Raw genomic sequence first — 57,671 nt, forward strand, 5'->3', positions numbered from 1 at the left:
CGTTACGCACCCGTGCGCCGGTCTCAAGGCCCGAAAGCCTCTACCCCTCGACTTGCATGTGTTAAGCCTGCCGCTAGCGTTCATCCTGAGCCAGGATCAAACTCTTCATCGTATATTTTAATATTATATAACCGATGCTCTTCCTATCGGTTCTTTTCGAATCTTCCGACTCTACTGCTCTTATTCTTTTTGTTTTAAGATCTCTCTTAAAACGGCTGTCAATTCAATATGTCTACGAACGTGTCTTCTTTTGTTTTCGCCTGTATCTCAAAGCGGGTGCAAAACTAAAACTTCTTTTTGTTTCCTGCAAGAAAAATTTAAAGTTTTTTTTGAGATTTCTTCAATCCCGTTTTCTTTAATTTCTCTTCCAATCTCTCAATGAACTTTCCGTGTTTTGCGGGGTGCAAATGTAGAAAGCATTTTCAAATCTCGCAAGCTTTTTCGAATCTTTTTTTTTGAAAATTTCTTTCCGTCTGATTCTCTTTTCCTGCCAGTATTTCGATGAACGCCTTCGCTGTTGCGGGTGCAAAAGTAGAACCTTTTTCCGCTTCTGCAAGCTTTTTCAAAGAGTTTTTTTGATCTTTTTTTATCCTTTTTCTTAACGATCTCATAACGGGTAGTTTACATTTTAACTTTTTTTCATTCTCTGTGAGTTTTTTCTTCATTTTGCTTCTCTTCGGACCATTTTGCCGCAAAGGCGCTAGGGCGCAAAGCTGGATTTTATTTAATCTCGCAAAGGCACAGAGGCGCAAAGTTTCTTTTTTGTCGCTCGATTTTCTTCTGGGACCGTCCATTCTTCCCTTTTTTTTCTTTTGAAAACTGATCTCCTAGCCCCGATAGTAGTGGAAATCCTTTTTATATATTGTATAAAAGGCTTCGACTTCGCTCAGCCAGATAATCTAAGTTTTCTACTTATATATGTACAAAAACAAACCCGACAGATTTTAAAAAACTGTCGGGTTTATATACCTTATATATATGTATACTTATTTCTTATTTAGATCTTTTGCTTTTTGTTGCCATTTTTCCGCTAGATCTTCATAATTGAGAGGATTGGCTGGTTTTTGGTTTGCCAATCGGCCAGATTCAAATGCTCTTACCAAAATGGTTTCTATCAAATAGTCTTCATTTACCTCGTAGGGTTTGTATTCTTCTTTTAAACTAATATCAAACAAATTGGCGGTGGTATTCGAAACGAAGGCTTTGAATCCGCTTTTTAGTGTTTTTATGAGTTCGTATGTTGTAATTCCTGTTTGGCGGTGAACTAACTTTACTAAAATCTGTCCTTGTTTTCTAGAAAGCTTTTTAAGTCTTTGTTCGAATTCGTTATTTAGATAATCTTCTACAATTTTGAAATACTTCTTTTTTTCACGGTTGGTTTTCAAACGCGCCATTCCGTTATTCAATGCCGTTAATCGTTCTGCGGCCAATTTTGCATACGGATAAACTTTATAAACTCTATTTTGAAGAATTTGAAATTGTTTCATTTCTTCTGGACTCATCTTCTGTCCTTTTGAAATAATTATTTCTGGCAGTTGAATCGTGTCGCCTAAAATAGAATCTTTCTCTGTTAATATATATCCCATTTGTTCGTTCTCTTTGGGAGTAACTTGGGCTTTAGAAGAAAAACAAACTAAGAGTATAAATAAAAAGGTGGTTAATCTCATTGAATCATAATTTAAGTGTAAAATTATATATTTATACACAACTCTAATACCAAATTTATATTTTAGCAGAAAAATATTTTTATGAGCACAAATTCTATCTTAAATGATACTTCTATAGCATTCTTAGAAAGCTACCTAAATAACGCTTCTCCTACTGGTTACGAAAGTGAAGGCCAAAAACTTTGGATGGAGTATTTGAAACCCTATGTTGATACTTTTATAACGGATACTTATGGAACCGCTGTTGGAGTAATCAATCCTGACGCCCCGTACAAAGTTGTTATTGAAGGGCATGCTGATGAAATTTCGTGGTATGTGAATTATATTACGGAAGACGGTTTAATATATGTTATTAGAAATGGTGGTTCTGATCATCAGATTGCTCCTTCTAAAAGAGTCAATATTCATACTAAAAAGGGAATTGTTAAAGGCGTTTTTGGATGGCCTGCAATTCATACACGTTTGCGCGACAAGGAAGAGATTCCTAAACTAAGTAATATTTTTATTGATTTAGGTTGCGAAAATAAAGAGCAAGTTGAAGCTTTGGGCGTTCATGTTGGATGTGTTATTACTTATCCGGATGAATTTATGATTTTGAACGAAAACAAATTTGTCTGCCGTGCGATCGACAATAGAATGGGCGGTTTTATGATTGCTGAAGTGGCTCGTTTATTAAAAGAAAACAATAAAACCCTTCCTTTTGGTTTATATATTGTAAATTCTGTTCAAGAGGAAATTGGTCTTCGCGGTGCCGAAATGATCGCGCATAGAATAAAACCAAATGTTGCGATTGTTACCGATGTTTGCCATGACACCACTACTCCAATGATTGATAAAAAAGTGGAAGGCGACCTTAAAATGGGGAAAGGTCCTGTTATTGGGTACTCTCCTGCTATTCAGAATAAACTTCGCGATTTGATTGTAGATACTGCCGAAGAAAACAAAATTCCTTTTCAGAGACATGCTACTTCTCGTGCAACAGGAACAGATACTGATGCTTTTGCTTACAGTAATGGAGGTGTTCCTTCTGCATTGATTTCGCTTCCATTGCGATACATGCATACAACTGTAGAAATGGTTCATAGAGAGGATGTTGAAAATGTTATTCAATTGATTTATGAGTCATTACAGAAGATTGAGAACAATGAGACGTTCTCTTATTTCAATTAAAACATTACCTTATATTAAATTCGGCTGTTTCTCAAAAATGGCCGAATTTATAAATTTCTTTCAAGAATGAAAATACTACTACTCGAAGACGATTTTACTTTGTCTAAAGAAATCTCAGCATTCTTTACCTCTAAGAAGTTCGAGTGTGTTCCTTATTATGATGGTTCGTTATTGCTGAAGAAATATTTTCCGTACGAATATGATTTGATTATTCTTGACATCAATGTCCCTGGATTAAACGGAATAGAAGTTTGCAAAGGCATTCGCAAAATCGATAATAAAACGCCAATAATCATGCTGACTGCTTTTAGTGAAATCGAAGATAAACTATCTTCTTTTGATAGTGGCGCAGATGATTATTTGGTTAAACCATTTCATTTTGAAGAATTATACGCTAGAGTACAATCTCTTTTAAGGCGAAAAGAAGTTCCGCAGCAGATAGAAAGTAAAATTGCAATCAAAGATTTAGAAATTTTTGAAGAAGATATGAAGGTCTTTAGATCTAATGAAGAAATTAAACTTACTCCGAAAGAATTTAAGTTGATTTTAATTTTGGCTCATGCCAAAGGAAAAGTGCTTTCTAAACAATTTATTGCTGAAAAGCTTTGGGACTACCATATTGAAACCAATCAAAATACGATCGAAGTTTATATTAACTTTTTGAGAAAGAAAATAGACAAGGATCACGAAATAAAACTTATCCGTACCAAAGTTGGCTACGGCTATTATCTAAGCGATCAAGAATGACATTAAAAAATAGAATATCACTTTTAGTAAGTTTACTGTTTACCATCCTTTTCGGGCTGGCATCTACAGTGATATTCATTTTGTATTCTAATTATAGAAAAGAAGAGTTCCGCGATCGATTAGAAATTAAAGCTTTATCGAACATCAAATTATTGGTGAATGTCAAACAGATCGATAATCAGCTTTTAAAAATAATAGATCAAAATTCTATCAATAAACTATATGACGAGAAAACATTAGTTTTCGATTCTAATTATAAGCTAATCTATAGCAGTATTGACGATGCCAAAATTAATTGGTCTGTTGAAGACTTGAAATATTTAAAAAAGAATAAAACTTTTTTTAAGCAACAAGGAGATTATGAAGTCTATGGCGTTTTTTATGATACAAACGACAAGGATTTTTATGCTTTAATATCAGCAACTGATGATTATGGCCAAAAGAAATTACTTTTTTTAAGGTATACATTAGTTGTTTCGTATATTTTCTTTACTACGATCTGCTGGCTACTAACCTCTTTTATGGTTAGAAAAGCGATGAATCCGCTTCTTGCTTTCCATCAAAAAATAAAAAACATAAACGAAAATAATCTCGATACCAGAATTGCATCTAACAGCACCAGAAATGAAGTCGATCTGCTTGCTGATGAGTTTAATTTTATGATGGATCGAATTGAAGTTTCGTATCAAAAACAGAAGGAATTTACTGCTCATGCCTCACATGAATTAAGAACACCGCTTTCTAGAATGACTTCTCAGATTGAAAACGCTATTGCCGATCCAGATATAAAACCAAAAAACAACGCTTTCCTTAACAATATACTGGCTGATGTCAATCATTTGGGCGAACTAATTAATTCGTTGCTTATTCTTTCAAAAATTGACAATAGAAATACAGAAAATATCGAAATTCAGCGTCTAGATGAAATTTTATTTTCTTCAATAGAAAAAATCAACAAAACATTTCCCGATTTTGCTATTCTTTTTGAAATGGAAGAAAGTGATGATCTGGATACTGCTTTGGAAATAAAAGGAAATAAAAATCTGTTAGAAATTGCTTTAACTAATATCTTAAAAAATGCCTACATCTATTCGGACAATAAACAGGCAAAAGTAAAAATAAGCACAGACCATTATCATCTTATCATTTCTGTTTCGAATACTGGAGACACTTTAAACGTAGAAGAACAAAAAAATCTTTTTGAGCCTTTTATGCGTGGACAAAATTCAAAAAGAACTTCTGGCTTTGGACTTGGGTTACGAATTGTTCAGCGCATTCTTACGGTTCACAAAGCCAACATAACCTACTCAACTCCAAATATTAACACGAATTTATTTCAATTATTTTTCGAATTGTAAACTTTTTTAAGCTATTTTTAAGGTAGATTTTAAGCTCCCCTAAAGCCTGTTGATAGCATATTTGTATAACTCAAAATCAATACAATGAAAAAGTTATTCGCATTGCTGTTATTTGCAGTTTTGAATCAGACTGCAATAGCGCAAAAAACAGTCACTCTTCAGGACTGTGAAAGCCAATTTTTAAAAAAGAATTTATTCTTGCTGGCATCGCAATACAACATCGATGCATCAAAAGCTCTAACCATTCAGGCGCGCATTTGGGAAAACCCTATAATAACAGCCGAACTGAATGCGTATAACCCCGAAAGAGATAAGTTTTTTGACATAGGCAAAGAGGGGCAAAAAGTATTTGGCATTGAGCAACTTATTTATCTTGGCGGTAAAAAGCGTAATGAAATCAAACTTGCACAAACCAATGCGCAATTGGCAGAACTTTCATTCAATGATTTACTGCGCACTTTAAAACTACAGTTGCGTAAAAGCTTTTACACCGTTTATTACAACACCAAAAACCTTGAAAACACGGATAAACAATTAGCTCATATCGAAAATTTGATCAATTCTTATTCAGTTCAAGCTCAAAAAGGGAATATTCCTTTAAAGGATGTTGTTCGTTTGCAATCGTTGTATCTCAACTTTAAAAACGAACGATTGGAAGTAATTAACAACAATATAGAAGAACAAGCTAATTTGAAATTGCTGTTGAATGAAACTGAAAATGTAATTCCTTCTGTTAGCAAAGATGATTCGAATAAATATTTAAAAGTTATTGCTTTTGATCTTAAAAGCTTTGAAGAACAAGCTATTGCAAATCGACCTGATTATTTAGCAAAACAGAAAGAGATTGAAGCCAATGAATTGAATGTAAAATGGCAGAAATCACTTGCGATTCCAGATCTTACTCTAGGAGCCAATTACGATCAGCGAAGTGGAGCTTTCAACAACGAAGCCAATGTTAGCGTGGGTATTCCGTTGCCGTTATGGAATAAGAACAAAGGAAACATTAAGTATGCCCAAACTATTTTAGAACAATCTAAAGTTGAAAAACAGAATTTTGAACTGCAGCTCCAAACTGAAATTACTTCGGCTTGGACAAAATGGGATGAATCGAGACAAAACTATAGTGTGATTAAGCCAACGGTAAACTCAGACTTTGAAGCCGTTTATAATGGAATGCTAACCAATTTTCAGAAACGAAATGTAAGCCTTTTAGAATTTACCGATTTTATGGAAAGCTACAATCAGGCGATAATTCAATTAAACGAATTAAAGAAAAAAGTAGTAATAGCCGGCGAAGAATTAAATAGTACCATTAACAAAGATTTATTTTAAAACAGCAAAGAAATGAAACATACATTATTCATAGGAATCGCAATTGCAAGTCTATCCCTAACAGCCTGCAAAAAACAAGTAGAGAATCCTGAAACAAATACGTCTTTTGTTTTAAGTAATACTATGCTAAAAAGCACTACTACAGCCGAAGCTAAAACTCAGCCGTTAAAAAATGAACTTAGTTTTTACGGAAAAATCACTGCTGACAACAATAAAATGATTGATGTTTACCCGCTAGTTGGTGGAAATGTTATGAAGGTAAATGTTGAACTTGGGGATTATGTAAAAAAAGGACAAGTTCTGGCAACTATAAAAAGTACCGATGTCGCCGATTTTGAAAAACAAGCTATAGATGCTAAAAGTGATTTGCTTGTTGCTAAAAACAACTTGAAGGTTGCACAAGAATTATTTGACGGAAAATTAAATTCTGAAAGCGATGTTCTCCAAGCGAAATCTGAAGTAAATAAAGCGCAGTCGCAATTAAGCAAGATTCAAGAAACGTATAAAATTTACAATATCAAAGCGGGATCTATTTACGAAGTAACGGCACCTATAAGCGGTTTTATTATTCAAAAAAGCATTAATCAAGATATGCTTTTGCGTAACGACCGTTCTGAAAACATATTTGATATTGCAGAAATTAGTGAAGTATGGGCAATGGCCAATATTAATGAAATAGACATTAATAAAGTAAAGTTAGGAACTTCTGCTGCTGTAACTACTTTAAGCTACCCAGATAGAGTATTTCAAGGAAAAGTAGACAAAATCTACAATGTAATTGATCCAGAAACTAAAGCAATGCAGGCTAGAATCAAACTAAGCAATCCAGATTATATGCTTAAGCCAGATATGAATGCTAATATTAAATTGTCTTTCAACGAAAATCAATCTATGATAGCCGTGCCAAGTAAAGCAATTGTTTTTGATAAAAGTAAAAACTTTGTTGTGGTATTTAAAGACCGTAATAATATAGAAACAAGACAAGTAGAAGTTTACAGAGTTGTTGGTGATACTACTTACATTTCAAGCGGATTAAAGGAGAATGAAAAAGTAATCACAAACAATCAGCTATTTATTTATGGTGCTTTAAACAACTAAGAACATGAACAAATTCATAAAAAACATTATTGCTTTCTCTTTAAAGAATAAAGCATTCACCTTCTTTTGGGTAGGATTATTGGCTGTTGCTGGATTTATTTCATTCAAAAATATGCCTATCGATGCTTTCCCAGATGTTACCAATACACAGATTATCATCATCACGCAATGGAACGGAAAAAGTGCTGAAGAAGTAGAGCGTTTTGTAACCTCTCCAATTGAAATTGCGATGAACTCTGTTCAGAAAAAAACAAGTGTCCGAAGCATTACAATGTTTGGTTTATCGGTTATAAAAATTATTTTTGACGATGGCGTTGATGATACTTTTGCACGTTTTCAGGTAAACAATTTACTTAAAAATGTTTCACTTCCCGATGATGTAGAACCAGATGTTCAGCCACCTTACGGGCCAACAGGCGAGATTTTTAGGTATATTGTAAAAAGTGACAGTAGAGACAGTAGAGAATTATTGACGTATCAAAACTGGGTTATCGACAAACAATTGCGCTCGCTTCCAGGTGTTGCAGATTTAAATGTTTTTGGAGGTCAGACTAAAACGTATGAAATTGGAGTTGATCCTATAAAATTAGCCAAATACAATATTACGCCTTTGCAAGTTTACAATGCCGTAAATGCTGGAAACATAAATGTTGGTGGTGATGTTATTGAAAAAAACGGACAAGCTTTTGTGGTTCGTGGTGTTGGTTTGTTAAAATCAAAGGCAGATATTGGAAATATTATCGTAGACGATGCTGCAGGAAATCCAATTTTGGTTAAAAATCTAGCCGAAGTTTACGAAAGTTCAATGCCAAGAGTTGGTCAGACCGGTCTTGGAGATAATGACGATGCCGTTGAAGGAATTGTAGTAATGAGAAAAGGTGAAAACCCTCAAGAAACACTTGCCCTTATAAAAGCAAAAATCAAAGATCTCAATGATAATGTCTTGCCAAAAGATATTAAAATAGAAACTTTTTACGATCGTGATAATTTGATGAATTTCACGACCGAAACCGTAATGCACAATTTATTTGAAGGTATTATTCTGGTTACTGTCGTGGTATTCTTATTTATGGCAGATTGGCGAACCACTTTCACGGTATCAATTGTAATTCCGCTTTCTTTATTATTTGCTTTTTTATGTCTTAAAATGATGGGAATGAGCGCCAACTTATTAAGTTTAGGTGCTGTCGATTTCGGAATTATCATTGATGGAGCCGTTGTAATGGTCGAAGGCTTGTTTGTAGTTTTAGATCATCGAGCGCATCAATTGGGCATGGAGAAATTTAATAAAATTGCCAAAGGAAGCTTGATCAAAAGAACAGGAACTGAAATGGGTAAAGCTATTTTCTTTTCAAAGTTAATCATTATCACGGCTTTGCTGCCTATTTTCTCGTTCCAAAAAGTAGAAGGAAAAATGTTCTCTCCCCTAGCCTTTACATTAGGTTTTGCATTGTTGGGAGCGCTTATATTTACACTAACTTTAGTACCTGTTCTTTCGCATATTTTATTGAATAAAAATGTAAAAGAAAAACACAATCCGTTTGTTAATTTTTGGGATCGAATTGTTTCTAAAGGTTTTGCATGGACATTCAAACATAAAGTACAAACTCTAATTGCTTCTACGGCGCTACTGGTTGGGGTTTTCTTTTCTGCAGGTTTCTTAGGAACAGAATTTTTACCTCAATTAAATGAAGGAGCATTATGGGTTACTGCCGAATTACCAATGAGTACTTCTCTACCGGAAAGTGTTAAAACAGCGGCAATAATTAGAAAAGACTTAGAAAGTTTTCCAGAGGTAAAAAAGGTATTATCGCAAACTGGACGAAGCAATGACGGAACCGATCCAAATGGTTTTGGGTTTATCCAGCTGCAAGTAGACTTAATTCCGCAAAAAGAATGGAAACGTAAAATTTCTATGGATGAATTGATTAATGAAATGGATGAAAAACTAAAAGTTCACCAAGGGATAACCTATAATTACTCGCAACCAGTAATTGATAACGTTGCCGAATCGGTAGCGGGATTTAAAGCATCAAATGCGGTTAAGATTTATGGCGATGATTTGAATAAATTGGATCAGCTCGCAAATGAAGTTTTGGCACAGATTAAAAATATTCCAGGTATTAAAGACGCAGGTATTTTAAGAAATGTTGGTCAGCCAGAAATAAGCGTTATTCTTGATAGAGAAAAAATGGCAGCTTATGGCGTAACGTTAAGTGATGCTCAAGCCGTTTTAGAATTAGCTTTTGGAGGAAAAACAGCAACTGAAAAATACGAGGATGAGAAAAAATTTGATGTTCGTGTTCGTTTTTCAAAAGAATATAGAAAAGACGAAAAAGATTTGGAAGAAATTAAAGTTCCAACCATCAGCGGAATCAAAATTCCTTTAAAAGAAATTTGCGACATCAAAACCATTACAGGTCCTGCGTTTATTTACAGAGATAATACCAAGCGTTTTATAGGAGTTAAATTTTCTGTTCGTGATAGAGATTTAGGAAGTACCATTGCTGAAGCACAATCAAAAGTAAATAAATTGAAACTTCCTGCAGGTTACACAACAGGCTGGACAGGAGAATTTGAAAATCAAGTTCGTGCTAGTGCTCGTTTAGCACAAGTGGTACCGATAAGCTTAATTGGAATTTTTGTTCTTTTATTTATTCTATTTGGAAACTTTAAGGATTCTCTTCTTGTTCTTGCCAACGTTCCATTTGCCATTATTGGTGGAATCATTGCGCTTCATATTACAGGAATGAATTTCGGAATTTCTGCTGGAGTTGGATTTATAGCCCTTTTAGGAATTTGTATTCAAAATGGAGTTATTCTGATCTCTGAATTTCACCACAATCTCAAAGCAAAATTCTCTCTAGAAGAATCTATTTTTAGAGGGGTAAAAGCTAGAACAAGAGCTGTTGTTATGACTGCCTTAATGGCTTCTATAGGTCTTATGCCTGCTGCAATTTCTACGGGAATTGGTTCAGAATCTCAAAAACCACTTGCTATTGTCATTATCGGTGGATTAATGACAGCTACAGTCTTAACTTTATTAGTATTCCCAATTTTATTCTGGGTATTCAATAGAAAAAAAGATGTGCCAATAGAATAAGCAATCAAAATATTTAGTTTTAAATCAATTTGTTGGGATTTAAAAAAGAAGAAGCATCATTTTCATAATGATGCTTTTTTATTTTAGAGTTCATTCTAAAACAAAAAAAAGACCTTCTGCTCACAAAGGTCTTTTTTTCTACTAACTCAAAACTTTTTATACTGTTATTTCAAATCTTTCAAAATCGCAATAGATTCTGAAGCATTTGATAATTCTGCATATTTCAATGCAGTAAAACCATTTTCATTTTTTGCACTAGCTTTTGCGCCATTTGCCAATAAAACTTTAATGATTTCAAATTTGTTATAACGTGCAGCTGTCATTAATGGAGTAAGATCTTCTGAGATTAAATTTACATCTGCTCCGTACTCAATAAATTTCTTAACTGTTTCAATATCTCCTTTGCTAATAGCAACATTTAAAGGGTTTGCTGTATAACCTGTACGTTCAATTGGATTTTTAACAGTTGAAACTCCGTTTGAAGCCATTGCTACATTTCCAAATGTTACCAAGGCTAGTCCTAAATAAATAACTGATTTTTTCATAATGATTGATTGTTTATTAATTGATTATTGATGATTTTAATTTCTGATGTAAAAGTAATTCATTTTATCGTATTATGTATTACAAAGTACCATGTTTTAACCAATTCTTAACAGTTACTTAATAATACGATAATTAAAGAACCCAAACGTTACCAAATTAATGGTTTTACTATAATAGACTACATAAAAAAGAAAATGTTACAATAAATCTTATTTATTTTTAATCTTTTTTGCAACCACCCTCATTTCAAACTTTCAAATAATTTTTTAAATTTACTATAGGATTAAAAATCAAAAAGATAGCTTTTCAATCTAATGCCCTATAGTTCTTTACTTAGTCAAAAAAAATCTATCCAAAAACCACTAACCTTAAAAACAAAAAAACATGATTTTCATTAAAAGATTACTAGTCATTTTAATTTTATTTATTTCGATTGTTTTAATTGTTGCCTATTTTATGCCGAAGGAATATTCGGTTGAAAGAGAAATTACGATCAACAAACCTGCTGATAGTGTTTTTAAATATGTCAGATCCTTAAAGAACCAAAATGAGTTTAGTGTTTGGGCCAAAAGGGATCCGAAAATAACGATTAGTTACAAAGGAACAGATGGCGCCGTTGGCGCTGTATCTTCTTGGAAAAGCAATGTAAAAGAAGTTGGAGTTGGCGAACAAGAGATCACAAAAATAACCGAAAATAGACGTTTGGATTTTGCTCTTCGTTTTAAAAAAACCTATGGAAGATACTGCAATTGGCTTTATGTCTACTGAACCTGTTTCACAAAATCAGACAAAAGTAAGATGGGGAATCAGCGGTGTAATTCCTTATCCAACAAATATTATGCTTCCGATGCTAAAAATGGACCAAATGATTGGAAACGATCTGCAAAAAGGTCTAGAAAATTTAAAAGAGAAAATGGAATAACATTTTATATTTCTAAAATAAAAAAGTGCAATTCCGTTGTTGAATTGCACTTTTCTTTTTCTATTTACTATTTATTCTTACGATTCTCTTTTAGCGTCTTCAAAATAGTAATCGAATCTGCTGATTTTGCGTACTCTGCATAATGCAAAGCGGTTAAACCGTGTGAATTTTCGATTGAGGAATCTGCTCCATTGGCAAGCAATAATTTAATAATGTCACAATGGTTAAATCTTGCTGCAACCATTAATGGCGTCATATTATTCTCCATTTTATTGACATTGGTTCCATACAAAACGAACTTTTTAACGGCTTCAAAATCGCCTTTGCTAATGGCGAGATGCAACGGAGATTTTCCATAAACTGAAAATTCTACTTGATTTTTAGCTGCAATTGCCGAATTTGATGCAATAGAAACATTTCCAAAAAGGAAAAATAATCCTAAAATAACTACTGATTTTTTCATGATGATTGTTTGTTAAATGATTGATGATGATGATGATTTACTAGTTAGACGACTTAAAACTCGATAAGGTTGCATGATTACTTCAAAAAAATAAAAAAACGCAATTTAGTTTGACCTAAATTGCGTTCTTAATTCGTTGAATAATAGACTAAATCTTAAATTTCTTGCTGTAAATGTTCTTCAAATCTTTTTCAAAAAAAGTAAAAGGATCATCATAGAATTTTATAAAATCTTTTTCGCTTACTTGTCCCGGAAAAGGCGCATAATAATGCGTTGGACTTGTAACATCGTTTCTCCAAACTAAAACATAAGCCAATTGCAGATTTTCAGATTTTAAAGTCTTAATTAAAACTTCTGTCCACCACTTTTCATTAGGAATTGACTCCAGTCCAGTTTCTGTAAATGCAGCTAATTTTTTCTTTTTTATAGCCAAATCAGAAAATATTTTAAGTTTTCTTAGTCCAGCATCTAGATCGTATTTGCCATCTCTTCCAAAATCTCCATAATCATCCATGCCAAGCATATCAACAAATTCATCACCTGGATAACGCTCTAAATATTCTGCTTCAGAATTGAATTTATTATCAGGAGAAAAAGCATAAATAAAATTATGAACCCCTAAAGTATCTTTCAAATAAGAAACCGTAAACTGCCAAACCGCAATAAAATCTTGTCGAGAAGTATGCGTTCTCCCCCACCAAAACCAATCGCCATCAAATTCGTGAAAGGGCCTGAAAATCATTGGAGAAAGTGTTCCGTTTTTAGCTTTGACGGAATGGGCAAAATCGGCAATTGTTTTTAAAATTTCTTTGTATTCCTCATGATGAGAACCTCCAGGCTTTATCAAAGACAGGGAAGCAGCTGAAATTCCGTCTTTCCAATAAAATCCTCCTTCAGAAGCTGGATTATTAAAATGCCAAGAAACAGTTGTAATTCCGCCTCTTTCATACGTATCGATTACATTTTTTCGCAATAAATCTTTAGCCTTTTCAATTTGGTCTTTGGAACGACCAGAAAAATCGCTAAAATCAATACCAACAACGGCAGGATGCGAACCCGTAACCGATTTTACATCTGAACGATTAGGCTCATTACTCCATCCGTGTCCGTATTCAAGCGCGTGCTGATGGCCGAAAAGAATATGCTTTTTGGAAATGGTTTTAAGATTCTGATATAAGTTTTTAGTTTCCTTTGTCGCATTTTTATCAATCTGCGCAAAAAGAAAATGCCCTGCTGTAAAACATACAAATAGCAGGGCATTTTTTTTGGTTATAAATTTCATGGTTTAAATCGTTAGTTTAAACCCGAAATTACTATTTTGAAGAAAGGTAATCTAATACGTTTTTTTCAATACGTTGATCAATATTGTCAATATCTGCTTTTACAAATTTTTCTCCTAAAATATTCTCAAATAATTCGATGTATCTTTCAGAAACAGACTCAATATATTCGTCTGTCATATTTGGAATTTGTTGTCCTTCTTGGCCTTGAAAACCATTTTCGATCAACCAACGGCGAACAAATTCTTTAGATAATTGTTTTTGCTCCTCTCCATTAGCCTGTCTTTCAGCATATCCGTCAGCGTAGAAATAACGAGAAGAATCTGGAGTATGGATTTCGTCAATTAAAACAATAACACCCTCTTTTGTTTTTCCAAACTCATATTTGGTATCCACTAAAATCAATCCGCGTTTTGCAGCGATTTCAGTTCCTCTTTGAAATAAAGCGCGAGTATATTTTTCTAAAACCAAATAATCTTCTTCAGAAACAATTCCTTTTGCTAAAATATCTTCACGAGAAATATCTTCGTCATGAGAACCGTTATCTGCTTTTGTAGTTGGTGTAATAATTGGTTCTGGAAATTTATCGTTTTCTTTTAAGCCTTCGGCCATAGTAACACCGCAGATTTGTTTTCTACCCGCAGCATATTCACGAGCTGCATGACCAGATAAATAACCGCGAATAACCATTTCTACTTTAAAAGGCTCACATAAATGTCCAACAGCAACGTTTGGATCTGGAGTTGCAATCAGCCAGTTTGGAACGATATCTTGCGTCAATTCCATAAATTTTGTTGCAATCTGATTTAGGATTTGTCCTTTGTACGGAATTCCTTTTGGCAAAACTACATCAAAAGCCGAAAGTCTATCTGTTGCCACCATTACTAAAAGTTCATCATTAATATTATAAACTTCTCTAACTTTTCCGCGGTAAACTGATTTCTGATTCGGGAAATTAAAATCTGTAGTTGTGATTGTGTTGCTCATTTGTTGTGTTGTTTTTTATGAATGCAAATTTAAAATTATTTCAGAGAGTTACACCATGAAATTTTAAGATTCAGAAATAAAAAAATCCTTAAATAAATTATTTAAGGATTTTAGTTTGAATATGATTCTAAATTAACTTGTCGCTAATTCTTTATCTAAAATTTTAGATGCAATATATTTTGCAACTCCGTCTTCTGCATTGGTTTGAATTACTTCTAAATCTGGCAAAGCATCTTTTAAAATTGAAGGAGCGTTCCCCATAATTAATCCTCTTCCGGTAGCAGACAACATTTGCAAGTCGTTAAAACCATCGCCAAACGAAACCGCTTGTTCCATCGTAAATCCTTCTTTTTCTAGCACTTTTGCAATAGCAACCGCTTTATCTATAGATTTGTCCATAAATTCTAGACAAGTTGGCAAACTAAAAGCATGATGTAAATGCTCTGAAGAATTTGCTAAAACAGCATCTCTCACTTTTACCAACTTCTCGTGATTATCGCATGAAAAGAAGATTTTAATTGCTTTGAAATCCTCTATAGTTTTGTAATCTACTAATTCTGGACGGTATTTTAATTCGGCTTGAAAAGAGTTTAATCTTTCATTCCATTTATTGGTCTGCCAAACGTTTTCTTTGAATAATACAACTGTAACATCTGGATCGATTTCTATATTTAATGCCGCTTTAACCACATCGCTGTCCAAATTAAAAGCGAAAAGTTCTTCTTTATTTGGCGAATGAATTCTTCCTCCGTTAGAACTTACCAGATAAACCGGTACCGCAAGTGTTTCGATAATAGCCATGGCATCAAGGTGATGACGGCCTGTAGCTACAACAATCAAATAGCCTTGATTGTGAAGTTCTTGAAAAATTGATTTGGTGTAATCTGAAATTCTGTGTTGTGGGTTGAGTAAAGTTCCGTCAAGGTCACTTACTACAACTTTTATATTTTTAAGTTTTGTCATATTAATTATCAAATTCGATGATGTGCAAATTTACGGTTTTAAGCTCGGCTAGACAAAGATTACAAGCCCTGAAGGCTAAAATTGAGGTAAGTTTATTATTTATTTAACTATTCCGTTAAATATTGCTATTCAAACATTTTAAATCTTAACAATTCCTGTTTTATATAAATTTATTGCTTTTTTAATAATAGTTTCAATCTGCTCCAAAGGCAAATCTTCATTACTATCAAACATCATAATCTTCATTCTCGAACGATTTTCCTGAACCAAAAAAGGCTCATCAAAATGTTTTCCTTCTACAATTCCCATATAAGGCTTTTTGAATTTTTTATGAATCCATAAATAACAGAACATTTTTTCTTTATAACAGAAAAAGGGCATTCCGTATTTCAAAGTATTTGTAATATCTGAATCTTGTTTTAGAATGATTTCTTTTAATGCCAAAAATATTCCTTTTATGGGTTCTTCTTGGTTTAAATAGAAATCATCTAGTTGTTTCATTTTTTAATACGTTTTTTTAATTTTCGCAGTACGCGCATAAACTCTTTTTAACGTGTCATAACCTGAACAATTAGAAGAAGCTTTAAATTCATAAACTAAAGAATCATTTTTAAGATAGAATCTTTCTTTTGAAAAAATTAAAAAGTCGGCATTTTGGTTAGGATTACAATTTGGTATAGTCAACGTATCTTTTCTTCTGGTTTCACCAAATTTTATACATCTTGTATATGGAAACATTCTATAACATGTATCGCTACTTGTACTGTTTAATTCAATAGAATCCCCTACCAATTTCCATTTCCCTTTGGAAATTACTCTCCAGTCGCACCCCGCTCCTTTATAAGAAAAAGTGCTGTCTTTATTTATCTTTAACAAATGCCTGCCTGGCACAATATACTCCGTATCATACCAAACTCCAACAAATTTATTTACTGGTATTTCTATTTTTTTACATGAAAAAAAACAAATCAAAATTAAAAGACTAAAAATTCTTATCGTCATTGATTTTTTATATTAATATGCTTCAAAAAAAATATTCGTTTTGCACCTTTACTAGAAACGTACAAAACGAATATTAATAAATGCTAAAACACAATTCACGATTTACATTTAACATTTCACTACAATAATTATTAATCGTGATTTTCGATTTGTTTATAAGCGTCAATCACCTTTTTAACCAATCTGTGTCGAACGATATCTTTATCATCCAAATAAATAATTCCGATACCCTCTATGTCTTTCAGAACCAAAATAGCTTCTTTAAGACCAGAAATAGTTCTTCGTGGTAAATCGACCTGTCCTGGATCACCTGTAATCATAAATTTGGCGTTTTTTCCCATACGGGTTAAAAACATTTTCATTTGTGAATGTGTGGTGTTTTGTGCTTCGTCAAGGATTACAAAGGCATTGTCAAGCGTACGCCCACGCATAAACGCAAGTGGCGCAATCTGAATTATTCCTTTCAAAATATAATCCTCTAATTTTTCGTTCGGAAGCATGTCACGCAATGCATCATATAATGGTTGCATGTAAGGATCTAGTTTTTCTTTCATATCCCCAGGAAGAAACCCGAGATTTTCTCCCGCTTCAACCGCTGGACGCGTCAGAATGATCCTTTTTACCTCTTTATCTTTTAGCATTTTAACCGCCATAGCGACACCGGTATAAGTTTTTCCGGTTCCAGCAGGACCAATAGCAAAGACCATATCGTTTTTCTTAATCGTATCAACCAGCAATTGCTGATTTGGCGTCATTGCTTTGATAATCTTACCGCCAACACCATGAACTAAGATTTTATCATGATCATAAGCTATTTTTTCTTCCTGACCATCACTCATAATTACACGCTCAATTACATTATCGTCAATATTGTTGTAACGTGTAAAATGAAGCATTAATCTTTGAAATCTTTTTTCGAATTCGTCTAAAACTTCTTTTTCGCCAAATGCTTTTAAAGTTGTCCCTCGCGCTACGATTTTAAGCTTCGGGTAATACTTTTTAATGATTTCTAAATGGCTGTCCTGCGCGCCCCAAAATTCTTTTGGTGCAATATCTACTAGCTCGATTATTCTTTCGTTCAAATGAAGTAGTTTTAAATTAAAAATTCCTTTTAATATTTAGTGGTTGTCGGGTCTTTTTTTATCACCGTATTCAGTTGCGGTTTTCAGTTTTGTCAAAATAAACTTAAATCCGTGTTACTGAATATTGTAACTTGCAAATGCTTTAAAAATTATAAATTGTCTTTTCTTTCTTTCAATTTGTGTTTACTATTATTAGCTTTGCATTTCTCAAATTTAATGAAATTTAGATTTAAATACTATCAATAGTTATAAACAAAATTATGTCAATAATTACCCTTACTACAGACTACGGCTTGAAAGATCACTTTGTGGGGTCGCTGAAGGGTAAAATACTTTCTGAAAATCCAGAAGTTCAGATCATTGACATTTCTCATGACATTGATCCCTTTAATACTGCCGAAGCAAGTTATATTATTGGAGCCGCATATTTGAGCTTTCCAAAAGGAACGGTTCACCTTATTGGGGTTGATATTGAACGCAATAAAGAAAACCAGCACATTGCTATGCAGTGGAACGATCATTATTTTATTTGTGCCGATAACGGAATCTTAAGTATGTTGACGCAAAAAATCGTTCCGCAGAAAATTGTGGCAATTAATATCCATGATCGTTTCCCGATTGAAGCTACCGATTTGGATATTTTTATTCAAGTAGCTTCTCACCTATCTAGAGGCGGCTTATTGAATGTAATTGGAAAAGAGATTTCATCTATTAAAGAAGCTACCGAATTGCAAGCTCTTGTAGCCGACGACGGAAATTCTATAAAAGGAAACATCATTTACATCGATCATTTTGGAAACGTGGTAACGAATATTTCTAAAAAACAATTCTTAGAAATTTCACGCGGACGTCCTTATGAAATTGTGATGAGTCCAAAAAGCATCAAAACCATTCTGCCCAATTATTCGGCTATTGCAACTTCAGATAAATATCCGATTAAAACGTATGAAGGAGAAAAACTGGCTATTTTTAATGAAGCTGGTTTTCTTGAAATTGCTATTTTTAGAAGCAATCCTTCTAAAGTGGGCTCTGCAAATAGTTTACTTGGTTTAAACTATCGTGATGTGATTACGATTAAATTCTCGTAAATTAATTTTAGATTTTAGAATTCAGACTTTAGATTAATTCTCTCGCAGATTTTGCTGATTGAGCAGATTATTCATTACATCATAAACATAGCCCGTGGTTTCAACCACGGGGACGCAACGCATATCACTCAACGTTTCCCGTGGTTGAAACCACGAGCTATGTTTGAAAATACTGTCAAAATAGAATTTAAAAATCGACATTTATAATATTTCAATTTTTATTTAAAACAACAATCAAATTTGGTATTTTTGCGCACCTGTAAGACTTTAGCTTTCAAAAAAATCTAAAATCTGAATTCTAAAATCTAAAATTGAATACATGTTTGTTCGAATAGTAAAAATGAGTTTTCACGAAGAAAAAATTCCTGATTTTCTAGAGAATTTTGAATCGGTGAAAGAGAAAATACGAAATGCAGAAGGAAATCGTTTTTTAGAATTGTATCAGGACAAAAATGATAAATGCATCTTTTTTACCTACAGTTATTGGGAAACCGAAGAAGATTTAGAAAATTACAGAAACTCTGAACTGTTTAATACCGTTTGGGATTTTACAAAAAAATTATTCAATGCAAAACCAGAAGCGTGGAGCGTGGATAAATTGGTGAGCTTAAATTAGTTTCAAGTTTAAGTCTGTGCGACTTGAAGGATGAAATAAAAAATCAAATTATGAAATATTTTCTCTTATCATTTTTACTAATTACACTTAGCAGTTGTACACAAAATAAGCGTTTAGTTTTAGGGATTGAAAATGCGAATGAAGAATTAAAAATTGCTTTATCTAAAAAATCACAGCATAATGTTATCGATAATGAGAAGTTAGTTATAAAAGATAGTGTTACTGCAATTAAAATCGCAGAACCAATTTTATTTGATATCTACGGAAAAGAAAAGATAGAAAAACAAAGGCCATATGAAATTTACCTCTTAGAAAATTACTGGTTTATTTCTGGAACATTGCCTGAAAATTATGTCGGAGGGACATTTTTAATAATTATTGATGCTAGAAACTCGAAAATTATAAAAATTACACACGGAAAATAATTTATAAGTCGTTTCAAGAACATGAAACTTGAAACATGAAACAATAAAAAACAAAACAAGAATGAAATCAATCATTTTACGAGAAATAAAATCCTTTTTTGGTTCTCCTATTGGCTACTTGGTCATTGCGATTTTCTTAATCAGCAACGGACTCTTTTTATGGGTATTTGAAGGAGATTATAATATTCTAAATACAGGTTATGCCGATTTAACTCCGTTTTTCACATTGGCGCCATGGATTTTAATTTTCTTGATTCCAGCCGTAACCATGAGAAGTTTCTCTGACGAAAAAAAACAAGGAACTTTAGAATTACTTTTGACAAAACCTTTATCAATCTGGGAAATTGTAAATGGTAAATTTTTTGGTTCATTTTTGTTGATCATTTTAGCCATTATTCCAACCTTAATTTATGTAAAAGTAATTTCAGATTTAGGTTCGCCAGAAGGCAATATTGATATGGGAAGTACAATTGGTTCTTATTTCGGACTGTTATTTCTAATTGCTTCTTATTCCGCAATCGGAATCTTCACTTCTACCCTTTCAGAAAATCAGATTGTGGCTTTTATTGTTGCCGTTTTCTTATGCTTTTTCTTTTATTTTGGTTTCGAAGGGTTGGCATCTTTAATTCCTGGTTCAAACAATTTTATTTCGGTTTTAGGAATGCAGAATCATTTTAAAAGTATGAGCCGTGGCGTTATCGATACTCGAGATATTATTTATTTCTTAAGCATTGCTATTGCTTTCTTGTCTTTTACTGTTTACCAATTAAAATCTTTTAAAGCCTAATGAAACTATCTACAAAGCAAAATTTAAAGACATTAGGCATCACTATTTTTATTTTAGTTGTTCTAAATGTTCTCGGGACACTCTTTTTTCATCGTTTTGATTTAACCAAAGATCAACGTTATACCTTATCGCCAACTTCTTTAGGAATTGTAAAACAAATCAAGAATCCGCTTTCTATAAAAATTTATATGGCTGGTGATCTTCCAGCAGATTTTAGACGTTTGCAGCAGGAAACCAAACAGTTATTAGAAGAATTTCAAGCCTATAATAGCAATATTGTTTTTGAATTTGTTGATCCTTTAGAAAATGAAGAAGAAAGCGACGAATTGACAAAATCGCTTTTCCAAAAAGGATTAACTCCAATAAATATTACGGTTGACGACAAAGGAAAACAATCTCAAGCAATGGTTTTTCCTTGGGCAGTTGCAGTTTACAACAATAAAGAAGTTAATATTCCTTTATTGAAAAATATAATGGGAGCTTCTACAACTCAGAAAGTGATTGGATCAATTCAACATTTAGAATATTCTATTGCAGATGCTATCAATAAAATTACAAAAGACAAACAGAAAAAAGTTGCGATTATAAAAGGAAATGGCGAATTGAACGAAGTTCACGTTGCCAAAATGCTGATGCAGATTCGCGAAAGCTATTTCATTGGCCCTTTTACTTTGGATTCTGTTGCTAAAGATCCGAATGGGACTTTAAATGCATTAAAAAAATACGATTTAGCCATTATTTCTAAACCAACAGAAAAATTCTCTGACGAAGAAAAAGAAGTTCTAGATCAGTTTATCATGAACGGCGGAAAAACGCTTTGGCTAATTGACCAAGTCGCTGCCGATATGGATAGTTTGTATAATGATATGGGCGCAACTCTGGCCTATCCGAGAGATTTAAATCTAAACGATATGTTCTTTAAATACGGATTCAGAATTAATCCTGATTTAATTAAAGACGAACAAGGAACTCCGATAAAATTAGCAACTGGCGAACAAGGAAGTGCTACTCAATATCAGGATTTTGTCTGGAAGTTTGCTCCGCAGGTTTTTCCAACGAGCCAACACCCTATCGTTAAAAATTTGGGCGGAATTAAATTCGATTTTGCAAATCCGATTGACACTTTGAAAAACGGAATCAAGAAAACCGTTTTATTGCAATCTTCTCAATATTCTAAAACAATTGGTTCTCCTGTAGAGGTTAACCTGAACATGGTTACCGAAAAAACGACTCCGCAGGATTATTTGAATAAAGGAAATAAACCGCTTGCTGTTTTATTAGAAGGCTCTTTTCATTCTGCTTTTGAAAACAGAGTATTGCCTTTTAAAGACAATTCTTTTACAGCACAAGGAAAACCAAATAAAATGATTGTGGTTGCCGACGGAGACATTGCAAGAAATCAATTGGACAAAAACATGATGCCAGTTGAACTAGGTTACGACCAAAGAACAGGAAACCTATATGATAATAAAGACTTCGTAATGAATTGTATCAATTATCTTTTAGACGATACTGGACTTATTAACATTAGAAGTAAAGATGTAGAACTGCCTTTATTAGACAAAGAAAAAGTTTACGAAAACTATACCTTTACGCAATTCATAACTATCGGAGTTCCAATTCTAATTTTATTGGTTTTCGGACTTGTATTTACTTTTGTAAGAAAAAGAAAATACAGCAAATAGATGTTAATAAAAAAATGTAATACTTTAGATAGTTTAAGATATATTTGTAATCCGTATATTTAGCCCTTTATTTGCTAAAGCATCCATCAAAAAATAAAATAAAACAGATGAAATTTATAGTATCGAGTTCGTACTTATTAAAACAATTACAAGTTTTAGGTAGTGTAATCAATAGCAACAATACGTTGCCAATTTTAGACAACTTTTTGTTTGAACTAAACAATAATGAGTTGACCGTTTCAGCTTCAGATCTTGAAACGACTATGTCGGCTACATTATCTATCGATTCTACAAGCAAAGGAAGTGTAGCTGTTCCTGCGAAACTTTTGCTTGAAATTTTAAAAACTTTCCCAGAGCAGCCGTTAACTTTTACTGTTGAAGACAATAACACAGTTGAGATTAGCTCTAATTCTGGTAAATATGCCTTGGCTTATGCTGCAGGAGAAGAATTCCCTAAAGCAGTAAGTCTTGAAGATCCATCTGTAACACTTGTTCCTGCAGAGGTTTTAGCAACTGCAGTAAGCAAAACTATCTTCGCGGCAGGAAACGATGATTTACGTCCGGTAATGTCTGGAGTATTCTTCCAGTTTTCACCAGAAGGATTAATCTTCGTGGCAACAGATGCTCACAAATTGGTAAAATACTCTCGTACAGACGTTAAAGCGTCTCAAGTTGCAGATTTTATCATGCCTAAAAAACCTTTAAACATTTTAAAAAGTATTTTAGGAACTTCTGATGCTGAAGTAAAAATTGAGTACAACGATTCAAATGCAACTTTCTCATTTGACAATTATATCTTAATGTGTCGTTTAATCGATGGAAAATATCCAAACTACGAAGCGGTAATTCCGAAAGAGAATCCAAACAAATTAATGATTGACCGTTCTTTATTCTTAAGCTCTGTTCGTCGTGTTGCGATTTTCTCTAACAAAACTACGCACCAGATTCGTTTGAAAATTGCTGGAGCAGAATTAAACGTATCTGCAGAAGACATCGATTACTCAAACAAAGCAGAAGAAAGATTGACTTGTGATTATCAAGGCGATGATTTGCAAATTGGTTTCAACTCTCGTTTCTTAACTGAAATGCTAACAAACCTGCAATCTGACATGATTATGCTTGAAATGTCTTTACCAAACAGAGCTGGTATTTTAACGCCAGTTGATGGTTTAGAAGAAGGAGAAACAGTAACAATGCTTGTAATGCCTGTAATGTTAAATAGTTAACATTAAAGTTTCTTTCTGTTACAGGGATGTTTTTTAGTTTTAAATAAAAGATCTATCATTGTAAAAAAAAAAGATATCGCTATTAACCAACCATTTTTTATACCTAGAAACCGCAATTCCTATAAAGAGTTGCGGTTTTTTATTTTGTTTCAAGTTTCAGGTTTCAAGTTTCAGGTTTCAAGTTTCAGGTTTCAAGTTGATATGCTTTGTCTTTAATTTTTAACGCAAAGTGCACAAAGATTTTACGCAAAGTTCGCTAAGTTTTCTTTTCTCTAAGTCTTTATAAAGAATAAAAGTTCGCAAAGCTTTGTGTTTTTTTAACTGCAGACTTCGCAAAGCTTTGTGTGCTTAGCATTCTATAAAATCTTAAACATAAAACTTGGCGAACTTTGCGTAAAATCTTTGTGTACTGTGCGTTCCAAAACAATACTAAACAAAAACCTTAGCGAACTTTGCGTAAAATCTTAGCGCACTTCGCGGTTAGAAAAACGAATAGCATATCAACTTGAAACATGAAACATGAAACATGAAACAACAATTTTCTATATCTTTGTAAAATGAAAATAGAAATTTGGTCGGACATCATGTGTCCGTTTTGTTATATCGGAAAAAGACAGTTGGAAACTGCGCTTGCAGTATTTCCTAATGACGAATTTGAAATTGAATGGAAAAGTTTTCAGCTTGATCCAACAATCACATCACAACCAGACATGGATGTTTACACGTTCTTAGCAGAAAGAAAAGGCATGTCTATTGAACAATCTAAAGAAATGCACAAAGGTGTCGCAGAACGCGCTAAAAGTGTTGGTTTAGATTATAATTTTGATAAGGCTGTTATCTCAAATTCTTTAAACGCACATAGAATCATTCAATTGGCTAAAACTAAAAATATTGGCGATCGAATGGAAGAAATTTTCTTTAAAGCTTATTTTACTGACGGAGAAGATCTAAACAATGGTCAAACCTTGATTAAATTAGGAATCCAGGCTGGTTTAGAAGAAAATGAAATTAGAGAAGTGCTAGAAAGCGAAGACTTATTTCTTAAAGAAGTACAATCAGATATTAAAGAAGCTGCCGAAATTGGAGTTCAAGGAGTTCCTTTCTTTGTATTTGATCGCAAATATGCTGTTTCGGGTGCTCAGCCAATTGAAACTTTTGTAAAAACAATTCAGGAAGTTTTAAAATAAACTTTAAGCTTAATAAAACGTAAAAGCGTGCTGTCTACATTTAAACAGCACGCTTTTATTATTTAGTTCTACTTAGAAAACTAAAAAAATTAATGTCCAGCTCTACCTTTTGAATCTGTTGATTTTGTTGTAGCGCTTTTTGCTCTAGAACCAGATGTTGATTTTTGAGTTTTTCCAGAATCTTTCATTCCAGATTTCGAATCTTTTCTTGAAGTTTCCATAATGTTATAATTTTTAAAATTATTAATATATACAAAGTTGCAAAATACGTAAGTACTTATTTTACAGAATTATAATTGAATTTTATAAAATAAAAATTAAGACAAAATTTTACAGAAACGAATCATGTAAAATTAAATTCAAATCTTATAATTTTTTCAAGTAGCTAATTTTCAAATTTGTATATATCAAAAGTCGAAAATTACAACTTAAAAATAGTAGTTATGAGAATAGTAGTTATGAGAACAGATACTGACAACCTAAAAATTGCAAGATTAAACAATCTTAAGTGCAGAAAACCTGATCATATTGATACTGCACATGAAAATGAAGCTTTGGATGAAGAGTTTACTTCAGGGCAAAATCATGATACCAATTATAGAAATCAATGCGATCATTTTTCTGATGGTTGTTACGAAATCGTAGAGAGCGGACTAAATCTGGCTGAGGACAATACTTTTCCTTCCTATAACGAATCAAATCCTTATGACAGCTACAATCTAGATAATGAGGATGATAAATATAACTGTCCACCTTACACAAATTTTGAATACTAAAAAATCTTAAAACAGTTATGTCGCCAAAAAATGATCAGGAAGCTATGAATGAATACTTGTCTAATGAAAGAACTTTATTAGCATGGCTTCGCACTGGAATTGGGATCATGGTTTTCGGATTTGTAGCAGTAAAATTTTCCTTATTTCTAAAACATGTTCCCGCTAAACATTTAGCAGAAACTGTCCCGCCCAATAGTAACTTTACCATCTATTTAGGTATTGGTTTATTAATTGCTGGAGCATTGACTATTTTGCTATCATACTTACGCTACATTCACACTATCAAACTATTAAAAAAAGGAAAGTATCAATATTCGACAGCAATGCTTACCTTTATTACAATGATGCTGTTTGTATTGAGCATATCACTTATCGCCTATCTAATAATAGCAGCAAGCTCCTAAAAAACAATTATCTAAGTATCAAATTTTCTAATGATCTAGTCAAAAAAATGAATCCGCCATTATTACAATTTAACGACAAAGGAATCTACTGCCAGCAGGCCGATGTTTATCTCGATCCGTGGCGGCCGGTAACCAATGCCATTATTACACATGGTCACTCTGATCATGCGAGATGGGGACACCAAAATTATATTACACACTATTCTAATATTCCAATTATAAAACATCGTTTGGGAGACATTAATGTTTCGGGCAAAAACTGGAATGAAACTTTTACTATAAACGGCGTAAAATTCTCTTTTCATCCAGCAGGACATATTATTGGTTCAGCACAAATTAGAGTGGAATATAAAGGTGAAATTTGGGTTTTTACAGGCGATTATAAAACAGAAGACGACGGAATTTCAGTTCCGTATGAAGTTGTAAAATGTCACTCCTTCATAACCGAATGTACTTTCGGAGTTCCCGCTTTTAAATGGGAACCGCAAGCAGATGTTATGACTGAAATTAATAATTGGTGGTCAGAAAATCGAGCAGAAGGAAAAACGTCTGTCCTCTTTGGATATTCCTTAGGAAAAGCGCAACGATTATTAAAAAATCTCGACACAAGCATTGGACAAATTTACACGCATGGCGCAATTGAAAATATGACCAATATTGTTCGTCCAATGATTGATTTGCCCCCAACAATACGAGTAACTGCAGAAACTAAAAAAGAAGATTTATTAGGCAATATTGTAATTGCTCCGCCAAGCGCACACGGAAGCACTTGGATTAGAAAAATGACTCCTTTTGTAACAGGAACAGCAAGCGGTTGGATGGCTTTTAGAGGTGCAAGACGAAGACGGGCCGTTGACCGCGGATTTGTCTTAAGCGATCACTGCGACTGGACCGGTTTATTGGAAAGCATAAAAGCGACAGGTGCAGAAAGAGTCATCTGCACTCACGGATATTCAGATATATTCTCGAGATATTTAAGGGAATTAGGTTACGATGCCCGAACAGCCAACACACAATACGAAGGAGAAACAAATGACACAGAGGAAAGTTAGATAGGTTAAGAGTTAGGAGTTAGGAGTTAGGAGTTAAACGTTAAGAGTTAAATGTTATTCGATGTCTAACTATAACCCATAACCCATAACCCATAACCCAAAATTTATAATTAAATGAAAAACTTTGCCGAGCTTATAAAAACCTTAGACAGTTCTAATAAAACATCGGTAAAAGTTGATGCGCTGACGAATTATTTCCTAAAAGCAAACGACGAAGACAAAGTCTGGACAATCGCTATTCTTTCGCATCGTCGCCCTCCTCGACCCGTTAATACCACTTTATTACGTTTATGGGCAAACGAATTGGCTAATATTCCGCTTTGGCTCTTTGAAGAAAGTTATCATATTGTGGGTGATTTGGCCGAAACGATTGCTTTGGTTATTCCAACCACAAAAGAACATTCTGACAAAAGTCTAACCGAATTTTTACAGGAAATCATCTCTCTAAAAAAGAAAACCGACTTAGAGAAAAAGGAATATTTGCAAACCAATTGGCTAAATTTAAATTATTACGAACGATTCGTTTTTACTAAATTAATAACGGGCAGTTTCAGAATTGGTTTAAGTCAGAAGTTAATGACTCGAGCACTTTCTAAAGCCGAAAATATTGATGAAGACACACTCGCTTATAAATTAATGGGCGACTGGAATCCAAATACAATTACGTTTCAAGAATTGATTTTGGACGAAAGAAGCAGCGATTATTTATCAAAACCTTATCCGTTTTATTTGGCTTATCCAATTGAAGGCGAACTTGAAAATCTAGGAAATCCCGAAGATTGGAGTGCCGAACATAAATGGGACGGAATTCGATCTCAAACGATTATTCGCGATAACGAAATTTATGTTTGGAGCCGTGGAGAAGAATTGGTAACCGATAAATATCCTGAATTTCAATCTTTCATTGGCAATATTCCAGACGGAACAGTTATAGACGGCGAAATTCTTCCTTTTATAGACAATCAAATTGGGACATTTAATGATCTGCAAACCCGAATTGGCCGTAAAAATGTATCGGCTTCTGTTTTGAAAAATACACCTGTTATCATTAAAGCTTACGATTTATTGGAATGGCAGGGAAATGATATTCGAAATCTTCCTTACGAAGAACGCAGAACCATATTAGAAGAATTATTTACGACTTTAATCGGAAAAGAGATCCCGTTACAGCTTTCAGAAAGGATTCATTTTTCGACTTGGGAAGATGTTACAAATGAAAGATTAAAGTCTCGCGAAATGAAAAGCGAAGGTTTAATGCTGAAACGAAAAGATTCTCCCTATTTAATTGGAAGAAAAAAAGGAGATTGGTGGAAATGGAAAATAGAACCTTTAACGATTGATGCCGTCCTTACCTACGCTATGCGCGGTCACGGAAGACGTTCCAATTTGTTTACCGATTATACTTTTGCCCTTTGGCAGGAAAATGAAAACAACGAACGTGAACTCGTCACTTTCGCGAAAGCGTATTCCGGTTTAACCGATGCAGAATTTAGAATGGTCGATGATTTCATCAAAAAAAATACTTTGGAACGATTTGGACCTGTAAGAAGCGTTACGCCAAAATTGGTTTTTGAAATTGGTTTTGAAGGAATTGCCCTTTCCAAAAGACATAAAAGCGGAGTGGCAACCCGTTTTCCGCGTATTTTAAGATGGCGACACGATAAAAAAATTGAAGATGCCAATTCAATCGAAGATTTAAAAAATATGATTTTATAGATGAATAGAGAGCAGTTATTTAAGATCGCTAGCGAATGGTTTGAAAGTCAGGGATGGAAGCCTTTTCCGTTTCAGACCCAGACTTGGACTGCTTTTTTGCAGGGCAAAAATGGCTTGCTAAATGCTCCAACAGGAAGCGGAAAAACCTACGCGCTTTGGCTTCCCATCATTTTAAATTACATCAAAGAAAACCCGAATTATAGAACCAAGCACAATTCAGGATTAAAAGCGATTTGGATTACGCCTTTGAGATCTTTATCTGTTGAGATTAAACAAGCGGCAGAAAGAGTGCTTACAGATTTAGATATTCCAATGACAGTTGGTATTCGTTCGGGAGATACATCTTCTGCAGAACGTACCAAGCAAAAAAATAAAATGCCCGATTTGCTCATTACAACTCCCGAAAGTCTGCAGTTACTTTTAGCCACAAAAGGGTATGCTAATATTTTTAAAAATTGCAGTTCCATCGTAATTGACGAATGGCATGAACTGCTTGGAACCAAACGTGGCGTGCAAATAGAATTAGGTTTGTCAAGATTGAAAACTATCGCGAAAAATATTCGTATTTGGGGAATCTCGGCCACAATTGGTAATCTACAGCAAGCGCAGGAAGTTTTGCTTGGAGTAGATTCTGAAGCGTATCATAATTCTGTTTTAATCAAAGCGGTGATTAACAAGAAAATAAAAGTTGTTTCCATTATTCCAGAAAAAATGGATACCTATCCATGGCGCGGACATATGGGTTTGCATCTGATTGATGAAGCGGCAAAAATTATAAAAGCCAGTAAAACGACGCTTATTTTTACCAATGTTCGTTCGGCTTGCGAAATCTGGTATCAGAGATTATTAGAAAAATATCCCGAATTTGCTGGCGAAATGGCGATGCATCACGGAAGCATTGACAGAGAAACCAGACTTTGGGTTGAAAATGCCATTCGGAACGAAGAATTAAAAGTCGTGGTCTGCACTTCTAGTTTAGATTTAGGTGTTGACTTTGCTCCTGTCGAATCAATTATTCAGGTTGGAGGTCCAAAAGGCGTTGCCCGTTTTATGCAGCGAGCCGGACGAAGCGGACATCAGCCTGGAAAAGAAAGCGTTATTTATTTTCTTGCTACTCATGCCATTGAATTAATCGAAGCTTCTGCCTTGAAAAAAGCGGTCGAAAACAGCGTGATAGAAGATCGTGTTCCGTATTTAAACAGCTGGGATGTTTTGGTTCAATATCTTAATACGTTGGCAGTTTCTGACGGATTTTATCCAAACGAAATTTTCAAAGAAATTCAGGGAACTTTTAGTTATCAAACCATTTCGGATGAAAATTGGAACTGGATTTTAAATTTCATCACACAAGGAAGCCAAAGCCTTCATGCTTATGACGAATTTAAAAAAGTGGAAATTGACGAAAACGGCTGTTACAAAATAAACAGCAGAATGATTGCCATGCATCACAGAATGCAGATTGGAACTATTGTTGGCGATGCCGTTATGAATGTAAAATATCTCAGCGGCGGTTATATCGGCACGATTGAAGAATGGTTTATTTCGAAATTAAAACCTGGCGACACATTTATTTTCGCAGGAAAAAAACTGGAATTATTCAAAATCAGAAACATGCAGGTTTTGGTAAAAAAAGCGAGTCCGAAGAAAGAATCTAAAATTGCTAGTTGGATGGGCGGACGTTTGGCTCTTTCTTCTCAAATGAGCGAATTACTTAGACAGGAATTATATCGCGCCAATACCGATAATCTTTCGCCAGAATTAAAAGCTTTACAGCCTTTATTTAAAAGACAGCGCAAAGAATCTATTGTACCCAGTTCTGATGAATTTTTAATTGAAACCTTCAAAACTCGAGAAGGATTTCATGCGATTTTTTATCCTTTTGAAGGACGTTTTGTTCATGAAGCTTTAGCCAGTTTATTGGCCTTTAGAATAAGTTTATTGCAGTCGATCACATTTTCTTTGGCTTATAATGATTATGGTTTCGAATTGCTTTCGGATCAGGAAATAGATATCGAAGCGGTTTTAGACAATAATCTATTTTCAACCGAATATGTGCATCACGATTTGCAGAAAAGTTTAAATTCAACCGAAATGGCGCGAAGAAAATTTAGAGATATCGCGGTAATTTCAGGATTGGTTTTTACAGGTTTTCCAGGAAAAATGGTTAAGACCAAACATTTGCAAAGCGGCTCGCAATTGCTATTTGAAGTATTTAGAGATTTTGAGCCCGATAATTTATTATTGCATCAAGCCTACCGTGAAACCTTTGAGCATCAATTGGAAGAAGGACGTTTGATTTTGGCTTTGGAACGAATTGCAAATCAAAAAATAATCTGGAAACAATGCTTGAAACCGACTCCTTTTAGTTTTCCTATAATTACCGATCGATTGAGAGAAAAACTTTCGAGCGAAACTTTGGCTGAAAGAATTCAGAAAATGACTGCATCTTACATGAAATAGATCTTTATGAATATTCAAATACAAAACGAAACCTTTACACTTCATTCCAGCGGTGCTGTTTTTTGGGAGAAACAAAAAACAGTCATTATTTCTGATGTGCATTTGGGAAAAGTAACGCATTTTAGAAAACACGGAATTGCTATTCCGCAAAATGCCATTTCTGAAAATTTTAGAAAAATCACAGAAGTTTTGGATTATTTCCTTCCTGAAAAAATCATTTTTTTGGGAGATTTATTTCACAGCGCCAAAAATGCTGAATGGGATTTATTTGAAGAGTGGATTTCCAATCATAATCAAGAAACTTATTTGATTGCAGGAAATCATGATATAATAGACCAAAAACATTATTACCAAATTGGAATTCTTGTCATTGATTCACTAGAGATTGATCATTTTCTCTTCACCCATCATCCTACAGAAAAAGAAAATTTTTTCAATTTCTCAGGACATATACATCCTGGAATAATCCTCCGCGGATTAGGCCTTCAAAGCTTGAAACTGCGTTGTTTTTTTCAAAAAAGCAATCAGATGATACTGCCTGCTTTTGGAGAATTTACTGGGAAATTTATCTTGAAACCTGAACCAGAACATACCGTTTTTGCTATTGCTGGAGATGAAATTATTTTGATAAACAAAAACAATTGAGGCAATCTATTTTATTTATTTACAATATTATAAAATAACACATATAAAGTTTCAAATGAACTACCCACAACTAAAGCTAGAATCAATTGATTAGAAAAACAAAGAATTAAAAAACCCAGTAAAACTAAATTTACTGGGTTTTCTTGTTTAACTCTAAATTGTAATTAAAAAGTAAACATTATTGTTCGTCATTGTTCATGGCAGACATTAATAAAGTGTAAGCATTTTTGACAACCACTTTTGATGAGCTGGAAATAGCATCGGAAATAATCTGATTATAACGTTCATTTTTAACTCCAGATTTTACCTCAATCATTTGAAACTGATTGTTTCCAATATCTGTAAACACATAAAACTTTCCTTCCCAACGCACTACAGCATCTTCTGGAACAGTCAATGCTTTTTTGTTTTCTATTTCCACTTCAGCATTTACAAAAAGTCCTGGCAAAAGTTCTGGGTTATAGTTATTTACTTTACAAATAATTTCTGCTGCACGATCTCCATTCAAACTTTGATTGATAAAAGCGATTTTAGCGGCATATTTTTTATCATCAGAAGAATTTGTATACGCTATAACCGTTTGGCCGATTGAAAGAGAAGTCACGTCTTTTTCGAACGCGTTTAAAGTTAGAACAATGTCTTTCTTATCAATTAATTCGAAAAGCATATCTGTCGGACTTACATATTTTCCGATGTTTATATTTACTTTAGAAACCAAGCCGTTTATTGGCGAAATCACTCGAATTGTTTTGCTAATATTTCCAACATTCAGTGTTTTAGCATTAATTCCTAACAAGTTTAATTTTTGTTCCAAAGAAGACATTGTGATACGCTGTGTTCTCATTTCAGTCGTAATTTGTTCCAAAACTTTATCACTTGCCGCTTTGTTTGCATTTAACTCTTTTTGTCTTCTTTGTTCATTTTGAGCCAATTCGAATTTCTCTTTCGCCATCAAATAATTTTGCTGCAACTCGATAAACTGCATATCTTCTAAAACCGCTAAAACCTGTCCTTTTTGCACATTCATTCCTGCAATAAGATTGGTGCTTTTCACATAACCTCCTAACGGAATACTAATACTAATTACACTTTTGGGCGGAACCGTTACTGTACCTTGAAGCTGTAAAACCTCCTTAACATTTTTTGCAGTCGGATTACCACTTTCTAAACCAGCATTTTTAACTTGCTCAGGACTTAATTTAATGATATCAATGCTTTTATTTTCAGCATTTTTAGTTTCCTCATTCTTCTTATTTCCGCAAGAAATTAGAAATATAGCGCTTATAAACGCCGCAATATATTTTTTCATTTTAAATATTATTAAGATTTTGAAGTGTCACAACTGCTTTATTGTAAGCATTAAGTGCGTCTAAATATTCACTTTTGATTGTAATGGCCTGATTGACTACTAAAACCCATTGCAAATAATCGATATCTCCATTTTGCAATTGACTGCTTGACGCTTCGATAATGGTTTGAGCATTTTTTAATCCGTCAGTTTCATAATACTGTAGGCTTTCTTGGTATTTTTTTAGCTCTCGATCTGCATTTTCAATGTTCGTTTTTACCTCGATTTTAGCTGCCTCAGAAAGTGCAACAAAGCTTTCGTATTCAGCCTTTGCAGCCTTTTTTCGTTCCGACTGACTTGTGAAAAATAGCGGAATTGAAAGTCCTGCATTTACATAATTAAATCTTTGTCCACTACCATAATAAACATCCTGACCTGAAGTATTCGTTTGAGTTCCAATAATGCTCAAATTGTTATATCCTAAGGTAATTTCAGGTAATAATTTTGCTCCTTCTGTTCTCCATCTGAATTTAGCCGCTTCCGATTCAAACTGCGAACGCTGCACTGCTGGAAGATTTTCTGTTTTTACATTTTCTATAGACGAATGATTTAAAACCGCTTTTAAATTCATCTTTTTTGGAGCGTGCTCCACTTTATCTTGAAGAATGGCATTAAACGAATTCAAAGCAATTTCAATATCCCTATTAACCATTACAAGCTGATTGCTATAAAACTGTCTTGCAGATTGTGAAGCGCTTTTTTCTAAAACATTTGCTTCTCCCGCTTTAAATCTCAGATCTGATTTTTTCTCCATAATTCTATAGATCGAATCAGCGTAAACTAAAAGTTCTTTTTTGCTGTTCAACCACAAATAATCATAGTATATATTTCGAACTCGGGTTTTGATTTCTTGCGAAGTCAATTGCACTTCGGCTTTAGCTTTATTAAAATCAGCTTTTAAGGCTTTTTTCTGATTGCTGTAAACTGTTGGGAAAGCAAAAGTCTGGCTAATTCCAAAACGAGTGTCATTCTGCGCGCTATTAAACTGTCCGTAATCGGCGTCGATTTGTGTTTGGGGAATATTATAAGCCGATTTTTGCAAGTAACTTTTCGACTGCTCATTTAATTTAGCCGATTTAATCGTTCTGTTATTTTGAATCGCAATTGAAATGGATTCGTCAAGCGAAATGGGTAATTCTTGTGCTTTTGCCATATTCCCAATAAAAAGAATACTCAATAAAATGGTTAAATTATTCATGTGCTTTTTTCTTTTTTTAGTGAAGACTTTAGCGTGATACGTCATTAAATAAATCGCTGGAAGTACAAAAAGCGTTAAAAGAGTCGCTGTAACTAATCCGCCAATAACCACGGTTGCCAGCGGACGTTGTACCTCTGCTCCAGCTCCGTTGCTCAACGCCATCGGAAGAAATCCGAGAGAAGCCACAGCCGCCGTCATTAAAACGGGACGTAACCTGTTTTTTGTTCCCAATAAAATAATCTGGAAAGGATCGGTAATTTCTCCTTGTTTCTGAATTCGGTTAAACTCGGATATCAAAACAATTCCGTTTAGCACTGCAACACCAAAGAGCGCAATAAATCCAACTCCGGCAGAAATACTAAAAGGCATATCGCGCATTACCAGCGCAAATACGCCACCAATTGCAGATAACGGAATTGCTGTAAAAATGATAATTCCTTCTTTAAATGATCTGAAAGCAAAGTACAGCAAAGCAAAAATCATTAATAGAGCTACTGGAACAGCAACTCCCAATCTAGCTTTTGCCTGCTGAAGGTTCTCAAAAGCTCCTCCGTAAGTAATATAATAACCTGGATCAAATTTGATTTGCTGATTCACTTTTTTCTGCAATTCTTCAACAATCGATTGAACGTCTCTACCGCGAACATTAAATCCAACAATAATTCTTCTTTTAGCATTTTCACGCTGAATTTGATTTGGACCTTCGACTTCTTCGATACTTGCTACTTGATAAAGTGGAATCTGCATTCCTGAAGGGGTGGCAATTAAAAGGTTTCGAACATCTTCAATTCCTTTTCTGCCGTTGTCTTCAACGCGAACGACCATATCAAAACGTTTTTCACCTTCATAAATACTTCCAGCAACAGCACCTGCAAAAGCGGCGTTAATCGTTGCATTCACATCAGCCACACGTAAACCGTATTTCGCCATTTCTGCCCAATTGTAATCAATTACGATTTGTGGCATTCCAGTTACTTTTTCTACGTATAAATCGGCCGCGCCTTCAACGGTTTTACTAATTGCTCCTAATTTTTCAGCATATTCTGAAAGTTTCTGAAGATCTTCCCCGTAAATTTTACAAACCAAATCTTGTTTGGCTCCAGTCATCAATTCGTTAAAACGCATCTGAACAGGAAACTGAAATCCAGTTGTAACTCCGGGCGCAATTCGTTTAACGGTTTTGGTCATTTTATCTGCCAATTCAGGAAACGAAGAAGCACTTGTCCATTCCGATTTGTCCTTTAAAACAATAATCATATCTCCGCCTTCGATTGGCATTGGATCGGTTGGAATTTCTGCGCTTCCAATTCTAGACACCACTTGCTCTACTTCTGGATATTCTTTCTTTAATTCTTTAGAAATTTTTGTAATGGTTTCTGTTGTTGTAGAAAGATTGGTTCCTAACAACAATCGAGTTTCTACGGCAAAATCTCCTTCTTCTAATTGCGGAATAAACTCTCCACCCATTCTTCCAAATAATAAAACTGCTACTCCAAAAAGCACAAATGCACCAATGACAATTGCTTTTCTAATGCGTAATGCTTTAGTAAGCCAGCCTTCATAAGCGTTTTCTAATCTTTCCATAATACGATCAGAAAGATTCTTTTTAGAACTGATTTTTTTACTTAGAAATAAAGCACTAACCATTGGCACATAAGTCAATGATAAAATGAAAGCTCCTAAAATGGCAAAAGCAACAGTCTGTGCCATTGGCTTGAACATTTTGCCCTCAATACCTTGTAAAGAAAGGATTGGCAAATACACAATCAGAATGATAATTTGTCCAAAAACTGCTGCATTCATCATACGCGCTGCCGAGCCTGTAACCTCTTTATCCATTTCGTCTTGCGAAATATTATTTGCGGTTTGATATTTTTTTGAACTATGAAGATGATGCAGAATAGCTTCCACAATAATTACAGCTCCGTCTACAATTAATCCGAAATCTAAAGCCCCAAGACTCATTAAATTTCCGCTTACGCCAAAAGTATTCATCATAATAATGGCAAAAAGCATCGCTAACGGAATTACAGAAGCCACAATAAAACCTGCTCTAAGATTTCCTAAGAATAAAACCAGAATTAGAACAACGATTAATGCGCCTTCAATCAAGTTTTTTTCTACTGTTCCAATGGCGTTGTCTACCATTTTAGTTCGATCTAGAAAAGGCTCGATTTTTAAACCTTCGGGAAGAATTTTCTCGATTTGAGCAATTTTATCTTTTACATTGACAATAACATTATTAGCGTTTTCACCTTTCAGCATCATTACAATTCCACCAACCGATTCACCATATTCATCTGTTGTTAAAGCACCGTATCGAATCGCCGAAGAAATCTTAACATCGGCAACATCTTTAACCAGAATCGGAAGTCCACCTTGTGTACTTTTAACCACAATGTTTTCAATGTCTTTAATGCTTTTAGCTAAACCAGTACTTCTAATGTAAGAAACCGTTGGTCCTTTCTCGATATAAGCACCTCCAGTGTTTTCATTACTAGTATTTAAAGCGGTAAAAACTTCACTTATCGTTAAATTTTGAGCTTTTAATCGTGCTGGATTCACAGCAATTTCATACTGTTTTAATTTTCCGCCAAAAGTAGAAACATCAGCAATTCCTTTTGTTCCCAAAAGCTGTCTTCTGATGGTCCAATCCTGAATGGTTCTTAAATCTTCTAAGGAATATTTTTCTTCGTAACCTGGTTTTGGTTTTAAAACATATTGATAGATTTCTCCCAAACCAGTTGTTACAGGCGCCATTTCGGGCGAATTTGCATTCCGATCAATTTCTACTTGCTGTAATCTTTCTGCAATTTGCTGACGTGCCCAATATACATCTGCATCGTCTTCAAAGACAACACTTACAAGCGAAAGCCCGAAACGGGAAATACTTCTGCTTTCCTTTAAATTTGGAATATTACTGATGACTTGCTCAATTGGAAATGTAATTAATCTCTCTACATCTTCTGCGCCAAGCGATGGAGCTGTTGTGATAATTTGTACCTGATTATTAGTGATGTCTGGTACAGCATCAATTGGTAATTGGGTAACCTCATACACACCGTAGATAATCCACAGCAGTGTAAAGATTCCAATTGCCAGTTTGTTCTTAACTGAGAACTGAATTACTTTATTAAGCATATTTTATTAATTAAAAAATAATAAATGAGCAACTGAAAACACTATGTTTCAGCCACTTCAAGAAAAATTTAAAAATTAATTATGCAATCGGAGGTCTAAATAGAGAAAGCAGATTCGGATCTGAAAAAAGATCTGATCTGTAAGTTGGAATTTTTGATTGTGGTAATTCTGGATTGAAAGGAACCGGAAGCAAGTCTTTGTCGTCTAAAATAAAAACAAAGTGAACCGAACTGCTGCTAATGGTTTTAAAAGGAAGCTGCATATCTCGATCTCCGTCATTGTCTTTTAAATCTTCTCCCCAATAATGCATAGACAAGAAATCTATAAAGCTTACGCCTTGCAGTTTTTTATGTTCCTGAAAATGTTCTATCAGAATTGGCAGTTTATAGAACTGCTGCACAAAACTGCTGTTTGAAGCGATTAGAAAAATGAATATGTAGACAATTAGTTTTCGCACGAAGCAAATTTAATTTAAATTCTCTAAGATTTCATCTTTTTAAACTAGCAAAAGGGTCTTTTAACAATTTAGAAATATGGAATACCGCTTTTATTGAATCCAATATTGATGAAGCTTGTTTACTATCAAATCGTCAAAATCTAATCCTATCTTCCTAGCTTTCAATGCTGCTATTCTTCTTTATAAAACAAAAAACGAGTCAATTCTTATTGAATTAACCCGTTTGTGTTTTTAAATTTTTGCAACTGTATTTTTAGTACAGAATTAAGTATTGCGATTGGAATTTATATTTTCTTGAAGCTTACCGATTTTTACTAAAATCAGATTCTCGTACGCATCTTGCCTTTCGTCGCTTTTTCTCCCTGAACTAAATCCTTCACTAATTCTATAACACTTAATAAACTGGCTTTTCTTTGCTCCTAAAGCATAATACCAGCTTCCCATTTCTGATTGAACAAAAATTATGGCTTCATCCAGATTCATTATTTTCTTTTTTGAAAGTAACGGACTTGTTTTATAAACGGCATTATTACGAACATCAAACGTAAACTGAATTTTAGCAGCAATTTGAATATCATATAAAAAATGAATTAAAAAGTATACTAAAAATATACCGATCACCCAGCGCATTTCTTCTCCTAGATCATTAAAAAACAATAATAAAGCTATTACTCCTGCCGCTATTCCAGCCAAAAACCACCATGATTGATCTAGTGATGGCTTTTGCGGATTTAAAGAAAAAGAATAAAGAGTTTCTTGGATGTTATATCTTTCTCGAATGTTCATCTAAAATTTCATTAATTTCATTAATCAAATTCTGCATGGATCTAGCTGTAAAACCTTGGGCAATTCCAGTGCATTTCTCCTTGTTGTCTTTTCTGTAATAAAGATTTAAGGAAACGTTTGTTGTGATAAGATTATGGCTGACTTTGACCACTTCAAAATTGAGAAAATCAGCAATCGGAATCAAAACGGGTTTATTAATCAATCCGTTTTTTATTCTAAACTCATTTCTGTCCAGATCAATACTAAATCCTTCCTGCCAAATCGCAATAAAACATATAACAGACATCACTCCAAAAATGCCAATTACTGTATTGTTTTTATAATAAATGCCTCCAATAGTAAAAGCAATCATCGCGAGTACCACAATTAGAGCAAAGCCGTATTGTCTTTTCATGACATACAGATTTCCTTCTTTTGTGAATTTCTTCAGTTCATTCATTTCTCTACTCAATTTTAACGCCATCAATAATCAATGAATCGCAAAGAAGTGAGATGTAAGCGCTCGTATAGTCGGCCGTTAATTGATCGCTTAAAGAATCTACTCTTCCTTTTGTAAAATCAAATTTTCTCGTAGGAAGCTTTCCAAATGTATCAGTCATGGTAATCTGACCATCGACTCCAGCTTTATTTTTCATTAAAACTGCCAGTAAGGCAATATCTTGTTTTTCAAAATCAAGAGAAAAATAATAATTGTTTTTTACCTCCGACTCTGTTCCACTAACGGTAGATTTTGTAAAAGAAAATGTAGCAGATCGCAATACCGCTTTTGTCGTTTTGTTACCATCTTTCAAAGCAATTTCTATTTTAATGCGCTTATCTTCTTGCCCATAACTTAAAGATGATATAAAAAGGCAAGCAACCATTAACAATGTAAAAAAATTCTTATTCATAATTTTATAGTTTTAAAAATAATTTATACCAGCAAGATTACTACTAAGATCAACTTGCTACAATTCGAAATTGGCAAATGGATGCTTTAGATTTTTATTTGGTAATTCTATGCCCATATCGAGAAAAAGTGCTCTTTAACCACTTCTACACAGAGACTTTACAAGGGAATTTCTTGTAAAATTTGCTGGGTAATTTTTTTGGTCAGTCTATTTTCAATTTGTACTTTGGCCTTAATTACCACAATATATGCACGAAAAAACTACTTTAAATCAGATCAAAAACAGGAAAACGAAATGGTTGTTCTCGTTTCTTTTTTTGGTTTTCATCGCCCCTATAAATGCACAAATTTCGGCTGTCGAAAAGATTGCATCCTATGGCTATTCCAAACGTTTTTCTGATTCGTCTGCCAGTAAAAAAATTCAGCAGCAAGCTCTTGCTTTAGCCAAGAAAAAAAAGAATATCGACGATGAAGTTATTTGTTATTCTTATCTCGCTCTTACACAAAGGCGTTTATTGCATTTAAAAGAATTTACTCGTTATGCAGACACAGCTTATATTTTAGCTCAAAAAAGCAACAAAACAAGAGTTAAAGCTTTTGCTTCTCTAGCAATGGGAAATTTAAAGTCTTATATAGATGATAAACCTCAGGCCATCGACCACTTATTGCATTCGTATACGCTTTTCTCAAAAATAAATGCTCATGATCAATGCGCTAAAATCGCGGCCGATATATCCTATCTATTTTCTCCGGCATCGCCAGAAAAGGTTCATAAATATGCGCAAGAGGCTCTTGAACATGCTTATAAAGCAAAAGATCCAGAAAGTAAACTGTATGCAAGATTGGCTTACGGAGGCTATTTGACCGATAAACTGGAATCTGGAACGGAGAAAGATTGGCAAAAGACTTTGGATTTTTTGAAAACTACAGTTGTACTTGCCGAAAAAGAATCTTTTGATATTATTAGCAAAAGTAATATCGGAATCGCCTACATCAACCTGGCAGATCTTTATTCTAAAGGTCCGAAACCAATTAATGAAACTGCCTTGTTTGACAACCTCGAAAAAGCTACTGCAATTGCCAAAAAATACAATATTAAAATTATCTACAGAAGCGCCATTGGCCTTCAAGGTTTTTATTATACCGAAAAAGGAAATTATGTAAAAGCCGAAATGCTTTTTATTGAAGGAATAAAATACCAGCTTAGCCTACCTTACACCGATAATTATTTATTGGCTACTTTTTACAATTGCTTAAAAGAAGTTTCTGCAAAACGTCATGATTTTGAAGCCTATTATGCATACGATACCTTGTTTACGAAATACAATCAGTTAAAATATAATGAAACTACTCAGAAGCTTTTGCAAAATGCAGATGCCAGATTTGAGTCTTCTAAAAAAATGGAGCGCATAAAACAGCTTGAATTGGAAAATGAGTTGGAGCAGCAAAATAAACTTTTAGGCTACGGAATTGCTGGAGTTCTATTGCTTGGACTTGTTTTTATGTTTCGTTCCTACTATTTCAGGCAGCGTTATTATTTAAAGCGTGAAGAAATTTTAAAGCAAGAACAAACCAATAGTGAATTAAAACTGCAATTAATGGAAAAAGAAACCATTGAAAACCTTGCAACTAGACTTTCGTTAGAAAGAAGATTATTGCGTTCTCAAATGGATCCGCATTTTATTTTTAATGCTTTAGGAAATATTCAGAGTATGATTTTGCAGAAAGATACGATTCCGGCGGTTTCTTATTTGAATAAATTTGCCAAACTCACACGCCAGATTCTAGAACAATCAAGAAAGGAAACTATTTCTTTAAGAGAAGAAATCGACACTTTAAAGAATTATATCGAATTGCAGCAATTGCGTTTGAATGATAGTTTTGAATATGCTATTATTTGCGACGAATCTGTTGAAGATGATATTCTTATTCCGCCACTTTTGATTCAGCCTTTTATTGAAAATGCCGTTGAACACGGATTAAAGCCAAAACCAAAGGAAGAAAAAGGTTTATTGCAAATTAATTTCTCACAACAAACAGATCAAAGAAATCTAATCTGCACCATAAAAGACAACGGAATTGGACTTACAGCTTCGAGAAAATTGAAAACCAACGAAAATCATAAATCTCTTTCTACCACAATTACTGACGAAAGATTAGCAAAAATGCAAAAAGATCATCCGCATGCTGGTTTTCAGGTTTTAGAGCGCAATGCAGACAACGGAGAAACGGGCTGCATTGTTATTATTAATATTCCAATACTGTAAAAAAATGTACAAAACTATCATTATAGAAGACGAACAACGCATTCGCGAAGCTTTATCCATTATGTTGGAAATGGTTGCCCCAGAAGAAATTCAGATTATCGCTTACGCGGAAAGTGTCGAAGAAGCTGTAAAATTAATTGACCGTATGCAGCCCGATTTGGTTTTTATGGATATTATGCTTCAAAACGGAACTGGGTTTGATGTTCTAAAACAAATTTCCTTCAACTCTTTTCATCTTATTTTTACAACTGCTTACGAACAGCACGCCATTAATGCTTTCAAATACAGCGCAATAGATTATCTTCTAAAACCAATTGATCCAGACGAACTTAGAACTGCAATTGAAAGGATTTCGCTTTTACAAGAAAGAGTTTTAGAAAAACAGCAATTAAGCGAATTGCAAAATAACCTTACCAAAACTCCCGACCGCATTATATTGCCCACGCAAGAGGCTATGTATGTAGTTAAATTAGAACAAATTACAAGATGTGAAACTTCTGGTTCTTACACCACTTTCTTTTTGACTGATGGCCGAAAAATTATGGTTTCTAAACCTTTAAAAAATTATGAAGGTTTACTGGAACCTCCAATGTTTTTTCGCGTTCATCAGTCGCATTTGATAAATGTAAATTCCATTATAAGCTATTCTCGCGAAGGAATGGTTCACATGAATGACAAATCGGTTGTGCCCATTTCGCGAGGAAAAAAAGAACAGTTTTTCAAATTAATGAAAGAGGAAATTTAACCTTTTGAAAAATACATTTTACCTCTTACCGATTTAAATCTAACCAATACCAACCAAAAAGCACAGTAGACAAAGTAACTATTTCAGGTCCTATTCCTAGTTTCTATTTTTGACCCAATAAATAACTAAACTATGAATAATAAAACCCTTTCTATTCTTAGCTATGTCACTATTATTGGTTGGATTATAGCTTTTGTTAAAAGTAAAGATTTAACACCTAAAAGTGATTTGGTGAGATACCATTTAAAACAAGGATTCGGAATTTTTCTGGTTTCTTTAGTCGTAAATGTTGCTTTGTCTATTATTGTAACTATCGTTCCAGCGCTTTACTTTTTGAGCTACATTGGATACGTTATTTTTATTTTATGGATTTTCGGAATCATAAATGCGGCTAACGAACAAAAGAAACCAATTCCGATAGTTGGACAAGTTTTTGAAGATAAATTCAGCTTTATTGACTAATCGGTCTTGCTTTTTTAGCTGACGTTTTTATTTTTTGGATGTAGGAGATGATTCTCAGAGAACTTCATTGGCTATGGTAGCACTGAGTAGTATTTGAGGATCTTTCTACTTTAAAAGTAAAAAATGAAAATCTATGCCAACCCCTCCAACTGCTGAAAAACAGGAATTAGAGCTTTTCCTTTTTCTGTTAAATTATACTCGATATGAAGCGGTTTCAGTTTGATCGTTATCTTTTCTAAAAGACCTTCTTCTTCCAATTCTTTTAAAGCTGTAGCCAAAGATTGTTTATTTGAGCCCTGAATTTGGCGAAGCAAATTATTAAAACGTAAAGGCGATTCTGTAGCCAAACGAAAAATTTCTGCCTTCCATTTGCCAGACAGCATTTTTAGGAGTCTTTGTGCTGGACAAGTTTCTATTTCTTCCATAATTATTGTGGGTAGTCAAAAAAAATTGACCTATTGTTTTCGAACGTTTTTTAATTAAAATTTGCTTTAATTCTAAGTAAAAATATAAAATGAAAGCAAAGAAACCAAGCGAAATGAGTGTCGAAGAGTTATTAAAAACGCAAAAAAAAATTAAAACAACCATTAAGCTTTTGATTCTAATTGCCATCTTATTACTTCTCCTTATTGTATTTATTTTCCTCAAAAAAGGATTTCTCTTTTTAATGGTCTTTCCTTTATCGATGGCTTTTCTTATTGTAATTCTAATTTTCTTAAAGAAATTCAAGAAGAAATCGCTACACGAAACCTAGAATAGCATCACAAAATGAAATTGGTTTCTTTATTTAAATTTCATTTTTCTTAACTGAAAGTCTTGCAAAAAAAATTACATTTGGGCTCCCTAAATAAGCCCATAAATTATGATTATTAGCAAAAAGACTTTTTATTTTTCCGCTCTATTTTTACTTCTATTATTTTCGCAGTTCAGCTACGCGCAACAGCAACAAACTGTTAAAAAAGAAAGCCGCGGCAGACTATTTAACGACTCAACAGCCACAGACAGCGATTATTTAATGGCCATTGAAAAAGCCAGCGAAGTATTAGAATCTGCTTACAATGATATTGATTTTGCAGGCGATACGCGTCATCTTTTTGGCGAAATGAAACGTACAGAAAGTAAGCTGGATTTAATCTTAGCTAGTTTAAAAGGAGCAAATCCGAATGTGCGCAACCAACAAATGTACCGACTGGTTCTACAAGAAATCCAACAAGAATTAGAAGAGCAGAACAAAGCAATTAATGCTAAAAATCTAGATCTTGAGAACATCAAAAAACGTGTAATTGATCTTCGTAAAGACAAAACTTTAATTAGTTTATTAAAAGATACTATTCGTCGCAAACAGTTTCAGAAGGAATTCGGAAGTCTTAAAAAAAGATATCTTGCCACTGATAGTTTAATGACGAATAATCAAACTACTTTAAACAATAAAAAACGACTTACTGTACAGCGAAAAATTTCTGTCTCTAATGCTTTGGTGGCCGTTGAAGGAAAACTGGAGAAATCTGGAATCAGTATTTTCAATAAAGAATATCCTTCTTTATGGCAGATTAACGATTCTGCAGCAAAGAAAAAAGTAACACACAATATAAAAGCAAAAATCATAATTGAAGAAAATGTTGCCGCTTATTACTTAGGTTACAAAGCAGGCGGGCTTATTACGCTATTTTTCTTTATGGGTCTTTTATTTTGGTACATTTCTCGAAATATCAAATACCTTAATACAAACGGTTATGCTGAAAACCTACAGCTTTTAAACTTTAAATATTTAAATCGAGGGGTCTTATTGCCTGTTTTAGTCATTGCACTAAACATTGCTGTAGTGACCAATTTATACGCTCCTGCCCTATTTTTAGAATTAATTCAGCTTTTCTTGCTTGGGGTTTTAATCTTCCTTTTCAAAAATCAATGGTCTGGAGTTGCCATGAGAAATTGGCTTTTCTTGTTAGGATTGTTCTTTGCTCTTTGTTTCCTAGACTTGTTTATCACAATCGGATTATTGCAGCGATTTGCTTTTGTAGCGATTAATATTTTAGGTATTCGTTACGGTTTGGTTCAGATAAAAACACTTAAAGAAGAACTTTATATAAAAGGCTTTTTTAAATGGGCAAGTATCATTTTTATTAGCTTGAATGTCTTATCTATTCTTTACAATTTATTCGGAAGAGTTTCTCTCTCTAATATGTTAAGCATTACAGCTTTTATATCGCTTACTCAAATTGTTGCTTTAAGTGTGCTTTTGAAGATTATTTTGGAAATTATTTTACTTCAAATTTACACGACTAGAGTAAAAAGAGGAATTGAAAAAATGTTTGATTACGAAAGTTTATCAGACACTTTGAAAAAGCCATTTATTATTGCGATTAGTTATATGTGGCTAATTGTAATTGCTTCAAACTTGAACATCTGGGAATCACTTCGTGGTGCTTTAGCGAAGTTATTAAGTCATCCAAATACCATTGGAAGCATTACGTTTACTTTGGGTAATGTTGTTTTATTCTTTATTATTATTTGGGCAGCACATTTACTACAGAAATATGTGGCTTATTTCTTTGGCGAAATTGACGATGAAAACGAAGAGAACATCAATAAAAGACAGCACTCCAAATTACTTATTACGCGATTGGTTGTTTTAATAAGCGGTTATCTTCTTGCTGTTGCAGCTTCTGGAATGCCATTAGACAAATTGAGTATTCTTTTGGGAGCTTTAGGTGTCGGTGTCGGACTTGGACTTCAGAATGTGGTGAATAATTTTGTTTCGGGAATTATTTTGATTTTTGATAAGCCAATTCAGGTTGGAGACGTTGTAGAAATTAGTTCAGAATCTGGCCGAATAAAGTCTATGGGTCTTCGTACCACTAAAATTAATGCTCCAAACGGCGCTGAAATTATTATTCCGAATGGTAACTTGTTATCTCAAAATATCACTAACTGGACGTACACTGACAATTTTAAATTGGTTGAAATCACTTTTGAAATTAATGGAGAAACAATTCCAGAAGAAATTAATACTGTAGTAAATGAAACGCTTGCTAATCTTCCATTAGTAAACAATTCAAAACCATCACAAATATATTACAGCTCAATTTCTGATGGTAAATATAAACTTCTAATCAAGTTTTGGTGCAGTATTTATCGAACGGAAGAAACGATAAGTTCGGCACGACAGGAACTTTATATAAGTTTTAAAAATAAAGGATTAACTTTCTCCAGTTAGATTTAAGACAAAAAAGGCGGTAATTGATTACCGCCTTTTTTTATGCCATACAATTTGCAATTTTTCTATCTTTTTATAGTAATATGTTAAATAATAGCATTTTACTAAAAACAGGTAAAAACCCGTGTACCCAGAATTTAGTTATAAAGTAATTTAGCATTGTAGTAAAATACTACGAAAACTAACATTAACTATTAAATCTTAAAAATTATGATGGAAGTATACATGGGAACAATTTTGAGTTTCGCATTTAATTACCCACCTAGAGGCTGGGCTGCTTGTAATGGCCAGCTGGTAGCAATCACTCAGAATTCAGCTTTATTTTCATTGCTTGGCACAATTTATGGCGGTGATGGTATCACCACATTTGGTTTACCTGATCTAAGAGGAAGAACTCCTATTCATTTTGGTCAAGGACCAGGTTTAAGCAATTTTGTAATAGGACAAAAAGCAGGTAGCGAAACGATGACTTTATTAACGCCAAACATGCCTGCCCACGTACACAGCCTTACAACTGGTACTGTTTCATTAGCTTTAACAACTAATTCTGCAACTGGAGGAACGATTTCTAACGACACTGATAATGGAAACAACTCTTTATCTTCAGGTGGTTCAACACCAAATATCTACAGTGAACCAGGAACTGGAACTGCTAAAATAGGCGGTATTTCTGCAACTGCAACTTTAGGAGGAAGCACAAGTATAGCTGGAGGCACTCAACCTTTTGATTTACACAGTCCATATCTTGCTGTCAATATGTGTATTGCATTATCTGGGCTTTTTCCATCTAGAAACTAATAATTCAAAATAGAGGCAAAAAATGCCTCTATTTTTTTAATCTCATTTTATGGATAACGACATTAAGATAGGTATTTTAATTCCAAAGTCGCAACAGTATCCTTCATTAGATAAAGATTTTATAAGGGGTTTAAAACTCAATAATTTAAATGTAAAATTTTTTGTAGAGAGTATTGGTGTTGGCGCTGATGAAAAACTAATAATTGACAAAATTCAGAAACTTAACTTTCAAGAAGATATATCAATTATAATTGGTTTTATGGGACATTGCAACATGTCTGAGGTTTATAATTATGCTTCTAATAATGATATCTTATTTTTGGCCGCAGATTTAGGAGCAACAACTCCTTATCGAACATCTGAATATGAAGGTATATTTATAAATTCATTAGGACTAACAGATTCTTGCTATTATTTAGGACAATACTTTACCGCTAAAAAATATCAAATAGCCTCTTCTACTTCATTTTATGATTCAGGATATGGTTTGCTTTCTGCATTAGAATATGCATTTAAAGAAAAAAATCAATTTACGGGACATTATATTACTCCTTTTATGCCAAGAGAAAATGAAGCATTACATATGGATCACACTATAAATACACAGCAACCCAATGCTGTTTTTGCGTTTTATAGTGGTTTATATGCTGAAGAGAATGCTACTTTTCTGAAACAAAATAAACTTACTCAAAAGTATCCTTTTTATGTAACTCCTTTTTTTATTAACGATAAAATTTTGGAGGAGTATAAAAATAATCCTTCTGAGCTTTATGTAGTGAGCAGCTGGATGCAAAATGATACTACTTCAACTAATTTCACTTCACTTTATAAAGAGGTTTACAACGATATTCCTTCTTTTTTTTCAGTCTTAGGATACGAAAATGGATTAATATTAAAGAATATACTTTTAAATACTGACAGTTTAAAAACAAGCTCTTTAATTGAAGAAATGTACAAATTAGATATTGATGGACCAAGAGGTAATATCCGATTTGATACCACAACCAACAGAACACTATTCAATCACTATATATATCAATTAAATTTGGATTCTTTTAACACTATAAGCTTTAGAAAAATTGAAACGTTATTAAACGATGGCGGTTTTATTAAAGCTTTTGCCTCACTAACAAAACCCGACCATATAGGAGGCTGGGACAATGCTTATCTATGTCATTAACTAAATTGTATGTTATGAAAAAAAAATTACTCTTATTTTTTACGTTCTTTTGCGTCTTTGGTTTACATCAAAATATAAAAGGACAAACTTTAGGACCCGGTGATATTGCTTTTATCGGCTTTGATACTGGAGGTCTAGATGGTTTCAGCTTTATAGCCCTAAAAAATCTACCAGCAGGAGAAATTGTATACTTCACTGAAGAAGGGCTCTATGCAAATGGCTGGATAGGCAGTAACGAGCCACACATCAAATGGACAATACCTGCTGGCGTTACTTGTGGAAAAATCATTTCTTTTATAGAAACTTCAACAAACAATATTTTTACAGTAACAGGCGGATCAGTGGCTGATTTTGTAATTAATCCAGAAGGTCCCGCTTACAGTTTTAACTTATCTTCAGGAGATCAAATGCTTGCATACCAAAGCGTTAACAATGTCATGAGACCCGTAATTTCACCAACTACCATAACTTTCTTAGCAGGTATTCATGGCGATTTTAATTCTTCCAATTATGACCCTGATACACATTGGAATAATGACGAAGTTTTATTAAATCTCGGCGGTGCTGAAAGTATCATACCACCAGGATTAACTAACGGAGTAAATTGTATTGCCTTATTTCCTGGTGTAACAGAGCCAAGTCAATACTTCGCAAAATATACTGGAACTTTAGTTGGCACTTCATCTGTTTTAAGAGCAAGTATAAATAACTATAATAATTGGTCTATAACATCTGCAAGTACTACTCCTCCTGGGACTACTCAAGGAATTTTATCTAACAACTATACTCCAAATGTAACTTGTACATCACTACCATCTGTAGCGACTACGACTCCTGCTACAAATATTGGAGCACTAACTGCTACATTAGGAGGTACAAACACTGACGGTGGTGACACAATACTGAGCAGAGGTATTGTTTGGTCACTTATGCCAAATCCTGTTATTGGTGGTCCAGGCGTAACCAATTTGACAACAGGCACAGGCACAGGCCCATTTACTATAAACGCAACTTTACTTCCTTCGGGTACTACTATATACTATACGGCTTATGCATCGAATTCAGCTGGAATTACTTATGGCACTCCCGCATCATTTTCGACAAATGCTACCTTATCTGCTACACAATCACAAACAAATACTTGTAATGGCACCAATAATGGGACAGCAACAGTAGTTCCTTCGGGAGGAAAATCACCTTATACTTATGCATGGTCTACTGGTTCGACTGCAGCAACAATAACAGGTTTATCGCCATCTAATTATTCTGTTAATATAACAGATGGCGAAGGAACTTTGATAACCAAAATCTTTAATATAACTCAAAACTCTATTATTTCTGGAACAACCACCATTAGTAATGTATCTTGTAACGGAGGCAATAATGGATCTATAGACCTTACTCCTTCAGGTGGCAGCGGATCTTATACTTATAACTGGGGAGGCGGGATAACAACTCAAGACAGAACAAGTCTTCCTGCAGGCACATATTCTGTTACCATTACCGATTCTAACAATTGTAGTGCGGTTGTAAGTAATATAGCAGTTGGCCAGCCAGCAGCAGCACTTGGCGGAACAACTGTTGTAACCAATGTAGCTTGCAACGGAGGAAATACAGGAGCCATAAATCTTACTCCAACTGGAGGAACTGGACCTTATACATTCTTATGGAATGATCTAGTAACTACTACAGAAGATAGAACAGGCCTTACAGCAGGTACCTACTCTGTCACTATTACAGATGCTAATTCATGCCAAGTAACGATTAATAGCATTACCGTAATTCAGCCACCTGCAATTACAGGGATAGGTTCTACAACCCAAGTTGCGTGTTATGGAGGAAATACAGGAGCTATAAACGTTACCCCTGGCGGAGGAATCGGTCCTTACACCTACATATGGGATGATGGACCTACTACCGAAGACAGAATGCTACTTACTGCTGGTACATACAGCATTACGATAACTGATGCTAATTCATGTCAAAGAACATTCTCCTACACTATTAATCAGCCTGCAGCAGCTTTAAGTGCAGCAACAGGAGGAGGAAAAACAGATGTATCCTGCAATGGAGGCGCTAATGGTACTGCAACTGTAGCGCCAACTGGGGGAACTCCGGGTTATACCTATTCTTGGAATACTACTCCTGTTCAAACAACTGCTACAGCAACAGGACTTGCTGCAGGTACTTATACAGTAACGGTAACTGATTTTTATGGATGTCAAACAACTAGAAGCTTTACGATTAACCAGCCAGCAACACCTTTAAGCGCATCTCCAGCTGGACAGACCGATATTTTATGTAACGGATCTGCAACAGGATCTGCAACTGTTAGTGCAACAGGAGGAACACCAGGTTATACTTATTCATGGTCTCCATCAGGAGGAACTGCTGAAACAGCAACAGGCCTTACTGCTGGAACTTACACTGTAACGGTTACTGATGCTAATAGTTGTCAAGCAACACAATCCTTTACTATTACAGAACCAGGGGCTTTAGTTGCAAGTCCAGCAGCACAAACCAATATAGCCTGTCGTGGTGGTTTAACTGGATCTGCTACTGTTACTGCAACAGGAGGAGCAGGAAGCTACACTTATTCTTGGGCTCCTTCTGGAGGAACTGCGGCAACCGCAACAGGACTTGCTGCCGGAACTTACGTCGTAACTGTTACTGACGCTAATAATTGTCAAGATACTCAATCATTTACACTTATAGAGCCCGCAACGGTGCTTACAACCACAGCAGGTACTATAAACAATACTTCGTGTTATGGAGGCGCTAACGGAACAGCAACGGTTATAGCATCAGGAGGAACTCCTAATTATTCTTACTCTTGGAATACAAATCCCGTTCAAACAACTGCTACCGCATCAGGACTTTCTGCTGGTACTTATAGGGTAACAGTAACCGATTTTTTTGGCTGCGAAGCAATCAGAGACTTTACTATATCCCAACCACCTGCTCTATCAATAACTCCTAGCCAAACTAATGTTTCTTGCAATGGAGGTACGAATGGTACGGCTACGGCATCTGTTAGTGGAGGAACTGGAACTTATACTTACTCTTGGTCTCCAACTGGAGGAAATGCTGCATCAGCAACTGGTCTTCAAGTTGGGACCTATACAGTTACAGTTACAGACGCTAATAACTGTCAAATTACACAGAGTTATGATATTACGCAGCCAACAGTCCTAACAGCCACCCAATCACAAACAGAAGTGTTGTGCAACGGTTCTGCAACAGGTACAGCAACTGTTACTGCTTCTGGAGGATCTGGAAATTATAGTTATTCATGGTCTCCTTCTGGAGGAATTGCTGCAACAGCAACTGGATTAGCCGCTAACACTTATACTTGTACCATCACAGATAACAATGGTTGTTTCATAACAAAAACATTCACTATTTCTCAACCAACTGATCCATTAACCGCTACTACTTCTCAAAATAACGCTACTTGTTCAACAGGTGGACAAGCAATTGTATCACCATCTGGTGGCACACCAAGTTATAGCTATCTTTGGTCGCCAGGAGGTGAAACAGCACCTATCATTACAGGTAAAGCAGCAGGTAATTACAGCTGTATAATTACAGATGCAAACGGATGTTCTATTACCAAGAACTTTACTATCGGTACAACTAATACGCTCGTTGCTAGCACCTTTAAAACTGATTTACTTTGTAATGGAGGAAACACTGGTTCTGCTGGCGTAATTCCCTCTGGAGCTCCTGGACCATTTACTTATGTTTGGTCTCCTTCTGTCAGCGCTACTGATACAGCGGTGAATCTTAGCGCAGGAAACTATTCGGTAACGATTACTTCTTCAAACGGATGCTCTATTGTAAAAAACTTTACAATTACTGAACCTTCAGCAATTAATATAACTCCATCGCAAACAAATGTTACCTGCAATGGTGGATCTAATGGAGCTGCTTCTGTAACCGTAACTGGAGGTACTGGAACTTATACCTATGCATGGTCTCCTTCTGGAGGAACTGCAGCAACTGCAAATGGACTTTCTGCTGGAACTTACACGGTAACTGTTAAAGACGCTTATCTATGTACCAAAACACAAAGTTTTACCATAGCAGAACCTGATGCACTTACTCCATCAGTATCTCAAACAGATGTTTCTTGTAATGGTGGTTCAAACGGATCTGCAACTGTAAGCGTTACAGGAGGAACTGGTACTTATAGCTACCAATGGTCTCCTTCTGGAGGAACTGCTGCAACCGCAACAGGCCTATCGGCGGGAACTTATACTGTTCTTATAAAAGATAGCAACTTATGTGAGACAACAGCAACTGTAACTATTGCCGAACCTGCTTTACTTACTGCGACAATAGATAAAACAGATGTTTTATGCTATCAGGCAAATAATGGTACTGCAACGGTAATTCCTTCTGGAGGAACTGGAACTTATACTTATTCTTGGTCACCATCTGGAGGAACTGCTGCAACAGCAACCGGATTAAGTCCAAACACTTACTCTGTTACCGTAACCGATGCAAATGGATGTTTTATAACAGAAACTGTACAAATTACAGAACCTACCGCTCTTTCGGCTACAGACACACAAACAAATGTATCTTGTAACGGAGGAAATAATGGTACCGCATCTGTAGTGGCTTCTGGAGGAACAGGAAACTACAGCTATTTATGGGCACCTTCTGGCGGAACTGCTGCAACTGCAACTGGTCTTACAGCAGGAACTTATACCGTAACCGTTACAGATGAAAACTCATGTTCTGTTACCAATACGATTGTAATTACAGAACCAGATGCTTTAAATTTAACATCGACTCATACAGAAGTTTCATGTTATAATGGGAATAATGGCTCGGCTACAGTAAACGTAACTGGCGGTACAGGTTCTTACTCCTACTCTTGGTTTCCATCTGGAGGAACGGCTGCAACAGCAACGGGTCTTACAACAGGAACTTATACTGTAACGGTAACAGATGACAATTCTTGTACTGCTTCATTAACTGTAGAAATATTGCAGCCTGCAAATCCTGTTACTTTAAATACTGCTGTTATTTCACAAGTAACAGTAAATGGTGCTTCTCTATCTGGAACTGCATCTTCTAACGGAATAAATACAGATAGCGGATCTTGTTTAACAGAAGTTGGTTTTGTATATGCACAGCATGCAAACCCAACTACAGCAGATACTAAAATAAATATTTCTGCCGCATTAGGAACATTCACAAATTCTTTATCTGGACTTAGAGGAAATAGAACTTATTACGTTAGAACTTATGCGATAAATAGTAATGGTTTTGTGAATTATGGAAACGAAGTTAGTTTCACGACTCAAAAATATACTCTTACTATAACTGCAGCATCAGGACATACAAAAGTATACGGTACAGAAGATCCTACATTTAATTACACAGCATTAGGTTTTGCTAACGGAGATACACCTTCTATAATTACAGGTCTGCTTTCTAGAGATGCTGGCGAAAATGTTGGAAAATATAATATTAAGTTAGGATCAATTAGCGCTGGCGCAGATTATACAATTGCTTTTACTGGTGCAGAATTCGAAATCACTAAAGCGGACCAAACAATCTCTTGGGACCAAACTTTAGAATTTGGATGTATAGATTCTAATAACGTAGCCTTAACTGCAACAGCAGACAGCGGATTACCAATTTCGTACACTATTGCAAATGCAGCATTGGGAACAATTTCTGGATCAACATTAAACATCACTGGATCAGGAAGCTCAACCATTACAGCTGTACAAAACGGTGACCAAAATCACAATGCTGCTACAGCTGTTGTTAAGCCAATAGAAGTTAGCCATTCTGGACTTGTAACACAACAGTGGGCAAATGTGCTATTCTTTGATAATAAATCGAACAATTACGTGGCATGGCAATGGTATAAAAACGGAGTAGCTGTTTCTGGTGCAACTCGTCAGTATTATAGCGAGGTTCAACCTTTAAACGGAAGCTATTACGTAATTGCAAAAGACAAAAACGGAAATTCAATTAAATCTTGTCCAATTGAGACTACAGGAACAGTTTTTACCAAAAAGATAAAAATCTATCCAAACCCAGTTAAACCTGGAGCTGAATTTACTTTAGAGTGTGATTTTAGCGATTCTCAATTAAATGGATCTGAGGTGGTTATTTATGACATTACAGGAAAATTAGTTCAGACTATTTCAAATGTAAAAGCCAAAAATGAAATCATCGCTCCATCGCAGGCTGCCTTATATGTTGTCGTTCTTAAATTGGCAAACGGCCAGTTAAAAACAATCAACTTATTGGTGAAATAAAAATGAGATTTAATTTAAAATTACAAGCAATGAAAATTAAAACCACAATAGCCATACTACTACTGTGTAGTGTTACAATAAAAGCACAGGAAATTAATGTCAAGATTAATGGAGGCCCTTCAGGAATTCTTTATGATAGCACTCTTGGAGATGGCAAACTCAAATTTGGCGGAGGAATAGGTGTCGGTTACACCTATTTCTTCAGCAGCCATTGGGGAATTTCGACAGGAATTGATGCAATGTACAATCAGAATAGTTTTGAAATAAAAAACGGAACAACAATTTCGACTTACGAAGTTGATGACCAGACTTCTGCATTTGAGTATCAAGTAACACCGACAAACTATAAAGAAGATCAGCATTTCATTTCTGTTGCAGTTCCGCTTATGATGCAGTACAGAACATCAATTGCATCTCAAACTCAACTTTATTTTGGATTTGGAGGAAAAATTCTGTTTCCAGGAAAACAAACCGCAAAAGCTTCTGCATCAGAATTGCAATTGAGCGGCTACTATCCTGATATGAATCTTTTAATTGATGATCTGCCTTCTCACGGATTTGGTAAAGTAACCAATTGGCAAGATAAAGCAACCGTAAGCTTAGATCCTTCTTTTCTTTTAAGTGTTGAAACAGGTCTTACTTTCAAACTAAAAGAAAATACTCAGCTTTATACTGGTGTATATGTAGACTATGGTTTGACAGAAATGGCAAAAGAAAATGCCAATCTTAACATCGTCGCGTACAACCCAAACGGATTGGATAACATTCAAGCAAATGGTACAAGTGGCAATAGAAAAATTGTTCAAGAAAGCCGTTACTTCTCTGCAGGTGTTCAACTGAAATTAGGTTTTATGCTAAATAAAAACAAGCCAGAACCAGTAGCCGTACAACAAAAAGAAGAAGTGGTAACTAAAACTGAAACACCTGTTCAAGAAAAAGCGCCTGTGCAGCAAAAAGTGGTTGAAACTCCACCAGCTAAAAAGGAACTTACCACAACTGAGCGCACATATGTTGAAAAACCGCTTGCTTTCCAAGAAGTCGGTAACACCGATGTAACGCCACAATTGGCTACAAGATTGGATGAAATTGCTAAAATTCTAAAATCAAATAAAGATATCGATCTAAATATTACAGGATATACTTGTGATATAGGAACAGAAGCACGCAATCTTGAAATTGGAATGAAAAGAGCACAAGCAGTTTCAGATTATCTACAGAATAAAGGAATTGAATCTAATCGTATGCATTTATTTTCGAAAGGTGAAAGCGAACCTTTGGTTCCAAATACTCCAGTAGAAAACAGGCCGCTGAACAGAAGAGTCACTCTAACATTAGTAGATAGATAAATTCTGAAAATCTATAATTTTAAAAAGCATGAAAAGAACTTCCTTTTCATGCTTTTTTTTTGATAAAATTCAAAAGCTAACAATTATCATATTTTATTCTCCTCTTTAAAACGTTCTTTGTCTTAATTAAAACTATACCAATTACTTAACCAATCGTTTACAACGTATTAATTGTTTTGCCATGCACATTGATACTGACTTACTTTATACTTGGGGAGCTGTAGCCAAAAAGATTCCTAAGAACTCCATTATCTTCTTCGAAAATGATGTTGCCATTTCTTACTATCAAATTTTAGAAGGGACGGTAAAAATGAGCTATACCAACGAAGATGGCAAAGATTTAACGGTTGGTATTTTTAATGAAGGTAATAGTTTTGGCGAACCACCGCTTTTTATCGGACAGCCCTACCCTGCTTCTGCAATTGCGCAAACCGATTGTGTTATTCTAAAATTATCCAAAACAAACTTTTTTTCTTTTCTTGAAGAAAATCCAGAAATGCAATTTAAAATCCTAAAATTGTTTGCATGGAAAATCTATAACAAAATTGTTTTTTCTAAAAATATAGTCAATCAGAAACCCGAATATCGCATTCAGTATTTTTTAGATAATTTAAAAAAACAGCAAAATATTGCCTCTTCCATGAAAATGAAAATTCCGTACACGAGACAAGAAATTGCAGATTTTACTGGCCTTAGAGTAGAAACCGTCATACGCACCATATCACTCATGAATAAAAACAAAAAAATTGAAATTGTCGATCATAAGCTATTTTATTAATTTTATCTGTTATGATTTGAATCATACTAAAACAGCTTGATTTTTTCTTTTTTTGCTTTAGGTTAAAAGAATTATTAATTCACTTCTAATATCTTTAAAAATAAAAACGGGAACCTTTTTGAAGTTCCCGTTTTTGTATTAAGAAATAACTTTGTTCATCATCCAATTCGAAATATTTTCTGCTCTTGATTTTATTTCATCCGCTTTTTCTCCTTCAAACCAATCATCTACCGTTTTTTTCCATAGTTTGGTCCAATGTTTAAAATGAGCTTCTGTGAGCGTACTTTTCTGATCTAGCACTCTATGTTTCAACATCGGGTTTCCATCAAAATTTCCGGTATGAAAAAGAATGTTATCCCAGAAATCATACATAATCGGAAGATGTTTTTCCCAATTTACCATAGCTATTTCTGTAAACAAATAACCTATAGTTGAGTCTGTTTTTACTTGCAAATAAAAAGCATCAACCAATACCGCTATATCTTCTTTATTTCTAATATCTGTTTTCATATTTTCTTAATTCTGAATAAATAACAAAACATTTAAAGATCCTTACGTTCAAATTTTCTAATAGAAATTACAAACGGAACAGCAATCCATAAAATGAGCAGTAAAAAAGAAATCAATAAGCCAATAGCTGTTCCAAAAAAATCTTTAAAAATAGCTCCTGTATATCCCATCATGGCAGATTGATCTAAATGTAGCAATATTTGAATTCTCGCTAAATCTATCGGACTAGAAGCGGTTATAGCTACCATAGCTTCTTCTATTGGGTATTCTGCAAACTGAAACAAAAGAAACAATACCAATGCATCAAACAGAATGGCAAAATACATCCAGAATAAAATGGCCAACCCTATTCCTTTGGCTTTATCTCGAGTTAAAATACAGCTTAAAAAAGCTAGAGACACAAAAACAATAGAAATTAAACTTCCCGACAAAAGCATCATCAATCCTGCCATATCAGGCGCATTAATCAAAAGCG

The 57,671-nt window shown here is 34.4% G+C and carries 50 protein-coding genes and 1 rRNA gene (1 of these 51 running past the window's edge); 30 read left to right on the forward strand and 21 right to left on the reverse strand.

Annotated elements, in window-relative coordinates:
• The 3 genes from ACFO3N_RS20010 to ACFO3N_RS20020 all read right to left on the reverse strand — a co-directional run.
• Positions 1-112 (reverse strand): 16S ribosomal RNA (locus tag ACFO3N_RS20010); the annotation flags it as partial.
• A gap of 310 nt (positions 113-422) precedes the next feature.
• A complete protein-coding gene (locus ACFO3N_RS20015; protein ID WP_379800684.1) occupies positions 423-794 on the reverse strand; it encodes a hypothetical protein in 372 nt (123 codons plus the stop codon).
• A 192-nt stretch (positions 795-986) separates the two neighbouring features.
• Positions 987-1,667 carry a DUF4294 domain-containing protein gene (locus ACFO3N_RS20020; RefSeq protein ID WP_379800685.1) on the reverse strand — a complete coding sequence of 227 codons (681 nt, stop codon included), beginning with the start codon at positions 1,665-1,667 and terminating at the stop codon, positions 987-989.
• Between the two features lie 81 nt (positions 1,668-1,748).
• On the opposite strand from ACFO3N_RS20020, the gene ACFO3N_RS20025 reads away from it, so the two are divergent.
• The 6 genes from ACFO3N_RS20025 (at position 1,749) to ACFO3N_RS20050 (ending at position 10,475) form a co-directional block, all read left to right on the forward strand.
• Positions 1,749-2,837 (forward strand): M42 family metallopeptidase, encoded by a 1,089-nt coding sequence (locus ACFO3N_RS20025; RefSeq protein WP_379800686.1) that lies wholly within the window; start codon positions 1,749-1,751, stop codon positions 2,835-2,837.
• 66 nt (positions 2,838-2,903) lie between these two features.
• Positions 2,904-3,584 carry a response regulator transcription factor gene (locus tag ACFO3N_RS20030; protein ID WP_320495001.1) on the forward strand — a complete coding sequence of 227 codons (681 nt, stop codon included), beginning with the start codon at positions 2,904-2,906 and terminating at the stop codon, positions 3,582-3,584.
• Positions 3,581-4,942, forward strand: coding sequence for a sensor histidine kinase (locus tag ACFO3N_RS20035; protein WP_379800687.1), 1,362 nt, complete (start codon positions 3,581-3,583; stop codon positions 4,940-4,942). Before ACFO3N_RS20030 ends, ACFO3N_RS20035 begins: the two co-directional genes overlap by 4 nt.
• Positions 4,943-5,026: 84 nt before the next feature.
• Positions 5,027-6,274: a TolC family protein gene (locus ACFO3N_RS20040; RefSeq protein WP_379800688.1), complete on the forward strand. Its 1,248-nt coding sequence runs from the start codon at positions 5,027-5,029 to the stop codon at positions 6,272-6,274.
• Positions 6,275-6,286: 12 nt separating this feature from the next.
• Positions 6,287-7,372, forward strand: a complete 1,086-nt coding sequence (locus ACFO3N_RS20045) for an efflux RND transporter periplasmic adaptor subunit (RefSeq protein WP_379800689.1) — start codon at positions 6,287-6,289, stop codon at positions 7,370-7,372.
• A 4-nt stretch (positions 7,373-7,376) separates the two neighbouring features.
• Positions 7,377-10,475, forward strand: coding sequence for an efflux RND transporter permease subunit (locus ACFO3N_RS20050; protein WP_379800690.1), 3,099 nt, complete (start codon positions 7,377-7,379; stop codon positions 10,473-10,475).
• A gap of 164 nt (positions 10,476-10,639) precedes the next feature.
• On the opposite strand, the gene ACFO3N_RS20055 is transcribed toward ACFO3N_RS20050, so the two are convergent.
• Complete coding sequence (locus ACFO3N_RS20055; protein ID WP_095930005.1) at positions 10,640-11,020, reverse strand: ankyrin repeat domain-containing protein; 381 nt, start codon at positions 11,018-11,020, stop codon at positions 10,640-10,642.
• Between the two features lie 385 nt (positions 11,021-11,405).
• Between ACFO3N_RS20055 and ACFO3N_RS20060 the strand changes: the two genes are divergently transcribed.
• Both ACFO3N_RS20060 and ACFO3N_RS20065 read left to right on the forward strand, forming a co-directional pair.
• Entirely contained in the window at positions 11,406-11,789 is a 384-nt protein-coding gene (locus ACFO3N_RS20060; RefSeq protein WP_379800691.1) for an SRPBCC family protein, read from the forward strand.
• Positions 11,755-11,943 (forward strand): SRPBCC family protein, encoded by a 189-nt coding sequence (locus tag ACFO3N_RS20065; RefSeq protein ID WP_379800692.1) that lies wholly within the window; start codon positions 11,755-11,757, stop codon positions 11,941-11,943. The genes ACFO3N_RS20060 and ACFO3N_RS20065 overlap by 35 nt, the downstream gene beginning before the upstream one ends.
• A gap of 67 nt (positions 11,944-12,010) precedes the next feature.
• Here ACFO3N_RS20065 and ACFO3N_RS20070 read toward each other — a convergent pair whose 3' ends face one another.
• The 7 genes from ACFO3N_RS20070 to ACFO3N_RS20100 form a co-directional block, all read right to left on the reverse strand.
• Positions 12,011-12,406: an ankyrin repeat domain-containing protein gene (locus ACFO3N_RS20070; RefSeq protein ID WP_379800693.1), complete on the reverse strand. Its 396-nt coding sequence runs from the start codon at positions 12,404-12,406 to the stop codon at positions 12,011-12,013.
• Between the two features lie 148 nt (positions 12,407-12,554).
• The gene (locus tag ACFO3N_RS20075; protein WP_379800694.1) at positions 12,555-13,688 is read right to left on the reverse strand and encodes a glycoside hydrolase family 26 protein; all 1,134 of its coding nucleotides are present in this window, start codon (positions 13,686-13,688) and stop codon (positions 12,555-12,557) included.
• Between the two features lie 31 nt (positions 13,689-13,719).
• Complete coding sequence (locus ACFO3N_RS20080; protein WP_379800695.1) at positions 13,720-14,673, reverse strand: phosphoribosylaminoimidazolesuccinocarboxamide synthase; 954 nt, start codon at positions 14,671-14,673, stop codon at positions 13,720-13,722.
• A 132-nt stretch (positions 14,674-14,805) separates the two neighbouring features.
• Positions 14,806-15,636: a Cof-type HAD-IIB family hydrolase gene (locus tag ACFO3N_RS20085; protein ID WP_379800696.1), complete on the reverse strand. Its 831-nt coding sequence runs from the start codon at positions 15,634-15,636 to the stop codon at positions 14,806-14,808.
• Positions 15,637-15,774: 138 nt separating this feature from the next.
• Entirely contained in the window at positions 15,775-16,137 is a 363-nt protein-coding gene (locus tag ACFO3N_RS20090; RefSeq protein WP_379800697.1) for a DUF1801 domain-containing protein, read from the reverse strand.
• A 3-nt stretch (positions 16,138-16,140) separates the two neighbouring features.
• Positions 16,141-16,638 carry a hypothetical protein gene (locus ACFO3N_RS20095; RefSeq protein WP_379800698.1) on the reverse strand — a complete coding sequence of 166 codons (498 nt, stop codon included), beginning with the start codon at positions 16,636-16,638 and terminating at the stop codon, positions 16,141-16,143.
• A 131-nt stretch (positions 16,639-16,769) separates the two neighbouring features.
• Entirely contained in the window at positions 16,770-17,720 is a 951-nt protein-coding gene (locus ACFO3N_RS20100; protein WP_379800699.1) for a PhoH family protein, read from the reverse strand.
• Positions 17,721-17,980: 260 nt separating this feature from the next.
• Between ACFO3N_RS20100 and ACFO3N_RS20105 the strand changes: the two genes are divergently transcribed.
• The 7 genes from ACFO3N_RS20105 (at position 17,981) to ACFO3N_RS20135 (ending at position 24,734) form a co-directional block, all read left to right on the forward strand.
• Positions 17,981-18,808, forward strand: a complete 828-nt coding sequence (locus tag ACFO3N_RS20105; protein WP_095930015.1) for an SAM hydrolase/SAM-dependent halogenase family protein — start codon at positions 17,981-17,983, stop codon at positions 18,806-18,808.
• Positions 18,809-19,127: 319 nt separating this feature from the next.
• Positions 19,128-19,424, forward strand: a complete 297-nt coding sequence (locus tag ACFO3N_RS20110) for a putative quinol monooxygenase (protein ID WP_095930016.1) — start codon at positions 19,128-19,130, stop codon at positions 19,422-19,424.
• Positions 19,425-19,474: 50 nt separating this feature from the next.
• A complete protein-coding gene (locus ACFO3N_RS20115) occupies positions 19,475-19,849 on the forward strand; it encodes a YbbC/YhhH family protein (RefSeq protein ID WP_379800700.1) in 375 nt (124 codons plus the stop codon).
• Positions 19,850-19,910: 61 nt separating this feature from the next.
• Positions 19,911-20,636 carry a gliding motility-associated ABC transporter permease subunit GldF gene (gene gldF, locus ACFO3N_RS20120; protein ID WP_379800701.1) on the forward strand — a complete coding sequence of 242 codons (726 nt, stop codon included), beginning with the start codon at positions 19,911-19,913 and terminating at the stop codon, positions 20,634-20,636.
• On the forward strand, positions 20,636-22,321 hold the full coding sequence (gene gldG, locus ACFO3N_RS20125) for a gliding motility-associated ABC transporter substrate-binding protein GldG (RefSeq protein WP_379800702.1): 1,686 nt from the start codon (positions 20,636-20,638) through the stop codon (positions 22,319-22,321). The genes gldF and gldG overlap by 1 nt, the downstream gene beginning before the upstream one ends.
• A gap of 107 nt (positions 22,322-22,428) precedes the next feature.
• The gene (dnaN, locus tag ACFO3N_RS20130; protein WP_095930019.1) at positions 22,429-23,547 is read left to right on the forward strand and encodes a DNA polymerase III subunit beta; all 1,119 of its coding nucleotides are present in this window, start codon (positions 22,429-22,431) and stop codon (positions 23,545-23,547) included.
• A gap of 557 nt (positions 23,548-24,104) precedes the next feature.
• Entirely contained in the window at positions 24,105-24,734 is a 630-nt protein-coding gene (locus ACFO3N_RS20135) for a DsbA family oxidoreductase (protein ID WP_379800703.1), read from the forward strand.
• 89 nt (positions 24,735-24,823) lie between these two features.
• On the opposite strand, the gene ACFO3N_RS20140 is transcribed toward ACFO3N_RS20135, so the two are convergent.
• Positions 24,824-24,955 (reverse strand): hypothetical protein, encoded by a 132-nt coding sequence (locus ACFO3N_RS20140; RefSeq protein ID WP_379800704.1) that lies wholly within the window; start codon positions 24,953-24,955, stop codon positions 24,824-24,826.
• Positions 24,956-25,177: 222 nt separating this feature from the next.
• Here ACFO3N_RS20140 and ACFO3N_RS20145 point away from each other — a divergent pair, with 222 nt between their 5' ends.
• The 6 genes from ACFO3N_RS20145 to pdeM all read left to right on the forward strand — a co-directional run bounded on the left by ACFO3N_RS20145 (position 25,178) and on the right by pdeM (position 31,787).
• Positions 25,178-25,510, forward strand: a complete 333-nt coding sequence (locus tag ACFO3N_RS20145) for a hypothetical protein (RefSeq protein ID WP_379800705.1) — start codon at positions 25,178-25,180, stop codon at positions 25,508-25,510.
• A gap of 17 nt (positions 25,511-25,527) precedes the next feature.
• On the forward strand, positions 25,528-25,914 hold the full coding sequence (locus ACFO3N_RS20150; protein WP_379800706.1) for a YidH family protein: 387 nt from the start codon (positions 25,528-25,530) through the stop codon (positions 25,912-25,914).
• Between the two features lie 47 nt (positions 25,915-25,961).
• Positions 25,962-26,966 carry a ligase-associated DNA damage response exonuclease gene (locus ACFO3N_RS20155; RefSeq protein ID WP_379800707.1) on the forward strand — a complete coding sequence of 335 codons (1,005 nt, stop codon included), beginning with the start codon at positions 25,962-25,964 and terminating at the stop codon, positions 26,964-26,966.
• A 114-nt stretch (positions 26,967-27,080) separates the two neighbouring features.
• Positions 27,081-28,682, forward strand: coding sequence for an ATP-dependent DNA ligase (locus tag ACFO3N_RS20160; protein WP_379800708.1), 1,602 nt, complete (start codon positions 27,081-27,083; stop codon positions 28,680-28,682).
• The gene (locus ACFO3N_RS20165) at positions 28,683-31,142 is read left to right on the forward strand and encodes a ligase-associated DNA damage response DEXH box helicase (protein ID WP_379800709.1); all 2,460 of its coding nucleotides are present in this window, start codon (positions 28,683-28,685) and stop codon (positions 31,140-31,142) included. It begins immediately after the preceding gene.
• A 6-nt stretch (positions 31,143-31,148) separates the two neighbouring features.
• Positions 31,149-31,787 (forward strand): ligase-associated DNA damage response endonuclease PdeM, encoded by a 639-nt coding sequence (gene pdeM, locus ACFO3N_RS20170; RefSeq protein WP_379800710.1) that lies wholly within the window; start codon positions 31,149-31,151, stop codon positions 31,785-31,787.
• Between the two features lie 178 nt (positions 31,788-31,965).
• Here pdeM and ACFO3N_RS20175 read toward each other — a convergent pair whose 3' ends face one another.
• The 6 genes from ACFO3N_RS20175 to ACFO3N_RS20200 all read right to left on the reverse strand — a co-directional run bounded on the left by ACFO3N_RS20175 (position 31,966) and on the right by ACFO3N_RS20200 (position 39,607).
• Positions 31,966-33,096, reverse strand: a complete 1,131-nt coding sequence (locus ACFO3N_RS20175) for an efflux RND transporter periplasmic adaptor subunit (protein WP_379800711.1) — start codon at positions 33,094-33,096, stop codon at positions 31,966-31,968.
• Between the two features lies 1 nt (position 33,097).
• Positions 33,098-37,474 carry a CusA/CzcA family heavy metal efflux RND transporter gene (locus ACFO3N_RS20180; protein WP_379800712.1) on the reverse strand — a complete coding sequence of 1,459 codons (4,377 nt, stop codon included), beginning with the start codon at positions 37,472-37,474 and terminating at the stop codon, positions 33,098-33,100.
• Between the two features lie 79 nt (positions 37,475-37,553).
• Positions 37,554-37,931, reverse strand: coding sequence for a hypothetical protein (locus ACFO3N_RS20185; RefSeq protein ID WP_095930029.1), 378 nt, complete (start codon positions 37,929-37,931; stop codon positions 37,554-37,556).
• Between the two features lie 264 nt (positions 37,932-38,195).
• A complete protein-coding gene (locus ACFO3N_RS20190; protein WP_379800713.1) occupies positions 38,196-38,717 on the reverse strand; it encodes a hypothetical protein in 522 nt (173 codons plus the stop codon).
• A complete protein-coding gene (locus ACFO3N_RS20195; RefSeq protein ID WP_379800714.1) occupies positions 38,695-39,156 on the reverse strand; it encodes a hypothetical protein in 462 nt (153 codons plus the stop codon). Before ACFO3N_RS20195 ends, ACFO3N_RS20190 begins: the two co-directional genes overlap by 23 nt.
• A gap of 4 nt (positions 39,157-39,160) precedes the next feature.
• Positions 39,161-39,607, reverse strand: coding sequence for a hypothetical protein (locus ACFO3N_RS20200; RefSeq protein ID WP_379800715.1), 447 nt, complete (start codon positions 39,605-39,607; stop codon positions 39,161-39,163).
• A gap of 247 nt (positions 39,608-39,854) precedes the next feature.
• On the opposite strand from ACFO3N_RS20200, the gene ACFO3N_RS20205 reads away from it, so the two are divergent.
• The 3 genes from ACFO3N_RS20205 (at position 39,855) to ACFO3N_RS20215 (ending at position 43,080) form a co-directional block, all read left to right on the forward strand.
• A complete protein-coding gene (locus ACFO3N_RS20205) occupies positions 39,855-41,873 on the forward strand; it encodes a sensor histidine kinase (RefSeq protein ID WP_379800716.1) in 2,019 nt (672 codons plus the stop codon).
• 4 nt (positions 41,874-41,877) lie between these two features.
• Positions 41,878-42,618 carry a LytR/AlgR family response regulator transcription factor gene (locus ACFO3N_RS20210; RefSeq protein WP_379800717.1) on the forward strand — a complete coding sequence of 247 codons (741 nt, stop codon included), beginning with the start codon at positions 41,878-41,880 and terminating at the stop codon, positions 42,616-42,618.
• A gap of 132 nt (positions 42,619-42,750) precedes the next feature.
• The gene (locus ACFO3N_RS20215; RefSeq protein WP_379800718.1) at positions 42,751-43,080 is read left to right on the forward strand and encodes a DUF4870 domain-containing protein; all 330 of its coding nucleotides are present in this window, start codon (positions 42,751-42,753) and stop codon (positions 43,078-43,080) included.
• 131 nt (positions 43,081-43,211) lie between these two features.
• On the opposite strand, the gene ACFO3N_RS20220 is transcribed toward ACFO3N_RS20215, so the two are convergent.
• Entirely contained in the window at positions 43,212-43,505 is a 294-nt protein-coding gene (locus tag ACFO3N_RS20220) for a winged helix-turn-helix transcriptional regulator (RefSeq protein ID WP_250837557.1), read from the reverse strand.
• A gap of 437 nt (positions 43,506-43,942) precedes the next feature.
• Here ACFO3N_RS20220 and ACFO3N_RS20225 point away from each other — a divergent pair, with 437 nt between their 5' ends.
• From ACFO3N_RS20225 to ACFO3N_RS20250, 6 genes are all read left to right on the forward strand, one after another.
• The gene (locus ACFO3N_RS20225) at positions 43,943-46,297 is read left to right on the forward strand and encodes a mechanosensitive ion channel family protein (protein WP_379800719.1); all 2,355 of its coding nucleotides are present in this window, start codon (positions 43,943-43,945) and stop codon (positions 46,295-46,297) included.
• A gap of 210 nt (positions 46,298-46,507) precedes the next feature.
• Complete coding sequence (locus ACFO3N_RS20230; protein WP_379800720.1) at positions 46,508-47,095, forward strand: phage tail protein; 588 nt, start codon at positions 46,508-46,510, stop codon at positions 47,093-47,095.
• A gap of 49 nt (positions 47,096-47,144) precedes the next feature.
• Complete coding sequence (locus ACFO3N_RS20235) at positions 47,145-48,275, forward strand: ABC transporter substrate-binding protein (protein ID WP_379800721.1); 1,131 nt, start codon at positions 47,145-47,147, stop codon at positions 48,273-48,275.
• A 14-nt stretch (positions 48,276-48,289) separates the two neighbouring features.
• Entirely contained in the window at positions 48,290-54,562 is a 6,273-nt protein-coding gene (locus tag ACFO3N_RS20240) for an MBG domain-containing protein (RefSeq protein ID WP_379800722.1), read from the forward strand.
• Between the two features lie 29 nt (positions 54,563-54,591).
• Positions 54,592-55,908: an OmpA family protein gene (locus ACFO3N_RS20245; protein WP_379800723.1), complete on the forward strand. Its 1,317-nt coding sequence runs from the start codon at positions 54,592-54,594 to the stop codon at positions 55,906-55,908.
• A 181-nt stretch (positions 55,909-56,089) separates the two neighbouring features.
• The gene (locus ACFO3N_RS20250; RefSeq protein WP_379800724.1) at positions 56,090-56,686 is read left to right on the forward strand and encodes a Crp/Fnr family transcriptional regulator; all 597 of its coding nucleotides are present in this window, start codon (positions 56,090-56,092) and stop codon (positions 56,684-56,686) included.
• Positions 56,687-56,824: 138 nt separating this feature from the next.
• On the opposite strand, the gene ACFO3N_RS20255 is transcribed toward ACFO3N_RS20250, so the two are convergent.
• A complete protein-coding gene (locus ACFO3N_RS20255; protein WP_379800725.1) occupies positions 56,825-57,196 on the reverse strand; it encodes a group III truncated hemoglobin in 372 nt (123 codons plus the stop codon).
• Between the two features lie 32 nt (positions 57,197-57,228).
• Positions 57,229-57,671, reverse strand: partial view of an ABC transporter permease subunit gene (locus tag ACFO3N_RS20260; RefSeq protein WP_379800726.1) — the 3' portion only. Its footprint extends 325 nt past the window's final position; 443 of the gene's 768 nt are visible here — the last part of the coding sequence; its start codon lies off the right edge, out of view; it ends in the stop codon at positions 57,229-57,231.

The sequence above is a fragment of the Flavobacterium chungangensis genome, assembly GCF_042654045.1.
Classification (GTDB): domain Bacteria; phylum Bacteroidota; class Bacteroidia; order Flavobacteriales; family Flavobacteriaceae; genus Flavobacterium; species Flavobacterium chungangensis.

What these genes read in the sequence shown, in the direction of transcription:
- ACFO3N_RS20015 (WP_379800684.1), bottom strand. Translation starts at nt 794, where the DNA reads ATGGACGGTCCCAGAAGAAAATCGAGCGACAAAAAAGAAACTTTGCGC.
- ACFO3N_RS20020 (WP_379800685.1), bottom strand. Translation starts at nt 1,667, where the DNA reads ATGAGATTAACCACCTTTTTATTTATACTCTTAGTTTGTTTTTCTTCT.
- ACFO3N_RS20025 (WP_379800686.1), top strand. Translation starts at nt 1,749, where the DNA reads ATGAGCACAAATTCTATCTTAAATGATACTTCTATAGCATTCTTAGAA.
- ACFO3N_RS20030 (WP_320495001.1), top strand. Translation starts at nt 2,904, where the DNA reads ATGAAAATACTACTACTCGAAGACGATTTTACTTTGTCTAAAGAAATC.
- ACFO3N_RS20035 (WP_379800687.1), top strand. Translation starts at nt 3,581, where the DNA reads ATGACATTAAAAAATAGAATATCACTTTTAGTAAGTTTACTGTTTACC.
- ACFO3N_RS20040 (WP_379800688.1), top strand. Translation starts at nt 5,027, where the DNA reads ATGAAAAAGTTATTCGCATTGCTGTTATTTGCAGTTTTGAATCAGACT.
- ACFO3N_RS20045 (WP_379800689.1), top strand. Translation starts at nt 6,287, where the DNA reads ATGAAACATACATTATTCATAGGAATCGCAATTGCAAGTCTATCCCTA.
- ACFO3N_RS20050 (WP_379800690.1), top strand. Translation starts at nt 7,377, where the DNA reads ATGAACAAATTCATAAAAAACATTATTGCTTTCTCTTTAAAGAATAAA.
- ACFO3N_RS20055 (WP_095930005.1), bottom strand. Translation starts at nt 11,020, where the DNA reads ATGAAAAAATCAGTTATTTATTTAGGACTAGCCTTGGTAACATTTGGA.
- ACFO3N_RS20060 (WP_379800691.1), top strand. Translation starts at nt 11,406, where the DNA reads ATGATTTTCATTAAAAGATTACTAGTCATTTTAATTTTATTTATTTCG.
- ACFO3N_RS20065 (WP_379800692.1), top strand. Translation starts at nt 11,755, where the DNA reads ATGGAAGATACTGCAATTGGCTTTATGTCTACTGAACCTGTTTCACAA.
- ACFO3N_RS20070 (WP_379800693.1), bottom strand. Translation starts at nt 12,406, where the DNA reads ATGAAAAAATCAGTAGTTATTTTAGGATTATTTTTCCTTTTTGGAAAT.
- ACFO3N_RS20075 (WP_379800694.1), bottom strand. Translation starts at nt 13,688, where the DNA reads ATGAAATTTATAACCAAAAAAAATGCCCTGCTATTTGTATGTTTTACA.
- ACFO3N_RS20080 (WP_379800695.1), bottom strand. Translation starts at nt 14,673, where the DNA reads ATGAGCAACACAATCACAACTACAGATTTTAATTTCCCGAATCAGAAA.
- ACFO3N_RS20085 (WP_379800696.1), bottom strand. Translation starts at nt 15,636, where the DNA reads ATGACAAAACTTAAAAATATAAAAGTTGTAGTAAGTGACCTTGACGGA.
- ACFO3N_RS20090 (WP_379800697.1), bottom strand. Translation starts at nt 16,137, where the DNA reads ATGAAACAACTAGATGATTTCTATTTAAACCAAGAAGAACCCATAAAA.
- ACFO3N_RS20095 (WP_379800698.1), bottom strand. Translation starts at nt 16,638, where the DNA reads ATGACGATAAGAATTTTTAGTCTTTTAATTTTGATTTGTTTTTTTTCA.
- ACFO3N_RS20105 (WP_095930015.1), top strand. Translation starts at nt 17,981, where the DNA reads ATGTCAATAATTACCCTTACTACAGACTACGGCTTGAAAGATCACTTT.
- ACFO3N_RS20110 (WP_095930016.1), top strand. Translation starts at nt 19,128, where the DNA reads ATGTTTGTTCGAATAGTAAAAATGAGTTTTCACGAAGAAAAAATTCCT.
- ACFO3N_RS20115 (WP_379800700.1), top strand. Translation starts at nt 19,475, where the DNA reads ATGAAATATTTTCTCTTATCATTTTTACTAATTACACTTAGCAGTTGT.
- gldF (WP_379800701.1), top strand. Translation starts at nt 19,911, where the DNA reads ATGAAATCAATCATTTTACGAGAAATAAAATCCTTTTTTGGTTCTCCT.
- gldG (WP_379800702.1), top strand. Translation starts at nt 20,636, where the DNA reads ATGAAACTATCTACAAAGCAAAATTTAAAGACATTAGGCATCACTATT.
- dnaN (WP_095930019.1), top strand. Translation starts at nt 22,429, where the DNA reads ATGAAATTTATAGTATCGAGTTCGTACTTATTAAAACAATTACAAGTT.
- ACFO3N_RS20135 (WP_379800703.1), top strand. Translation starts at nt 24,105, where the DNA reads ATGAAAATAGAAATTTGGTCGGACATCATGTGTCCGTTTTGTTATATC.
- ACFO3N_RS20140 (WP_379800704.1), bottom strand. Translation starts at nt 24,955, where the DNA reads ATGGAAACTTCAAGAAAAGATTCGAAATCTGGAATGAAAGATTCTGGA.
- ACFO3N_RS20145 (WP_379800705.1), top strand. Translation starts at nt 25,178, where the DNA reads ATGAGAATAGTAGTTATGAGAACAGATACTGACAACCTAAAAATTGCA.
- ACFO3N_RS20150 (WP_379800706.1), top strand. Translation starts at nt 25,528, where the DNA reads ATGTCGCCAAAAAATGATCAGGAAGCTATGAATGAATACTTGTCTAAT.
- ACFO3N_RS20155 (WP_379800707.1), top strand. Translation starts at nt 25,962, where the DNA reads ATGAATCCGCCATTATTACAATTTAACGACAAAGGAATCTACTGCCAG.
- ACFO3N_RS20160 (WP_379800708.1), top strand. Translation starts at nt 27,081, where the DNA reads ATGAAAAACTTTGCCGAGCTTATAAAAACCTTAGACAGTTCTAATAAA.
- ACFO3N_RS20165 (WP_379800709.1), top strand. Translation starts at nt 28,683, where the DNA reads ATGAATAGAGAGCAGTTATTTAAGATCGCTAGCGAATGGTTTGAAAGT.
- pdeM (WP_379800710.1), top strand. Translation starts at nt 31,149, where the DNA reads ATGAATATTCAAATACAAAACGAAACCTTTACACTTCATTCCAGCGGT.
- ACFO3N_RS20175 (WP_379800711.1), bottom strand. Translation starts at nt 33,096, where the DNA reads ATGAAAAAATATATTGCGGCGTTTATAAGCGCTATATTTCTAATTTCT.
- ACFO3N_RS20180 (WP_379800712.1), bottom strand. Translation starts at nt 37,474, where the DNA reads ATGCTTAATAAAGTAATTCAGTTCTCAGTTAAGAACAAACTGGCAATT.
- ACFO3N_RS20190 (WP_379800713.1), bottom strand. Translation starts at nt 38,717, where the DNA reads ATGAACATTCGAGAAAGATATAACATCCAAGAAACTCTTTATTCTTTT.
- ACFO3N_RS20195 (WP_379800714.1), bottom strand. Translation starts at nt 39,156, where the DNA reads ATGAATGAACTGAAGAAATTCACAAAAGAAGGAAATCTGTATGTCATG.
- ACFO3N_RS20200 (WP_379800715.1), bottom strand. Translation starts at nt 39,607, where the DNA reads ATGAATAAGAATTTTTTTACATTGTTAATGGTTGCTTGCCTTTTTATA.
- ACFO3N_RS20205 (WP_379800716.1), top strand. Translation starts at nt 39,855, where the DNA reads ATGCACGAAAAAACTACTTTAAATCAGATCAAAAACAGGAAAACGAAA.
- ACFO3N_RS20210 (WP_379800717.1), top strand. Translation starts at nt 41,878, where the DNA reads ATGTACAAAACTATCATTATAGAAGACGAACAACGCATTCGCGAAGCT.
- ACFO3N_RS20215 (WP_379800718.1), top strand. Translation starts at nt 42,751, where the DNA reads ATGAATAATAAAACCCTTTCTATTCTTAGCTATGTCACTATTATTGGT.
- ACFO3N_RS20220 (WP_250837557.1), bottom strand. Translation starts at nt 43,505, where the DNA reads ATGGAAGAAATAGAAACTTGTCCAGCACAAAGACTCCTAAAAATGCTG.
- ACFO3N_RS20225 (WP_379800719.1), top strand. Translation starts at nt 43,943, where the DNA reads ATGATTATTAGCAAAAAGACTTTTTATTTTTCCGCTCTATTTTTACTT.
- ACFO3N_RS20230 (WP_379800720.1), top strand. Translation starts at nt 46,508, where the DNA reads ATGATGGAAGTATACATGGGAACAATTTTGAGTTTCGCATTTAATTAC.
- ACFO3N_RS20235 (WP_379800721.1), top strand. Translation starts at nt 47,145, where the DNA reads ATGGATAACGACATTAAGATAGGTATTTTAATTCCAAAGTCGCAACAG.
- ACFO3N_RS20240 (WP_379800722.1), top strand. Translation starts at nt 48,290, where the DNA reads ATGAAAAAAAAATTACTCTTATTTTTTACGTTCTTTTGCGTCTTTGGT.
- ACFO3N_RS20245 (WP_379800723.1), top strand. Translation starts at nt 54,592, where the DNA reads ATGAAAATTAAAACCACAATAGCCATACTACTACTGTGTAGTGTTACA.
- ACFO3N_RS20250 (WP_379800724.1), top strand. Translation starts at nt 56,090, where the DNA reads ATGCACATTGATACTGACTTACTTTATACTTGGGGAGCTGTAGCCAAA.
- ACFO3N_RS20255 (WP_379800725.1), bottom strand. Translation starts at nt 57,196, where the DNA reads ATGAAAACAGATATTAGAAATAAAGAAGATATAGCGGTATTGGTTGAT.